This is a genomic window from Nocardia sp. NPDC055002 (genome assembly GCF_053608825.1).
Genome location: NZ_JBSGWE010000008.1, coordinates 1 through 56,075 on the forward strand (window position 1 = coordinate 1; position 56,075 = coordinate 56,075).

The 56,075-nt window shown below is 67.7% G+C and carries 56 protein-coding genes, 1 rRNA gene and 1 riboswitch (1 of these 58 running past the window's edge); of the genes, 21 read left to right on the forward strand and 36 right to left on the reverse strand.

Annotated elements, in window-relative coordinates; genetic code table 11:
- The 8 genes from ACWF99_RS27560 to ACWF99_RS27595 form a co-directional block, all read right to left on the reverse strand.
- Positions 1-716: ribosomal RNA gene (locus ACWF99_RS27560) — 16S ribosomal RNA — on the reverse strand; the annotation flags it as partial.
- A gap of 555 nt (positions 717-1,271) precedes the next feature.
- Positions 1,272-2,558, reverse strand: a complete 1,287-nt coding sequence (tyrS, locus tag ACWF99_RS27565; protein WP_452537768.1) for a tyrosine--tRNA ligase — start codon at positions 2,556-2,558, stop codon at positions 1,272-1,274.
- A 28-nt stretch (positions 2,559-2,586) separates the two neighbouring features.
- Positions 2,587-3,435 (reverse strand): alpha/beta hydrolase, encoded by an 849-nt coding sequence (locus tag ACWF99_RS27570; protein ID WP_452537769.1) that lies wholly within the window; start codon positions 3,433-3,435, stop codon positions 2,587-2,589.
- A gap of 188 nt (positions 3,436-3,623) precedes the next feature.
- Positions 3,624-4,049, reverse strand: a complete 426-nt coding sequence (locus ACWF99_RS27575; protein WP_379226046.1) for a DoxX family protein — start codon at positions 4,047-4,049, stop codon at positions 3,624-3,626.
- A 108-nt stretch (positions 4,050-4,157) separates the two neighbouring features.
- Complete coding sequence (locus ACWF99_RS27580) at positions 4,158-4,766, reverse strand: DNA-3-methyladenine glycosylase (protein WP_378636854.1); 609 nt, start codon at positions 4,764-4,766, stop codon at positions 4,158-4,160.
- Between the two features lie 84 nt (positions 4,767-4,850).
- Complete coding sequence (locus ACWF99_RS27585; RefSeq protein ID WP_378661383.1) at positions 4,851-5,996, reverse strand: low temperature requirement protein A; 1,146 nt, start codon at positions 5,994-5,996, stop codon at positions 4,851-4,853.
- A gap of 43 nt (positions 5,997-6,039) precedes the next feature.
- Complete coding sequence (locus ACWF99_RS27590; protein ID WP_378661386.1) at positions 6,040-6,918, reverse strand: RNA polymerase sigma-70 factor; 879 nt, start codon at positions 6,916-6,918, stop codon at positions 6,040-6,042.
- Between the two features lie 89 nt (positions 6,919-7,007).
- Positions 7,008-8,186: an NAD(P)/FAD-dependent oxidoreductase gene (locus ACWF99_RS27595; RefSeq protein WP_452537770.1), complete on the reverse strand. Its 1,179-nt coding sequence runs from the start codon at positions 8,184-8,186 to the stop codon at positions 7,008-7,010.
- Between the two features lie 187 nt (positions 8,187-8,373).
- On the opposite strand from ACWF99_RS27595, the gene ACWF99_RS27600 reads away from it, so the two are divergent.
- The 4 genes from ACWF99_RS27600 (at position 8,374) to ACWF99_RS27615 (ending at position 12,119) form a co-directional block, all read left to right on the forward strand.
- Entirely contained in the window at positions 8,374-9,888 is a 1,515-nt protein-coding gene (locus ACWF99_RS27600) for a multicopper oxidase family protein (RefSeq protein ID WP_452537771.1), read from the forward strand.
- A 72-nt stretch (positions 9,889-9,960) separates the two neighbouring features.
- The gene (locus ACWF99_RS27605) at positions 9,961-10,695 is read left to right on the forward strand and encodes an ABC transporter ATP-binding protein (RefSeq protein ID WP_452537772.1); all 735 of its coding nucleotides are present in this window, start codon (positions 9,961-9,963) and stop codon (positions 10,693-10,695) included.
- Positions 10,692-11,453 (forward strand): ABC transporter permease, encoded by a 762-nt coding sequence (locus ACWF99_RS27610; RefSeq protein ID WP_378636868.1) that lies wholly within the window; start codon positions 10,692-10,694, stop codon positions 11,451-11,453. The genes ACWF99_RS27605 and ACWF99_RS27610 overlap by 4 nt, the downstream gene beginning before the upstream one ends.
- Positions 11,454-11,483: 30 nt before the next feature.
- Positions 11,484-12,119, forward strand: a complete 636-nt coding sequence (locus ACWF99_RS27615; RefSeq protein ID WP_452537773.1) for a TetR/AcrR family transcriptional regulator — start codon at positions 11,484-11,486, stop codon at positions 12,117-12,119.
- Between the two features lies 1 nt (position 12,120).
- Here ACWF99_RS27615 and ACWF99_RS27620 read toward each other — a convergent pair whose 3' ends face one another.
- From ACWF99_RS27620 to ACWF99_RS27635, 4 genes are all read right to left on the reverse strand, one after another.
- On the reverse strand, positions 12,121-12,927 hold the full coding sequence (locus ACWF99_RS27620; protein WP_378636873.1) for a class I SAM-dependent methyltransferase: 807 nt from the start codon (positions 12,925-12,927) through the stop codon (positions 12,121-12,123).
- Between the two features lie 97 nt (positions 12,928-13,024).
- Positions 13,025-13,249 (reverse strand): Trm112 family protein, encoded by a 225-nt coding sequence (locus ACWF99_RS27625; RefSeq protein ID WP_378636876.1) that lies wholly within the window; start codon positions 13,247-13,249, stop codon positions 13,025-13,027.
- 9 nt (positions 13,250-13,258) lie between these two features.
- A complete protein-coding gene (locus ACWF99_RS27630) occupies positions 13,259-13,696 on the reverse strand; it encodes a GtrA family protein (RefSeq protein WP_378636878.1) in 438 nt (145 codons plus the stop codon).
- Positions 13,693-15,888 carry a hypothetical protein gene (locus ACWF99_RS27635; RefSeq protein ID WP_452537774.1) on the reverse strand — a complete coding sequence of 732 codons (2,196 nt, stop codon included), beginning with the start codon at positions 15,886-15,888 and terminating at the stop codon, positions 13,693-13,695. The genes ACWF99_RS27630 and ACWF99_RS27635 overlap by 4 nt, the downstream gene beginning before the upstream one ends.
- A 266-nt stretch (positions 15,889-16,154) precedes the next feature.
- Between ACWF99_RS27635 and ACWF99_RS27640 the strand changes: the two genes are divergently transcribed.
- Both ACWF99_RS27640 and rffA read left to right on the forward strand, forming a co-directional pair.
- Entirely contained in the window at positions 16,155-17,195 is a 1,041-nt protein-coding gene (locus ACWF99_RS27640; RefSeq protein WP_378636883.1) for a glycosyltransferase, read from the forward strand.
- Positions 17,192-18,328 carry a dTDP-4-amino-4,6-dideoxygalactose transaminase gene (gene rffA, locus ACWF99_RS27645; RefSeq protein WP_452537775.1) on the forward strand — a complete coding sequence of 379 codons (1,137 nt, stop codon included), beginning with the start codon at positions 17,192-17,194 and terminating at the stop codon, positions 18,326-18,328. Before ACWF99_RS27640 ends, rffA begins: the two co-directional genes overlap by 4 nt.
- A gap of 57 nt (positions 18,329-18,385) precedes the next feature.
- Here the strand turns inward: rffA and ACWF99_RS27650 are convergent, their stop codons facing one another.
- Entirely contained in the window at positions 18,386-21,343 is a 2,958-nt protein-coding gene (locus ACWF99_RS27650; RefSeq protein WP_378636887.1) for an AMP-binding protein, read from the reverse strand.
- A gap of 559 nt (positions 21,344-21,902) precedes the next feature.
- Here ACWF99_RS27650 and ACWF99_RS27655 point away from each other — a divergent pair.
- The 5 genes from ACWF99_RS27655 to ACWF99_RS27675 all read left to right on the forward strand — a co-directional run bounded on the left by ACWF99_RS27655 (position 21,903) and on the right by ACWF99_RS27675 (position 26,568).
- Positions 21,903-23,309, forward strand: coding sequence for a family 2B encapsulin nanocompartment shell protein (locus ACWF99_RS27655; RefSeq protein WP_452537776.1), 1,407 nt, complete (start codon positions 21,903-21,905; stop codon positions 23,307-23,309).
- Between the two features lie 12 nt (positions 23,310-23,321).
- Positions 23,322-24,599, forward strand: a complete 1,278-nt coding sequence (locus tag ACWF99_RS27660; RefSeq protein ID WP_452537777.1) for a family 2 encapsulin nanocompartment cargo protein terpene cyclase — start codon at positions 23,322-23,324, stop codon at positions 24,597-24,599.
- Positions 24,596-25,468 (forward strand): geranyl diphosphate 2-C-methyltransferase, encoded by an 873-nt coding sequence (locus ACWF99_RS27665; RefSeq protein ID WP_378636896.1) that lies wholly within the window; start codon positions 24,596-24,598, stop codon positions 25,466-25,468. The genes ACWF99_RS27660 and ACWF99_RS27665 overlap by 4 nt, the downstream gene beginning before the upstream one ends.
- Positions 25,465-26,025 carry an isopentenyl-diphosphate Delta-isomerase gene (idi, locus tag ACWF99_RS27670; protein WP_452537778.1) on the forward strand — a complete coding sequence of 187 codons (561 nt, stop codon included), beginning with the start codon at positions 25,465-25,467 and terminating at the stop codon, positions 26,023-26,025. Before ACWF99_RS27665 ends, idi begins: the two co-directional genes overlap by 4 nt.
- A 171-nt stretch (positions 26,026-26,196) precedes the next feature.
- Positions 26,197-26,568 (forward strand): hypothetical protein, encoded by a 372-nt coding sequence (locus ACWF99_RS27675; protein ID WP_452537779.1) that lies wholly within the window; start codon positions 26,197-26,199, stop codon positions 26,566-26,568.
- 7 nt (positions 26,569-26,575) lie between these two features.
- Here ACWF99_RS27675 and ACWF99_RS27680 read toward each other — a convergent pair whose 3' ends face one another.
- The 3 genes from ACWF99_RS27680 to ACWF99_RS27690 all read right to left on the reverse strand — a co-directional run bounded on the left by ACWF99_RS27680 (position 26,576) and on the right by ACWF99_RS27690 (position 29,598).
- Positions 26,576-27,304 (reverse strand): aspartate/glutamate racemase family protein, encoded by a 729-nt coding sequence (locus ACWF99_RS27680; protein ID WP_378636904.1) that lies wholly within the window; start codon positions 27,302-27,304, stop codon positions 26,576-26,578.
- A complete protein-coding gene (locus tag ACWF99_RS27685) occupies positions 27,304-28,791 on the reverse strand; it encodes an NCS1 family nucleobase:cation symporter-1 (RefSeq protein WP_452537780.1) in 1,488 nt (495 codons plus the stop codon). Before ACWF99_RS27685 ends, ACWF99_RS27680 begins: the two co-directional genes overlap by 1 nt.
- A gap of 84 nt (positions 28,792-28,875) precedes the next feature.
- A complete protein-coding gene (locus tag ACWF99_RS27690; protein ID WP_378636910.1) occupies positions 28,876-29,598 on the reverse strand; it encodes a GntR family transcriptional regulator in 723 nt (240 codons plus the stop codon).
- 106 nt (positions 29,599-29,704) lie between these two features.
- On the opposite strand from ACWF99_RS27690, the gene ACWF99_RS27695 reads away from it, so the two are divergent.
- Together ACWF99_RS27695 and ilvA are read left to right on the forward strand one after the other, a co-directional pair.
- Complete coding sequence (locus ACWF99_RS27695; protein ID WP_378636913.1) at positions 29,705-30,883, forward strand: serine hydrolase domain-containing protein; 1,179 nt, start codon at positions 29,705-29,707, stop codon at positions 30,881-30,883.
- A gap of 80 nt (positions 30,884-30,963) precedes the next feature.
- A complete protein-coding gene (gene ilvA / locus ACWF99_RS27700) occupies positions 30,964-32,187 on the forward strand; it encodes a threonine ammonia-lyase (RefSeq protein WP_452537905.1) in 1,224 nt (407 codons plus the stop codon).
- A 50-nt stretch (positions 32,188-32,237) separates the two neighbouring features.
- On the opposite strand, the gene ACWF99_RS27705 is transcribed toward ilvA, so the two are convergent.
- From ACWF99_RS27705 to ACWF99_RS27715, 3 genes are all read right to left on the reverse strand, one after another.
- Positions 32,238-32,552 carry a DMT family transporter gene (locus ACWF99_RS27705; protein WP_358114922.1) on the reverse strand — a complete coding sequence of 105 codons (315 nt, stop codon included), beginning with the start codon at positions 32,550-32,552 and terminating at the stop codon, positions 32,238-32,240.
- A gap of 10 nt (positions 32,553-32,562) precedes the next feature.
- Positions 32,563-32,627: riboswitch (guanidine-III (ykkC-III) riboswitch) on the reverse strand.
- 65 nt (positions 32,628-32,692) lie between these two features.
- Positions 32,693-34,111 (reverse strand): argininosuccinate lyase, encoded by a 1,419-nt coding sequence (gene argH / locus ACWF99_RS27710; RefSeq protein WP_378636916.1) that lies wholly within the window; start codon positions 34,109-34,111, stop codon positions 32,693-32,695.
- A gap of 232 nt (positions 34,112-34,343) precedes the next feature.
- Positions 34,344-35,546 (reverse strand): argininosuccinate synthase, encoded by a 1,203-nt coding sequence (locus ACWF99_RS27715; RefSeq protein WP_056824327.1) that lies wholly within the window; start codon positions 35,544-35,546, stop codon positions 34,344-34,346.
- A 226-nt stretch (positions 35,547-35,772) separates the two neighbouring features.
- Here ACWF99_RS27715 and ACWF99_RS27720 point away from each other — a divergent pair, with 226 nt between their 5' ends.
- From ACWF99_RS27720 to ACWF99_RS27740, 5 genes are all read left to right on the forward strand, one after another.
- Positions 35,773-35,913 (forward strand): hypothetical protein, encoded by a 141-nt coding sequence (locus tag ACWF99_RS27720; RefSeq protein WP_378636920.1) that lies wholly within the window; start codon positions 35,773-35,775, stop codon positions 35,911-35,913.
- A gap of 31 nt (positions 35,914-35,944) precedes the next feature.
- The gene (locus ACWF99_RS27725) at positions 35,945-36,076 is read left to right on the forward strand and encodes a hypothetical protein (protein ID WP_281258043.1); all 132 of its coding nucleotides are present in this window, start codon (positions 35,945-35,947) and stop codon (positions 36,074-36,076) included.
- A 62-nt stretch (positions 36,077-36,138) separates the two neighbouring features.
- Positions 36,139-36,294, forward strand: coding sequence for a hypothetical protein (locus ACWF99_RS27730; protein ID WP_378636924.1), 156 nt, complete (start codon positions 36,139-36,141; stop codon positions 36,292-36,294).
- A gap of 73 nt (positions 36,295-36,367) precedes the next feature.
- Positions 36,368-37,189, forward strand: coding sequence for an aldose epimerase family protein (locus ACWF99_RS27735; protein ID WP_452537781.1), 822 nt, complete (start codon positions 36,368-36,370; stop codon positions 37,187-37,189).
- Between the two features lie 30 nt (positions 37,190-37,219).
- On the forward strand, positions 37,220-38,041 hold the full coding sequence (locus ACWF99_RS27740; protein WP_452537782.1) for a DUF4184 family protein: 822 nt from the start codon (positions 37,220-37,222) through the stop codon (positions 38,039-38,041).
- Here ACWF99_RS27740 and ACWF99_RS27745 read toward each other — a convergent pair.
- Entirely contained in the window at positions 37,925-39,340 is a 1,416-nt protein-coding gene (locus tag ACWF99_RS27745; protein WP_452537783.1) for an MFS transporter, read from the reverse strand. The two genes, ACWF99_RS27740 and ACWF99_RS27745, sit on opposite strands and share 117 nt — an antisense overlap.
- 126 nt (positions 39,341-39,466) lie before the next feature.
- Here ACWF99_RS27745 and ACWF99_RS27750 point away from each other — a divergent pair, with 126 nt between their 5' ends.
- Positions 39,467-40,030, forward strand: coding sequence for a TetR/AcrR family transcriptional regulator (locus tag ACWF99_RS27750; protein ID WP_378636935.1), 564 nt, complete (start codon positions 39,467-39,469; stop codon positions 40,028-40,030).
- Here ACWF99_RS27750 and ACWF99_RS27755 read toward each other — a convergent pair.
- From ACWF99_RS27755 to ACWF99_RS27800, 10 genes are read right to left on the reverse strand one after another with little or no spacing between them, the layout of a single operon-like run.
- Positions 40,027-40,530 carry an arginine repressor gene (locus ACWF99_RS27755; RefSeq protein ID WP_378636937.1) on the reverse strand — a complete coding sequence of 168 codons (504 nt, stop codon included), beginning with the start codon at positions 40,528-40,530 and terminating at the stop codon, positions 40,027-40,029. The genes ACWF99_RS27750 and ACWF99_RS27755 overlap by 4 nt on opposite strands.
- A 34-nt stretch (positions 40,531-40,564) precedes the next feature.
- Positions 40,565-41,497, reverse strand: coding sequence for an ornithine carbamoyltransferase (gene argF / locus ACWF99_RS27760; RefSeq protein WP_378636939.1), 933 nt, complete (start codon positions 41,495-41,497; stop codon positions 40,565-40,567).
- Positions 41,494-42,696 (reverse strand): acetylornithine transaminase, encoded by a 1,203-nt coding sequence (locus ACWF99_RS27765; RefSeq protein WP_378636941.1) that lies wholly within the window; start codon positions 42,694-42,696, stop codon positions 41,494-41,496. Before ACWF99_RS27765 ends, argF begins: the two co-directional genes overlap by 4 nt.
- Positions 42,693-43,607 (reverse strand): acetylglutamate kinase, encoded by a 915-nt coding sequence (gene argB, locus ACWF99_RS27770; RefSeq protein WP_378636943.1) that lies wholly within the window; start codon positions 43,605-43,607, stop codon positions 42,693-42,695. The genes ACWF99_RS27765 and argB overlap by 4 nt, the downstream gene beginning before the upstream one ends.
- Complete coding sequence (argJ, locus tag ACWF99_RS27775) at positions 43,604-44,830, reverse strand: bifunctional glutamate N-acetyltransferase/amino-acid acetyltransferase ArgJ (protein ID WP_378636946.1); 1,227 nt, start codon at positions 44,828-44,830, stop codon at positions 43,604-43,606. The genes argB and argJ overlap by 4 nt, the downstream gene beginning before the upstream one ends.
- The gene (gene argC / locus ACWF99_RS27780; RefSeq protein WP_452537784.1) at positions 44,827-45,885 is read right to left on the reverse strand and encodes an N-acetyl-gamma-glutamyl-phosphate reductase; all 1,059 of its coding nucleotides are present in this window, start codon (positions 45,883-45,885) and stop codon (positions 44,827-44,829) included. Before argC ends, argJ begins: the two co-directional genes overlap by 4 nt.
- Positions 45,886-45,912: 27 nt before the next feature.
- The gene (locus tag ACWF99_RS27785; RefSeq protein WP_452537785.1) at positions 45,913-47,136 is read right to left on the reverse strand and encodes a cation:proton antiporter; all 1,224 of its coding nucleotides are present in this window, start codon (positions 47,134-47,136) and stop codon (positions 45,913-45,915) included.
- 58 nt (positions 47,137-47,194) lie between these two features.
- Entirely contained in the window at positions 47,195-47,761 is a 567-nt protein-coding gene (locus ACWF99_RS27790; RefSeq protein ID WP_452537786.1) for a hypothetical protein, read from the reverse strand.
- Complete coding sequence (locus tag ACWF99_RS27795; RefSeq protein WP_378636957.1) at positions 47,758-48,327, reverse strand: TetR/AcrR family transcriptional regulator; 570 nt, start codon at positions 48,325-48,327, stop codon at positions 47,758-47,760. Before ACWF99_RS27795 ends, ACWF99_RS27790 begins: the two co-directional genes overlap by 4 nt.
- 50 nt (positions 48,328-48,377) lie before the next feature.
- Positions 48,378-48,869 (reverse strand): pyridoxamine 5'-phosphate oxidase family protein, encoded by a 492-nt coding sequence (locus ACWF99_RS27800; RefSeq protein WP_452537787.1) that lies wholly within the window; start codon positions 48,867-48,869, stop codon positions 48,378-48,380.
- Between the two features lie 62 nt (positions 48,870-48,931).
- Between ACWF99_RS27800 and ACWF99_RS27805 the strand changes: the two genes are divergently transcribed.
- Entirely contained in the window at positions 48,932-49,906 is a 975-nt protein-coding gene (locus ACWF99_RS27805) for a helix-turn-helix transcriptional regulator (protein WP_452537788.1), read from the forward strand.
- Positions 49,907-49,931: 25 nt separating this feature from the next.
- On the opposite strand, the gene ACWF99_RS27810 is transcribed toward ACWF99_RS27805, so the two are convergent.
- Positions 49,932-50,339, reverse strand: a complete 408-nt coding sequence (locus ACWF99_RS27810) for a MerR family transcriptional regulator (RefSeq protein ID WP_378636966.1) — start codon at positions 50,337-50,339, stop codon at positions 49,932-49,934.
- 134 nt (positions 50,340-50,473) lie between these two features.
- On the opposite strand from ACWF99_RS27810, the gene ACWF99_RS27815 reads away from it, so the two are divergent.
- Positions 50,474-51,373, forward strand: a complete 900-nt coding sequence (locus ACWF99_RS27815; RefSeq protein ID WP_452537789.1) for an MBL fold metallo-hydrolase — start codon at positions 50,474-50,476, stop codon at positions 51,371-51,373.
- Between the two features lie 2 nt (positions 51,374-51,375).
- On the opposite strand, the gene ACWF99_RS27820 is transcribed toward ACWF99_RS27815, so the two are convergent.
- From ACWF99_RS27820 to ACWF99_RS27840, 5 genes are all read right to left on the reverse strand, one after another.
- Complete coding sequence (locus ACWF99_RS27820) at positions 51,376-52,233, reverse strand: FAD-dependent monooxygenase (protein WP_452537790.1); 858 nt, start codon at positions 52,231-52,233, stop codon at positions 51,376-51,378.
- Complete coding sequence (locus tag ACWF99_RS27825; protein WP_452537791.1) at positions 52,176-52,472, reverse strand: FAD-dependent oxidoreductase; 297 nt, start codon at positions 52,470-52,472, stop codon at positions 52,176-52,178. The genes ACWF99_RS27820 and ACWF99_RS27825 overlap by 58 nt, the downstream gene beginning before the upstream one ends.
- 238 nt (positions 52,473-52,710) lie before the next feature.
- Positions 52,711-54,144: a GntP family permease gene (locus tag ACWF99_RS27830; protein WP_452537792.1), complete on the reverse strand. Its 1,434-nt coding sequence runs from the start codon at positions 54,142-54,144 to the stop codon at positions 52,711-52,713.
- Between the two features lie 10 nt (positions 54,145-54,154).
- Positions 54,155-54,796, reverse strand: a complete 642-nt coding sequence (locus ACWF99_RS27835) for a bifunctional 4-hydroxy-2-oxoglutarate aldolase/2-dehydro-3-deoxy-phosphogluconate aldolase (protein WP_378636977.1) — start codon at positions 54,794-54,796, stop codon at positions 54,155-54,157.
- On the reverse strand, positions 54,793-56,075 hold the 3' portion of the coding sequence (locus ACWF99_RS27840) for an N-acyl-D-amino-acid deacylase family protein (RefSeq protein ID WP_452537907.1). The gene runs 331 nt beyond the window's last position; only the last 1,283 of its 1,614 coding nucleotides appear in the window; the start codon falls outside the window, past its right edge; its stop codon occupies positions 54,793-54,795. Before ACWF99_RS27840 ends, ACWF99_RS27835 begins: the two co-directional genes overlap by 4 nt.

Sequence of the window (56,075 nt, forward strand, 5' to 3'; positions counted from 1 at the left end):
TCCCAGAGACCCGCCTTCGCCACCGGTGTTCCTCCTGATATCTGCGCATTTCACCGCTACACCAGGAATTCCAGTCTCCCCTGAAGTACTCTAGTTCGCCCGTATCGCCTGCAAGCTTAAGGTTGAGCCCCAAGTTTTCACAAACGACGCGACGAACCGCCTACAAGCTCTTTACGCCCAGTAATTCCGGACAACGCTCGGACCCTACGTATTACCGCGGCTGCTGGCACGTAGTTGGCCGGTCCTTATTCTACAGGTACAGTCACTTGCGCTTCGTCCCTGTCAAAAGCGGTTTACAACCCGAAGGCCGTCATCCCGCACGCGGCGTCGCTGCATCAGGCTTTCGCCCATTGTGCAATATTCCCCACTGCTGCCTCCCGTAGGAGTCTGGGCCGTGTCTCAGTCCCAGTGTGGCCGGTCACCCTCTCAGGTCGGCTACCCGTCGTCGCCTTGGTGAGCCGTTACCTCACCAACAAGCTGATAGGCCGCGGGCCCATCTCGCACCGATAAATCTTTCCACCACCAACCATGCGATCAGTGGTCATATCCGGTATTAGACCCAGTTTCCCAGGCTTATCCCGAAGTGCAAGGCAGATCACCCACGTGTTACTCACCCGTTCGCCGCTCGTGTACCCCGAAGGGCCTTACCGCTCGACTTGCATGTGTTAAGCACGCCGCTAGCGTTCGTCCTGAGCCAGAATCAAACTCTCCGTTGAAGACTCTCGAAACAACCCTCCCAAGGGAGAGCGAATCAAAACTATCTAACTAGAGTCCGAAAATCTAGCAAAGCCAAACACCAGCAAAAAGATTCGCTGTTGTTTTTCAATGTCCAACCTTCCACGACCGGGGGGTACGCGAAGGCTGGAACCAATAATTAATATTGGCACTGACATTCATCGACACACTATTGAGTTCTCAAAGAACACACGCACAAACGGAATGACCGGATCGTTCCGGATCTTCCGAAGGGCAACTGTTCCAGCCTAACCTCACGTCCAGACGAAGTCAATCGTAAGCCTGGTCACAAGATCTTCAGCTCTGTCAGGCGCTTCCCCGTACTACCGCGTTTTCCCTTGGCCCGCCAGCCTCTCGGGCTAGCGTCTCGGCTCCGGGTTGGTGTCCGTGTCGCTCTGACTTCCAATAAGTTACGCGCCGGATAACGCCGCGTCAAATCGCCTGGACAGCACCGGATCTCCGCAGGTCACGGCGGTGCGCTCAGCGCTTGCGCCGACCTGAATCACACGCATGTGACTCAGGCCTCCGCAACGACGTCAGGCTATCCGATGCACGCCCGCCATGTTCTTCTTTCCGCGCCGCAGCACCAGCCACTCACCGTGCAGGTAGTCGGCATCGGACGGAGTCCACTCGACGTCGCCAACCCGCTGGTTGTTCACCGACGCACCGCCTTCGTTGACCACCCGACGGGCCGCGCCCTTGCTCTCACACAGGCCCGAGGCGACGAGCAGGTCGACGATCGTGTTCGGTTCACCCGGCACCACCTCGGCGACCTTGCCGTCGACCGCGGCTTCGCGCAGCGCGGCGCCGAGCGTGGACAGCGGAAGTTCGCCGAGCTCACCGCGGCCGAACAGAGCGTGGCTGGCCAATTCCGCCGCGCGGGTCTCGGCCTCGCCGTGCACCAGCGTGGTCATCTCCGCTGCCAGGCGCTTCTGCGCCTCGCGGGCGAACGGGCGTTCCGCCGTCGCCTGCTCGAGTTCGTCGAGTTCTTCGCGGCTCAGGAAGGTGAACCAGCGCAGGTAGCGCACGACATCGGCGTCGGCGGTGTTCACGAAGTACTGGTACCAGGCGTAGGGGCTGGTCAGTTCGGGGTCGAGCCACAGGCTGCCGCCGCCGGTGGACTTGCCGAACTTCTTGCCGTCGGCCGAGGTCACCAGCGGCACGGTGAGCGCGTGCACATGCGCACCGTCGACGCGCCGGTTCAGTTCGACACCGGCGATGATGTTGCCCCACTGATCGGAGCCACCGACCTGCAGCGTGCACCCGTGCTCGCGCCGCAGCTGCAGGTAGTCGTTGGCCTGCAGCAGCATGTAGCTGAACTCGGTGTAGGAGATGCCGTCGCCTTCGAGCCGCCGTTTGACGGTGTCGCGGGCGAGCATCACGTTCACCGAGAAGTGCTTGCCGACATCGCGCAGGAAGTCCACGGTCGACAGCGGGCCGGTCCAGTCCATGTTGTTGACGATGACCGCACCGGTCGGCGACTCGTCGAGGTCGACGAACCGCTCGAGCTGGCCCCGGATTCGCTGTGCCCACTCGGCGACGGTGTCGGTCGAGTTCATGGTGCGTTCGCCCACGTCACGCGGGTCGCCGATCATGCCGGTAGCGCCGCCTGCGAGCACGATCGGCCGATGCCCGGCCAGCTGGAAGCGCTTGAGCGCGAGCAGCGGGACGAGGTGGCCGGCGTGCAGGCTGGCGGCGGTCGGGTCGAAGCCGGCATAGAGCGTCAGGGGCGCGGTGGCCGCGGCAGCGCGCAGCTCGTCCAGGTCGGTGGACTGCGCGATCAGGCCGCGCCAGGTCAGTTCGTCGAAGATGTCGCCGGTCACGCTGACCCATCTTTCCGCATGCGGTTCGTCAGTCGCGTGCGCGGGTGAGCCAGGCGAGCAGATCGGCTTCGACCTCGTCGCGGTTGGTTTCGTTGAGGACTTCGTGACGGGCGTCCGCGTAGACCTGGTAGGTGAGGTCGGCGAGGCCCGCGTCACGGTAGCGCTGGACGAGCTGGTCGGACAGCCGGAGCTTGTTGTTGAGCGGGTCCTTGTCGCCGACCATCACGTAGAGGGGCAGGTCGGCGCGCACGGTGCTCGGATCGGACAGCCGCGTCTGGGCGTTGGCCGCGAGCAGGCCCATGTTGGCGTCGTCGATGGCGAAACCGCACCAGGGGTCGGCGTTGTAGGCATCGACCTGGGCTTCGTCGCGACTGATCCAGTCGGCGTCGGTGCGGGTGGGCTGGAACTCCGCGTTGAAGAAGCCGATCAGGTCACCGCCGGCGGCCGCGATCTCGCCGAACAGGCCGTCGACCGCGGTCGTGCCGCTCAGCACCACTTCGTCGACGAGGCCGGAATGGTCGAGCAGGTACTGCTGCACGGCGAAGGAGCCGAGGCTGTGGCCGATCAGGGTGACGGGCAGCCCGGGATGCCGTTCGCGCAGGATCTCGGTGAGCGCGACCTCGTCGGCGACGAGCAGGTTCCAGCCGTCGGGACCCAGGTCGCCCGGGACGGCACCCATGCTGAGCCCGTGCCCGCGGTGGTCGTCGGCGTAGACGGCGAACCCGAGACCGGCCAGTCGTTCGGCGAGGTGGCTGTAGCGGTCGGAATGTTCGCCCATGCCGTGCGCGATCTGCACGACCCGGCGCGGCTCGGTCTCCGTGGGGAGCCAGCTCCGCACGTGGATCGTGGTGCCGTCGCTGCTGGGGAAAGTGAACACGGGCGCTCCTGCTCGTACGGTCTTCTCGACGTGGTCCTCGATCGTCGCACCTGCGATGGAATCGCCCTATTGGGTTCGGCGACGAAATCGGGAGCGCGAGATCAGCTCCGTCACCGAACCCCCCTCGACACGCCGACAATCGCCGGAACCCGATGGCTCCGGCGATTATCGGCGTGTCGAGTGGTGGCTCATCGCACCAGCGCGGTGATGGTGGCGCGGCGTTCGTAGGCGATCCAGGCGAAGATCGCGGCCAGCACCAGCGGGAAGATCCCCATCGCGGGCTTGTCGGCGATGAAAGCCTGTGTCGCCGCGGCGAGCACGGTGAGCACGGACAGACCGGCGGCGGCCAGACCGGACAGGCGCGGGACCATCAGGCCGATTCCGCCCGCCACCTCGACGACTCCGATGAAGATCAGCAGGCCGATCGGGATGGTCAGGTTCTCGGGGGCGTTGTCCATCAACGTGTTCGGGATGACGAGCTTCGGGCCGCCCGAGGCGATGACGAAGAACAGGCCGAGCACGATCTGCAGGGTCCACAGGACGCGGTTGCGGATCTTGCCGGGGCGGTAGTCGGCGGCGTGGGAGAAGTTCGCGGAGGGGGTCGCAGTGGTCATGGTCTCGTCCTTCGAGTCGGTCGCGCCGGGTTGGTAGCGCGTTCAACAGATAGGACGGACCGTCGCTGGAAAACTCATCGCTGTCGGCGAAGTCTGTCGAAATCGCCGCTAGGGCATCGGGGCGCGAGGGCTGCGCCGATAGACCGACACGGCGGGCGAGGCCGGTAGCCAGAACCGCCACGGGATCTCGGCGGCCACGCTGACACCCACTCTGGGACCGGTGGCGATATCGGACTGCGGCACGGGTGGTTCCAGTTGGAGGCGCAGCGCGGAGAACGGGTCGAACAGCTCGGTTCCGTAGTCGGACATGCTGATGCCGAGTGCGCTGCCGACATTGCCCGGCCCCCGCGCCAGATCGGCGTCCCTGCGGGCGGCGGGCCTGCGTTCGCGGGCGAGGTCGATGCCCTCGACCGCTTCCGCCGCACGCACGAGTACCGCACCGGCTTCACCGTCGTAACCACCGGTCACGTTGACACAGAGATGAATTCCGTACGAGCGGTAGACGTAGAGCCGCCCGGCCGGGCCGAACATCACCGCATTGCGGGCCGTCGGCCCCGGCCAGGAGTGTGCGGCCGGATCGGGCCACGGTCCGTCGGGGTCGCTGCCGTAGGCCTCGACTTCCACGATGCGCAGCGCCACCGGACCCGACCACAGGATCGCGCCGAGCAACCTGCGGGCGGCGGTAGGCGGATCGACGGCCAGTTCCTGGGCGGACACGACCGTCATTGTCACCCAGCCGGGCACCCACGCGCGGCATTGCTCCGCCGCGCGTGGCCGAAGGTGCGTCGATGCGATCGGCACTCAGGCGTAGGCGCTGTGCTGCCCGGCGCGCAGGATGCGCCGATCGTCGACGATCACCACCGCGTAAGCGACCGCTACCAGGGCGGCGAGCTGACCCCAAGCGAGCCAGTACACCCCGATCGGAGTGGTGGCGGCGACGGCGAGGGCGCCCAGCAGCCTGCCGCGTGACCCGGACAGGCCGAGCGCGGCCCGGAACCAGGACTGTCCGGCGAAGTAGAGCGCGACGCCGCCGGACAACGCGCCCGCGGCGGCCCAGCTCACCGGTTCGCCGCCGTGCGCGATACTCAGCGCGATACCTGCCGACGTGAGGATGACGCCGACCAGGAGCGGATAGAGCGCGTAGTCGTAGGCGACGAGCGCCGGCCGTACCCGCTCGAGGTCGGGTCGTTCGCCCAGCGCGTGCTCGCCGCGTTCGTCGTCGAAACCGAAGTAGGCCCACCACAGCACGTACGCCAGCGCCAGCCCCAACGCGACCATGGCCAGCAGCGCGACGGTGATCGGTTCGCCTGCCAGCCCGACGCCGAGGGCGACGATCGATTCGCCGAGCGCGACGATCACCACCAGTCCGTGCCGCTCGCAGAAGTGCGAGACGCGCACCCGGAACCCGGCGGTGTCGACGAGGTAGGGACTGAGGATCTGCACCGCGAAAGCACCTGCCCAGAGCAGGTATTGCAGCGGCGGGTGGGTGAATCCGCCCGCCACGACCAGGGTGGCCGATACCGCGTTGAGTGGCCCGATCCGGCGGATCGCCAGGACGGCCGACGCCCCGCCCGCCGAGGCGAACATCGCGGTGTGGATCGCGGTCACCAGCAGGTAGCCGATGCCGAAGGCGACACCGGTGCCGTGGAAGGCGTCGGGCACGGCGAGCGCGAGCATGAAGAACGCCGACATCCCGACCAGCAACCAGGTCCGGCGCGAGGACGAGCTCGGCGCGACCTCGTTGGTCAGCCAGACGTACCCGCTGTACATCCACCAGATCACGCCGAACATCAGCGAGACCTGCAGAACCGCTTCCCATCCCGGGTGGTGCACGAACACATGGGTGAGCTGGGTGATCGTGAAAACGAAGACCAGGTCGAAGAACAGTTCCAGGGTCGAGGCCCTGACCTGGCCACCTTCGGCCCGGTCGTTGAGATTGCTTGACACGGCAGAATGGTAGGGCCAGTGACCGGTTCGCGCGAGGGGTTGCTCAGCCGAGCAGGTCGGTGCCGCGGTACAGCCCGGCCAGCTTGCTGGGGTTGACCTGGAAGCGCAGATTCTGGATGTGTCCGTCGACGAGGTCGAAAGTGAAGGCGGCGCCGGGGTTTCCGGCGAAGGAGGCCAGGGTGCCGAGCTCGCCGTTGATGTCGGCAGCGGTGAGTTCGAAACCCGCGGACTGCGGTTTGGCGAGAACGCCCAGGATCCAGCGGGCGACGTGGTCGGGGCCGTGCAGGGGGCGGCGGGCGGCGGTGACCACGCCGCCGCCGTCGGACCAGCACGTGACGTCGGGAGCGAGCAGGTCCATCAGGGCGTTGAGGTCGCCGCCTGCGCAGGCGGCCATGAACTGTGCGGTGACCTGGGCGCGGGCGGCCTTGTCGGTATCGAACCGCGGGCGGCGCGAGTGGACGTGGTTCTTCGCGCGGTGCGCGATCTGGCGCACGCTCGCCTCGGACCGTTCGAGGGCTTCGGCGATCTCGGCGTGCGAGTAACCGAACACTTCGCGCAGCAGGAACACCGCGCGTTCGACGGGGGTGAGGGTTTCCAGCACGACGAGCATGGCGGTGGAGACGGTGTCGGCCAATTCGGTGTCCTCGGCGATATCGGGCGATGTCAGGACCGGCTCGGGAAGCCAAGGGCCGACATAGCTTTCGCGGGTCGCGCGGGCGGAGGTGAGCCGGTTCAGCGAGAGATTGGTGACCGTGCGGACCAGGTAGGCCTTGGGGTGGGTGACCGCGGCGTGGTCGGTGTCGTTCCACTTGAGCCAGGTGTCCTGCAGGACGTCCTCGGCGTCGGTGACCGTACCGAGCATGCGGTAAGCGGTCGCGAACAGCAGGCGGCGGTGTTCGAGAAACGGATCCTGATCGGACATACGATCTACCATGTCGCACGCTCCGTCACGGTGGCGAATCGGTGGGCGCCGAGCAGGCTCGGCGCCCGATCGGCGACGGTGCCGGCTGTTCACGCGAGGGCGCGAGTTGCCTTGCCGCCCTTGGACAATTGCACGTTCATGGTCATCTTCCTGCTGGCCTTGAACGTCGGAACGGGGCTGCTGCTGACCAGTTCCTTGTAGATGCGCGCGGCCCAGCCGGTGAGGTAGAGGCGGCGCGGGGTGTCATCGGCGTTGGTGAACTGGATGACCGCGTCGCGGCGGCCCAGGCTGACCGGCTGGTGGAAGTACCCGAAGCGGAACGGCCGCACCATCTTGCCGCGCAGTTCGGCGGCGATCAGGTCGGCGGTGTAGGCGGCGGTGGGCAGACCGCTCTGGCAGGTACCGTGCACCTGCCCCCACCCCTGGCGGACGGCGGCCGCGTCGCCGATGGCGTGAATCATGGGGTGCGAGATCGACTTCAGTGTCGGGTCCACGACGATGAGGCCACGCGCGTCGGTCTCGATCCCCGCCTCGGCGGCCAACGGCGAGACCCGCACGCCGGTGGTCCACAGCGTGAGGTCGGCGCCGATCACCGTGCCGTCGGCGAGTTCGACCGCGTCGGGCTGCACCTTGGCGACGCGCACGCCGATCTCGCGGACGATGCCGAGCCGGTCCATCGCCTCGTTCAGGTGGGCGCGGGCTTTGTCGCCCATCATCGCGCCCGGCTCGCCCGAGCTGATCAGGGTGACGCGCAGACCGGGGTGGCTTTCCGCGATCTCGGTCGCGGCTTCGATACCGGTGAGTCCGCCACCACACACGGCGACGGCGGCACCCCGAGCCGCGAGGGTGGTCAGTTTGCCCGCGAATTCGTGGGCGAGGCGCGGGTCGTCGAGGGTGAAGGCGTGGTCGGCGACGCCGGGCACCAGGGTCGTCTCGGCGGTGCTGCCGAGGGCGTAGATCAGCTCGTCGTAGGCGAGTTCGCCGACACCGTCGACGTGGACGCGCTGCGCGGTGGGATCGATCGCGGTGACCCAGCCCTGCACGAATTCGACGCCGGTACCGTCGAGGATTTCCGGGATGTCGTGGTGGGCGAGTTCCTGACCGGCGGCGATCTGGTGCATCCGCAGCCGCTCGGTGAAGCGGGCCGACGGATTGACCAGGGTGATCGCCACAGCCAGTTTTCTGGTGCGCCGGGCCAGGCGGATCGCGGCCAGCATGCCGGTGTAGCCGGCGCCGAGGACGACGATGCGGTGCGTAGTGGTGGTCATTGCGGTACTCCTGTCGGTGGGATGTTCATGGGACAAAGCAGCTCGCCCGAACGTGACATCCCGGCATTGTGATCCACCTCACATACTCCTGACCTGCGGGAAACCCTGAAATCCGCGACCGGAAATCGGGGTCGAACCGGGGACGCACCCGGATGTGGCGGCGGGTGCGCGTCCCTACCGTCGATGCATGGCTTCTCCCCCACGTCGGCTACGCCGCATCCTGCTCGGCGCGTGCGCCCTCGTCGTCACCCTGGTCACCGCGATCGGCGCCGGGGTGGCGTGGACCTGGAGCTCCGCCGACATCTCGACGGTCGGCACCACGGAATTCACTCGGCCACTGCGCATCCCGCCGCTGGCGGATTCGACTGTCGACTCGACCGGAACACGGGTGTTCGCCCTCGATATGCGCACCGGGACAACCACATTCGAGCCCGGACGCGCCACCGAAACGTGGGGCTTCAACGGCAGCTACCTCGGCCCCACCGTGCGTGCGGCCCGCGGCGAACGCGTGCGAGTCCAGGTGCGCAACCAGCTCCCCGAGGCCTCGACAGTGCACTGGCACGGCATGCACCTCCCCGCCGCCATGGACGGCGGGCCGCACCAGATGGTCGACCCCGGTGCGACATGGACACCGGAATGGACTGTGGATCAACCGGCTTCGACTCTCTGGTATCACCCGCACCCGCACGGCGCGACCGAGGACCATGTGCGCCGCGGCCTGGCGGGCCTGTTCCTCATCGATGACGCACCGAGTGCGGAACTGCCGCTGCCCAACAGCTACGGCGTGGACGACATCCCGGTGATCGTGCAGGACATGCGTCTGCGCGGTAGCCGCCTCGACGGGGCGCACGCGATCTTCCGTGACATCGGCTTCCTCGGCGATCGCACCATGGTCAACGGCACCCTGTCCCCCTACCAGGAGGTCGGGGACGAACTGGTGCGGCTGCGCCTGCTCAATGCCTCGACCGCGCGGATCTACACCTTCGCCTTCGACGACGCCCGCTCGTTCGCGATGATCGGTTCCGACGGTGGCCTGCTCGAACGCCCCACCACCCTCGATCACCTCCGCCTCTCACCCGGCGAACGCGCGGAGATCGTGGTGCGGATGCGGCCCGGTGAGCGCACTGTGCTGCGCAGCGAGGAACTCGCGGCGGGTCTCGACTTCTGGTCGAACCGGTTCTCGGGCGGTGACGACACGTTCGATGTGCTCGAACTGCGCGCCGCGTCGACCTTGCGACCCTCTGCCGCTTTACCGGAAAGCCTTGTGCCGCTGTCGATTCCCGAAGGAACCGACTCCGTCACGCAACGGCGCTTCGACCTGACCCTGGCCGGTATCAACGGCGAGCGCATGGACATGAGCCGCATCGACACCACGGTCACCCGGGGCACCACCGAGACCTGGGTCGTGCGCAACGTCGACGGCATGCCGCACAACTTTCACGTCCACGATGCGCAGTTCCGGGTGCTCGATTACGACGGCGGCCCGCCCCCGCCCGAGCTGACCGGCGCCAAGGACACCATCTTCCTGCCACCGAATACGGCGACGACGCTGGCTCTACGGTTCGACGGGCCCGCCGATCCGACGACGCCGTACATGTATCACTGCCATCTGCTGTGGCACGAGGATGTCGGGATGATGGGCCAGTTCACCGTCGTCGAACCAGGCCAGCAGGCCGTGACACCCCCTGGACACGCCCACTGACCTTGCCACACAGACACGATCGCGCTAAATTCATCACGTAGTGAATTCAACACTCGATGAATTGAGGCGACCATGTCGCGCACCGCACCGCCACCGATCGCCGTCCAGGTCGCGGACCTGACCGTCACACGCGGAAAACGCCCCGTCCTGCACGGCCTCACCCTCGACATCCCGCGCGGCTCGATCACCGGTCTGCTCGGTCCGTCCGGTTGCGGGAAGACCACCCTGCTGCGCAGCATCGTGGGAACGCAGCTGGTGGAATCGGGCACCGTCACCGTGCTCGGCGAACCCGCGGGCAGCGCCGGGCTGCGCCGCCGGGTCGGTTATGTCACCCAGGCGCCGAGCATCTACGCCGACATCAGCGTCCGCGACAACGTGGCGTACTACGCCGCGCTCTACGGCCGCGACCACGACGACACCGAATCTGCGCTCGTCGCAGTCGGTTTGGGCGATCACGCGGATCAGCTCGGCGACCAGCTCTCGGGTGGCCAGAAGACCAGGGCGTCGCTGGCGTGCGCGCTCGTGGGCAAGCCGGAACTCCTGGTGCTCGACGAACCCACGGTCGGCCTCGATCCGGTGTTGCGGGTGGAGCTGTGGAAGCAGTTCCGTGAATTGGCCGCGGCGGGAACGACTCTGCTCGTGTCGAGTCACGTGATGGACGAAGCCGAGCACTGCGACAAGCTGCTGCTGATGCGCGAGGGCAACCTGCTCGCCCAGCTCAGCCCGGACGAACTGCGCGAGCGCACCGACGAACAGAACCTCGAGGCCGCTTTCCTGACCTTGATCACGATGGGAGAGCACGCATGACCACCCTGCGCCCCTATACCGCCACGACCGCCCGGATCCTGCGGCAACTGCGCAACGATCACCGCACCGTCGCCATGATCCTGGTGGTTCCCGCCCTGCTGATGACGCTGCTGTACTTCATCTACCAGGACGCACCGCGCCCGCCGCACGCCCCGCTGACGATGTTCGACCGGGTCGGCATCACGATGCTCGGAATCCTGCCGTTCATCGTGATGTTCCTGATCACCGCGATCGCGATGCAGCGCGAACGCACATCGGGAACCCTCGAACGGCTGCTCACCACACCGCTGAGCAAGCTCGACCTGCTCGCCGGGTACGGCAGCGCGTTCTCCCTCGCCGCCGCCGCGCAGGCCGCGGTCGCCTGCGTGGTCGCGTTCTGGCTGCTCGGGTTGTCCGCGGCGGGTAGTCCGGGCTGGGTCATGCTGATCGCGATGGTCGACGCGGTGTGCGGCGTCGGGCTCGGCCTGCTGGCGAGTGCGTTCGCGCGCACCGAATTCCAGGCCGTGCAGTTCATGCCGGTGATCGTCGCACCGCAGATCTTCCTGTGCGGGCTGCTGGTACCGCGCGACCGGCTGCCCGGCTGGCTCGAGGCGATCAGCAATGTGATGCCGTTGAGCTATGCGGTCGACGCGCTCCAGCAGGTGTCGGTTCACGCGGAGCCGACAGCCGCGATGTGGCGCGATATCGCCGTCGTCGCCGGGTTCGCGGTGGTGGCGCTCGGACTCGCCGCGGCTACTCTGCGTCGACGCACCCCGTAGCGAACAAAGACCCCGACGAGAGGATCCATGATGAGTGACGGCGAATCCGGTGCCGGCACAGCGAAAACCGGGCGCACCGGCCGCAGGCCGGGCAACGCCGACACCAAACTGGCGATCCTCGACGCGGCGCGGGTCCGGTTCGCCGGCGCCGGGTTCGACAAGACCTCGATCCGCGCGATCGCGGCCGATGCCGATGTCGACCCGGCGCTGGTGCACCACTACTTCGGCAACAAGCAGCAGCTGTTCGCCGCCGCGGTGGACTTCCCGGTCGACCCGGACACCACGCTCAACGCCGTCGACGCCGCACCGATCGACGAACTCGGCGCGACGATCGTGCGCGCGGTCGTCACGGTGTGGGACTCCCCCGCCGGACCCGGCATCGTGGCCATGGTCCGCAGCATCTTCGCGGGCGGCGATCAGAATCTCGCGCGCACGTTCCTGCTCCAGGTGGTGCTGGAACGGGTCCGGGTGCGCATCGCCACCGCCGACGACGACGGTCGTGCCAGGGTTGCCCTGGCCGCGTCCCAGATGATCGGGGTGTTGACCGCCCGCAAGATCATCGCGCTGGAGCCGCTGGCCTCGATGCCGATCAATGCGGTGGTCGATGCCGTCGGCCCGGTGATCCAGCGCTACCTGACCGGTGACATCGATACCGGCAGTTGGTGATTCAGCGCGAAGCCGTCCGCACGATCGCCGGCGGCACATCGCGCAGGAACGGCAGCGCACCGAAGATCGGCAGGGTCGCGGCCAGCGGACCGTGCGAGGGACCGTAGGAGCTCACCGTCACCTCGCCGACCGCTGGACTCCACGACCGCAGCAGCGCCGCGATCTTGCTGCGCTCGATCCCCCACGGCATCGGCGGCGCCGTGTAGTCCGGCGTCTTACGGAACCCGCGCACGGTCTTGCGGGAGAACCACGGCGGGATCGTGTCGAACATCAGCTCCGCGCCGGGCAATCGTTCCAGAATCGCGGTGACCAGGCGGCGCACGTCGTCGGGCTCGAAGTACATCAACAGCCCCTGTACCGTGACGAAGACACCGCGCTCGGGGTCGACGTGGTCGAGCCAGGTCAGATCCAGCGCACTGATCGGCAGATACTCACACCTCGGCGTCGGCGGCAGGAATCGCGTGCGGATCTCGATCGCCTCGGGCACATCGACGCACAACCATCGCACCGCGCCGTCATCGCACCGCTGGAACTGGGTCTCGAGCCCGGCGGCCAGTTCCACCACGGTTCCGCCGGGATGCGCGGCCAGCCACGGCCGCAGGGCCTCGTCGAAGCGGGCAGAGCGCACAGCGTGGGTGCCATCGGGCTCGCCGAAGGTCCGCGCGTAGTCGAAATCGATGGTGTCGTAGAGGCGTTCGCAGTCCGGATCGGTCAGGACCGCGTCGGCGCGCTTCACCTCCGAACCACGGTTGTGCAGGGTCCACAGCATGGTCAGCGGAATGCCGCTCAATGCGACGTCTTCAGCCATCGGACGCACTCTTCCTGATCGGGTCAGCACCTCAGCACGAACTAAGGTAAGCCTAACTCCGATTCGGGAGCAGTGGGAAAGCTACCGAATGGGCCGATCAGGATTCGGCGACGAAGAATTCGTGCTCGGCGTCGGAGACGTCGCGGGCCTCGTCGATCAGCAGCACCGGGATGCCGTTGTCGATCGGGTACGCGCGACGCAGACGCGGGTTGTAGAGCACGCTCACATCGGCTTCGGTGCGCACCAGCTGCAATGGGCCCTTGTCCTGGGGGCAGGCCAGCAGGCCGAGCAGGGTTGCGTCGATGGTGGATTCGTGCGCCATGTGCCTAACCTACCGCGCCCGGCGGAACGAGATGTAGCGGTGTCCAAAGAAGCTCAGGACCGCCACCAGACCCATGACGATCACCGAGGCGGGAGCGGCGGGAAACCCGAGGCCGGTGACCGCCAGCTCCACCAGGATCACGTTGAGCACCAGACCACCGGCGTTCACCCCACAGAACGCGAGAAAGTCACGCAGAAGATGGCCGTGAACGCGGAACACCAGCGTGCGATGCAACACGAACGCGACCACCGTGCTCACCGCGTAGGCAGCGACAACAGCCACACCGGGCCTGCCGTCGCCGAGCACCTGGAGCCAGAAGACGACGAGCGCCATGCCGAGCAGGGTGTTGAACCCGCCGACGATCGCGAACGCCAGCTCCTGACGTTTCACGATCCGCAGCAGCGGGCCCGGTGTCTCGAGCACGCCGCCCGCCGCCTCGGCGATCATCGCAGCGCGTCCGCGAGCGCGGTGTCGTCGTCGGCGATCGACTCCGCTGCCGGGGCGTCCAGCTCCTCGTCGTCGGGCTTACGCCCACGCACGTACAGCCACTGGAACACCGCGAGTCCGAGCAGTCCGAGGCCGATCGCGGCGCCGCCGATCTTCCAGCCCGGCGGACGCCAGGTCAGCTCGAGGTCGCCGTTCTTCGTCCCGGCCGGGATGTCGACCGCGACGAAACTCTTCGCGACGACCTTGAACGGAATGTCCTTGCCGTCGAGGCTCACCCGGTAGCCGGGCCAGCCCAGACGCGCGAACACCACGCGACCACCGGACTGGGAGCTCACGGTGACCCGGCTCGTCGTATCGCTTTCCGAGGTCGAGACCGCAGTGGCGTTCTCGACCGCCGAGATCCGGCCGTTGCGGGTGGAGATCAGCCCGTCCGCACGTTCGAGGACCGAGATGTAGTTCTCGTGGCCGGGGTAGTCGACCCATTTCCACCCGTCGGGCGCGGGCTCGGTCCGCGCGGCCGGGTAGAGCGCGCGTTGCAGCACCACCCGGTCGATGTTCATCAGGTCGACGACTGTTTTGCCCGTCGACGGCTCGACCGCGAACGCGCGGCGGTAGGCGTCGGGGCACACGCTGGTGTCCCAGCGCATGCAGAGCATGTCGCCGAACCAGAAGTGACCGTTCGGGGTGTAGCCGCTGACATAGGTGCGCTCGATGTCCTTGGCGTAGTTGCCGAATACCAGCGAGCCGTAGGCGCCGTCGAGGGTGCGCTCCCCCGGTTGGATCAGCGCGCGATCGCCGAGCTGCAGCGTGGTCCCCGCGAATTCCGGGAACGCCGCGCGGGCAGCGGCCCGATCGCTGGGCAGATTCCAGCTCATCGGCGTCGGCTGTGCCCGTTCCACCTGGACATAGGCGATCGGGGACACCGCGATGATCGCCAGCGCGACCGCCGCGGAGATCCCCTTGTTCACCGCAAACCACACCAGCGCGGCCCCGAGCGCGGCGATGGCCAGCGCGGCGATCACATGCGCGATCCAGTTGTGCGGGTCGGCGGAGAACGAGCGCACCCACAGCAGCCCGATCAGCACGGCCGCCGCGATCCCCCGCGCACGCCAGTCCTTGAAGGTCGCGAACCGCCCGAGCAGCACGCACACCAGCAGCAGCAGACCCAGCGCCACCATCGGCAGCACGCGGGCGGGCCAGCGCAGTGGGCCGATCGTGCCGGGTCCGGCCGTCCACATCAGCGCCGCGATCGCGAACAGCCCGATGCCGCTGAGCTCACGCCAGGCCGCGCGCGCCTTACCCCAGTCGATGAACGCCAGGGCCGGAATCAGGAACCAGGCGATGTAGACCACCGGCAGTGGCTGGACGTAACCCCACCACGAGGTGAAGGCGGGCAGGGTCGAGGGCAGGCTCGCGTTCAGCGATTCCGACCACGGCACAGTGAGGAACATGTCGTTGTTGATCTGGGCGGTGCCACGCCAGGTGACCTTCGCCGAGAGCATGCTCGGCAGATAGGTGGCCGCTCCGGCCAGTGCCGCCAGCCCCGCCACCGTCAGCAGTTTCAGCGACGGGCGCCAGGTCCGCTGGTAGATCAGCTCACCGACCGCGACCGCGCCGATCATCAGACCGGCTTCCACCGCCGGGAAGATGTACTGCACCGAGATCGCCAGGTAGAGATACACGAACACGGGGATCGGCCCGCCGCGACCACGCGAGTAGCGCACGCCCGACGCCCACGCGTGCACCATCCACGCGGTGCCGGTGAAGGCGGTCATCCAGCTGGCCTCGTCGAAGAACAGCAGCCAGCCGGTGAACGGAATCGAGACCCCGGCCAGCGCCGCCCACTGCACCCGCGAGCCGTAGGCCAGGCAGATCCGGTAGACGCCGAGGCCGAGGATGATCGCGAAGATCAGCTTCACCACGGTCGCGTACAGCACCAGGTTGTCCACCGACGGCGCGATGAGATCGATCAGCAGCTGCGGCGGATTCAGCAGCCCGGCTTCCTCGATCGAGTAGTTTCCGGCCATCCAGTGCTCGGGCACCATCACCGGCAGATCACCGTTGCGCAGCCGGTTGCCGAGCATCACCCACAGCGGGACGTACTGGGATTCGGTGTCGTCGGTATAGAAGTGCCGAACGTTGGCGAGGAGAACCGCACCATAGCCCGCGATCACTCCGAGGGAGGTGATCAAGCCCCAGATATAGACGGACCGACGGGACGGGGTTCTACTTTCCACCACGAGGACCAGACCCTACAGGCACACGGCCCGACTGGCACCGTCGCACAGCGGGATCGCTTCCACCGACGTGTCACGCGCCGGTGTTAAAGTGCGCTCACTGTTGGGTCAATACCTCCGAAACACCGAAAGTGTCCGCGATGCCGATTCCGTCCGCACCTTTGTCCAGGCCCGACACTGTCGTGCGATCGGGCGCGCCCGATCGCAACGGGTCGAGCCCGGTGCATTCGGTGTCGGTGGTCGTTCCGGTGTATCGGGGCGAGGACACGATCGCGGCACTGGTCGCCGAGCTGGACCGGCTGACGGGCCCGAGTACGACCGCGGCGGGCGCCCGGTTCGCGGTCGAGGAGATCATCCTCGTGCACGACAACGGCCCCGACCGCTCCGATGTCGTCCTGCAGGAATTGGAAGGCTCCTTCCCGCAGGTGCGCGCGGTGTGGTTGAGCCGCAACTTCGGTCAGGACGCGGCGACGATCGCCGGGATGGCGGCGGCACAGGGCGACTGGATCGTCACGATGGACGAGGACGGTCAGCACGACCCCGCGTTCATCGCGGACTTCCTCGACGCGGCGCTGGCCTCGCGCGCGGACCTGGTCTATTCGAAACCGTCCAATACCCGCCCGCACGGTTTCCTGCGCAATCTCACCTCACGCGGCGCCAAGATCGTGCTCGCGACGGTGTTCGCGTTCCCGGATTCGACGCGCTTCGAGAGCTTCCGGCTGATCCGCGGCGACATCGGCCGTCAGCTCGCCGAGGTCGCGGCCAACGGGGTGTACCTGGACGTGGCGCTCACCTGGGTCGTCGGCAATACGGTCTCGGTGCCGGTGGTGCTGCGCGCCGAAGGGCGCGAGGAGTCCGGGTACAACTATCGCCGCCTGTTCTCACTGTTCTGGAAGATGGTGCTGTGCAGCGGCACTCGCGGCCTGCGGCTGGTGAGCATGCTCGGGGTCACTCTCGCGCTGGCCGGGGTGATCATGGCCGCGGTGGTGATCGTGCAGGCGCTGACGCAGGACAACCACGATCCCGAGGGCTGGGCGTCGATCATCGTCGTGATGCTGCTGTGCTCGGGCGCGATGCTGTTCTCGCTCGGTTTGATCGCCGAGTATCTCGGTGTCGCACTGCACATCCTGGTCGGCAAGCCGCTCTACCTCACCGTGCAGACCCCGACACCGCGCCCGGATACGATGCATGCGCCGGCCGTGAACCATCGAGTCGACGCCGCGGTACCGGCAGCCGCGACGGAGAAGGGCCAGCGCGCGTGAGCGACCGCATCATCTTCAGCAGGCCGTTCCGGGCTGCCGCTGAACGCCCCAATCTGATGACCGTGCTCGATTCCGATCACAGTCACGGCGACGGTCAGTTCACCAAGTCGGCGACGGCGAAGATCAAAGCCATCACCGGCGCCGATCACGCGCTGCTCACCACCTCCTGCACGCACGCGCTCGAATTGGGCGCGCTACTGCTGGAGCTGGGTCCCGACGACGAGGTGATCGTCCCCAGTTTCGCGTTCACCTCCGCGGCCACCTCGATGGCCCTGCGCGGTTCCACCTGCGTGTTCGTCGACATCGATGAGTCCACCGGCAATATCGACCCCGCCGCCGCGGCCGCCGCGATCACCGACCGCACCAAGGCCATCGTGGTGATGCACTACGGCGGTGTCGCCGCCGACATGGAGCCGCTGCTGGAACTCGCGGCTCAGCACGGTGTGGCGATCATCGAGGACAACGCACACGGTCTCGGTGGCACCTGGCGTGGTCGGCAGCTCGGCACGATCGGCACCCTCGGCACACAGAGTTTCCACGACACCAAGAACGTGCACTGCGGTGAGGGCGGCGCGCTGCTGCTGTCGGACGAGATCCTGATGGGCCGCGCCGAGATCATGCGGGAGAAGGGCACCGACCGCGCTCGCTTCCTGCGCGGCCAGGTCGACAAGTACTCCTGGCAGGACATCGGTTCCAGCTACCTGCCCAGCGAGCTCAATGCCGCCGTGCTCGACGCCCAGCTGGCCGAATTCGACACCATCCAGGCCAACCGTCACCGCGTGTGGGACACCTACGCGGCCGCGCTGCCCGACTGGGCGGCACGCAACGACGTGCGCCCGATGACGGTGCCCGCCGACGCGGGGCACACCGCGCACCTGTTCTACCTGCGCATGCCCAGCGAGGGCAGCCGCGACGGCATCATCGCCCACCTGGCCGAACGCGGCATCGTCGCGCCGTTCCACTACATTCCGCTGGATTCGAGCCCCGCGGGCCTCAAGTACGGCCGTACCCCGGTGCCGTGCACCCGCTCGGCGAACTTCTCGGCGACGATCGTGCGCCTGCCGCTGTGGCCGTTGCTCAGCGAGGCGCAGCTCGGTCGTGTCGTCGACGCGGTCACCGAATACCAGGTGTAGCCGCAAAATCGAACAAAGGCCGCCCGGTTTCTGCCGGGCGGCCTTCGCGTTGTGCGGTCAGCTTCCGCCGAACAGCGTCGCCGCCGCGGCGTTGCTGAGCACCTCGTAAGCCTCGGTCTCCCGGTTGTAGATCCAGGTACCCGGTCCGGCCTTGGGCAGACCCGCGGCCTGGATCGCCGAGGCCGAGGGGCGGAAGCTGGAACTGCGCGGGATCTCGTCGACGACGTAGACCAGGTCAGGGCGCTGGCCGGGCTCCAGCCCGCGCATCGCCTCGGTGACGTCGCCCGGTTCGATCCGGAACCCGTCACGCACGCTCAGGGCGGCCGCGGCGATCACCCCTGCCGCGGTCTTCAGCCCGAACGCGACCTCCATGTCGACCGGGGTGATGTCGTTGAGCACGTCCACGATCGGCTGGGTGAACACGGGGCCGCGCACGGCACGGATCACGGTGTCGCGACGGTCGACCAACCAGTAGTCACCGTCGCTGTCACGCCGGAACAGGTTCTCCGTCGGCCACCAGGCGTCACCGGCGCGGAACACACCGCGCAGCCCACCGTCGGAGATGTCGCCACCGTCTACGGCCTTGCCGAGCAGCAGCCCGGGTTCGTTGTCGGCGCAGCGGCGGGCGAACCCGTCGTCGCCGACGAGGATCTGCTCGCTGACCGGGTCGTAGGCGACCAATTCGACCCGCGCGGTGCCCGGAACCGGCCTGCCCTTCGATCCGATCTTGGCGCCGGTGACATTCGCCAGCACCACGTCGCCGTCGATCGAGGCGTAGAACTCGAGCACCCTGGCCGGGGCGAACTGTTCGATGGTGCGCCGCCACAGACCCGCGGGCATACCGGAACCGATGAACAGCCGGATCGGATGGTTGTGGCCTGCGGGGAAGACCTGGGAGTCGAGCAGGTCGCGCAGCATTGTCCAGGTGTAGGTGACGACGGTAACGCCGTAGCGGTGCACCTCTTCGGCGAACCGGCCCGGATCCATGTCCATCGGCCGAGCCAGCGCGATGCGGCTGCCGCCGGCGATCGCCCCGCCGAGGCTCACCAGCAGCCCGGACGAATGGTGCAGTGGCGCAAGGCAGTAGACCGTGTCACGGCGGTCGAGGTCGGCCGCGCTCGCGGTGCCGAACGCCGACAGGGCCCAGCGGTGGTTGGTGATGTACTTCGCCTCGAGGCGCTCGCCGGAGCCGAGGACGAGCACGAACGCGAGTTCGCGTGCCAGGCCCGGGTTCGGCCGGTACCAGGCGGGCACCCGGACCTTCGCCGGGTCGATCTGTTCGAGGTCGATCACCCGATCGCTGGTCGGCACCGCGAGCGCGCGGCTGTCGCCACCGCCGAGTACCAGCACCCTGGCGGCCGTCGCGGCGGCGGTGCGCAGGTTCTCCGGATCGGCGATCAGCGTCTGCACGCCGGTCAGCTCGATGGCCCGGTCGAGTTCGGCGCCCGGCGCCAGCAGCACCGCGACGGCGCCGATGCGGGAGAGCGCCGCGACCGAGGCCAGGGCGCTCGGGCGCGTCTCCATCATGATGCCGACGCGCATGGCGGGGCGGATGCCGACCGAGATCAGGCCGCGCACGACATTGTCGACGCGCTCCTCGACGGCGGCATTGGTGTGCACCCGGTCGTCGAAGAGGACCAGGTCCTTCTGCGGCGCGCGGCTCGCGTGCTCACTGAGCAGTTTGCCGAGCGAGATGCGGGTGTGCGGCTGGATCATCCCGAGCCTGGTCAGCCGGGGCAGTGCCCGCGCCGCCTCCCCCGCCATTTCGAGCGATCCGCGAATCGTGTTGCCCGCGATGCCTTCCAGTGCCTTGCCGACACCCGCGCCCGCCTCGGCCAGGCCGGCGGCGGTGTGCACCATCCGGGTGGCGGCGGTGCGCGGCGCGTTGCTCGCGACGTGTTCTTGCATGGGCACGATCTGCTCGGGCAGGGTGCCGTTGCCGTCCATCCAGGCGATCCAGTCGCGCACCATCGGCCAGGTGTGGTTGGTGGCCGTCGAGCCGGCGACGAGCCCGAAATGGCCTGCCACCAAACTCGCTTCGTACACCTCGGCATTGGGGGCGGCCCGCACGATGCCACGCACCGCGGCGGGCTGACCGATGTCGTCCACCTCGCCGACGAAGGCCAGGATCGGGCACTTGAGCTCAGCGAGCGATACCGGGTGGTCGCGAATCACGAATCCGCCGAGCATCATCCGGTTGTGGGCGACGAACTGCTTGAGCAGATCGGCCACCGCCGGACCCGAATACCCCACCCAGCCATCACTGTTGAGGAAGCGGCGCTGACGTTCCTTGGGCAGCAACGCTTCCCGATCGTGCAATTGCAGCAGGAAGTCGATCCGCGACTTGGCGGTCTTCACCGGGTCGAGCATCTGGAAGCCGATGCGTACCATCGACTCGGTGATCGGCAGCCGGTGCATCACGTGGTCGGCGAGGAAGTCGGCGACTTCGGAAACCAGACCGTAGGGCAGACCGAACGGCATCCCGTTGACGATGTCGACAGGGCTGCCGAAGGTGACGATGGAGGCCACGCCCTTGCCGTAGCGATAGGCGGTGGTCTGGTAGGCGAACATGCCGCCCTGGGAGTACCCCATCAAATGCAGCTGCGCGCCGGTGGCGTCACAGACGGTGTCGATGGCGGAGTTCACCGCGAGCACGTGGTCGGCCAGGTCGCGTTCCCAGCCGCCCTCCTCGGTCGCGGGTGAGCCGAAATCGATGACCCAGCAGTCGATTCCGCTCTCGTGCAGGATGCCGACCGCGCCGCCTGCCGCGTTGACGTCCCAGATGTCGGCGTTCACCATCAACGGCGGCACCAGCAGCGCCACCGGACGCCCCGGCGTCGTATCGTCGGGGAAGTAATGTCGCAGCCGGTACATGCGCCGACGCTCGACGACCTCGAAGGGCGAGGACTCGACATCGTGTGACAACCCGCCGAAGCGGATCACCTCCAGCCCGTTCTGCGCGGTAGCCAGCAACCGCTGCACCGAACCGACCACACCTTTTGGACTGATATCCACCGTTCCCACCTGGCCCTACCTGCTCAAAGTGACACACCTCACACACCCCGATGTGCTCATATGAGCTTGCCACATCGGACCTCCATTATGTGTCGGCTGTGACAGGCCGCATGTTCCGGCGATTCGAATCACATGCCCCGCTCAACGGCCGATAACACTGAGGTCACAACTCTCGTACGGTTCGCTGTCACGCCGAGATCGCCCGGGAACCGACAGTCCGGGGCAGAGGTGGCGGCCGAGCATCGGCGCCGAGAACACAGCGCGGGCTACCCCCGGACACGCACTTGTCCGCAATCGCCTCCCGCACAACGGTTCTCCCGGTCATCATCATGTTTTCCCGAATATCCGGCGCGCGGCCTCCGCAACCACCTACCATCGTTATCGTCCGGAACGCACTGACACGCATCAGATTTCGTGTAACACCGTTTCACACGCCCGGTTATCCGCGCAGGACCATTCGCTTCGCACCATCAACCACACCCCAGCCTGTCGCGCATTGTCGCGCCACACAGGTCGATCGGCCGTGCCGATTTTCCGTCCCGAGGTGAGGACATATCCCATGACCATTGAAATGCCGTTGCCCACAGACAATTCCGTGCGCAAGAGCCTGAGTACCACGGCCGCGCACAAGCTGACACATACCACCAAATCCGAACCGCAGATGCAGGGCATCAGCTCGCGCTGGCTCTCACGCGCCCTGCCATGGGTGCAGGTCGCGGGCGGTATCTACCGGGTCAACCGCAGGCTCACTCACACCGTCGGCAACGGCGAAGTGGAATTCGTCGTCGACGGATCCCGGGCCAGGGTGATTCCGCAGGAACTCCGTGCGCTTCCGCCGCTGCGCAATATCGACGACGACGAACTCCTGCGCCCGCTCGCGGACAAATTCGTGCAATACGACCTCGATCCGGGATCGGTCGTCGCCGAATTCGGCAATCCGATGGATCAGGTGATCCTCGTCGTGCACGGAAAACTCGCCCGGCTCGGCTCCGGTCAATACGGCGAGTCGACCAAACTCGGCCTGCTGTCCGGCGGCGACTATTACGGCGAGGAAATGCTCACCGATCCTTCGGCGATCTGGCCGGACACGGTGAAGACGGTGACCAGAACCACCATCCTCTGCCTGCCGAAACAACAATTCGAGCAATTCCTCGAACTGAACCCGGAGCTGGATCAGATCCGCACCGAAGCGGCCCAGCGGTCGAGCCGGCTCCAGAACTCCAAGGGTGAAGCCGATATCGAGATCGCCTCCGGCCACTCCGGCGAGCCGCTGCTCGAGGGCACTTTCGTCGACTACGACGCCAGCCCCCGCGAATACGAACTCAGCCTGGCGCAGAGCGTGCTGCGGGTGCACACCCGCGTCGCCGACCTGTTCAACGATCCGATGAACCAGGTCGACCAGCAGCTGCGGCTCACCGTCGAAGCGCTCTACGAGCGACGCGAGCACGACCTGGTGAACAATGCCGAGTTCGGGCTGCTGCACAACTGCGACCTCAAACAGCGCATCACCACCGAATCCGGCGCGCCGACCCCCGACGACATGGACGAGCTGCTCAGCATGCGGCGCGGCACCAAATTCTTTCTCGCACATCCGAAAGCGATCGCCGCGTTCGGTCGCGAGTGTTCGCGCCGCGGTCTGTATCCCGATCCCGTGGAGTACCAGGGGCACCGGGTGCCCGCCTGGCGCGGCGTGCCCCTGCTGCCGTGCGGCAAGATCCCGGTCAGCGACACTCAGACCACATCGATCATGGCGATGCGCATCGGTGAGAAGGATCAGGGCGTCGTGGGGCTGCATCAGACCGGCATTCCCGACGAGTACGAGCCGAGCCTCAACGTCCGGTTCAAGCAGATCGACGACCAGTCGATCATGTCGTACCTGGTGAGCTGCTATTACTCCGCGGCCGTCCTCGTTCCCGATGCGCTCGGCGTGCTGGACGACGTGCTCGTCGCGCGTCGCGCCGACTGATCGGCGCGGACCGTGTCCATCCTCACCAGGGTCGGCGCTCCCATCGCGGCAGGCGAGCTGGCTGTCGCGGTGGCGGCCCTGTTGCACGGCGCCGCCGCCCCGGCCGACCTGTTCTCCGGCACCGCGACGCTCCCCCGACGCGCACCCGGTGCGCCCACCGGCTCCGTCACGCCACGTCGTCTTCGCGGTCCGACCGGGATAGGCACTTCAGGCCTGCGATTGTTCCCGGCACAGAATTCTCCTGCCGCTCCCGCTGCGGAGACGACGAATTCCACTGGGCAACAGCCGATTCCCGCTCTCTACTGCCCACCTCCCGAGCGTGACGACCCGGCGCTGGCCGAGGCCGTCAACGCGGGTCTGCTCGCCTGGGCCGCCGAGATCGGCCTCTACGAAGGCCGTCTGGACGAGCTCGCCAAGGCCGACTTCGGCCGGTTGATCATGCTCGCCCATCCCGATTGCGACGATCCCGACCGGCTGCTGGCCGCCGCACGCTGCGCGGTGGCGGAATGGTCGGTCGACGACTACTACTGCGAGGAGGACGCCCCTGGCGACACCGCACCCGACGGCACACCGTCCAGCGCCGCCGCCGAACTCGGGCCACGGCTCGAATTGGCCGCCGCCGCGATGGATCCGGCCCATCTACCCACGCGGTACGCGCCCAGGCTCGAACAGGCCATGCAGGCCGACCCGATCCTGCGCGCGTTCCGCACCTCGTTCGCGCACCTGGCGGGGTACGCGAGCCCGGCGCAGCTGGCCCGGTTACGCACCGAGATCGCGGGGTGGTTCATCGCGCTCGGCGCGGAGGCGGGCTGGCGCACCGCGGACCGGATGCCGCCGGTCTGGGAGTACCTGACCAACCGGCAGCCGCACAGTTTCCTGCCGTGTATGGCACCGATCGATGCGGTCGGCGGCTACGAACTCACCGCCGCCGACTACGCCGATCCGGCGGTGCGGCGGGTGACCACCACCGCCGCGCTGGCCGCCCAGATGGTGAACGACCTGTATTCGATGGCGCGCGAGGACCTTTCGGGCGGCAGGGAGTTCAACCTGCCGACGGTCCTGGCCGCCGAGGAGGGCTGCAGCCGGGCCGACGCCGTGCTGCGCACCGCCCAGATCCACGACGAACTGATGCATCGCTTCGAACGGGAGGCGGCCCCCCTCGCCGCCTCGGGCTCACCCCAGCTGCGCCGCTTCCTGGCCGGGCTGTGGGCCTGGATGGGCGGCAACCGCGCCTGGCACGCCGGCAGTCGCCGCTACCACGACATCGCACCAGGAGAGGACGACAGATGACCATCGTCAACACCCCCGACCGCTCGGTCCTGCGCACCACCTATCAGCGTTCGGTCGCCGCGTACTGGAACAACAATCCCAACGACGACCGGGTCAATACCGAACTGGGCAAGGTCGACGGCCTCTACCACCACCACTACGGCATCGGCGAACCCGATTGGTCGGTACTCGAAGGCCCGGAGAAGACCCGGCAGGAACGGATCGTGCGCGAACTACACCGCCTCGAGACGGCCCAGGCCGACTATCTGCTCGACAACCTCGGCGCCATCACCCCCGACGACCGGCTGATCGACGGCGGCTCGGGCCGCGGCGGCACCAGTTTCATGGCCGCCGATCGCTTCGGCTGCCACGTCGACGGCGTCAGCATCTCCGAGTACCAGGTCGGCTTCGCCAACGATCAGGCCGAGGCCCGCGGTGTGACCGAGCGGGTCGGGTTCCACTTCCGCAATATGCTCGACACCGGCTTCGTCGACGAGTCGGCTCGGGCCATCTGGACCAACGAAACCACCATGTACGTAGACCTTTTCGATCTCTTCGACGAATTCGCCCGCGTGCTCGAACCGGGTGGGCGCTACGTGTGCATCACCGGCTGCTCCAACGATGTCACCGGCGGCCGGTCCGCCTCGGTCAGCTGGATCGACGCGCACTACGGCTGCATGATCCACCCGCGCAGCGAGTACTTCCGCGCACTGTCCGACAGCGGCCTCGTCCCCACCACGGTCGTCGACCTCACGCCCGACACCATCCCGTACTGGGAGTTGCGCACCCATTCCGAGCTCGCCACCGGCGTCGAACAGCCGTTCCTCACCGCCTATCGCGAGGGCAGCTTCCAATACCTGATGATCGTCGCCGATAAGGTGGCCAGGTGACCGAGAAGCTCGCCGACCCGTCGACCGACCGCGAAACCATGCTCGTCGAGCTGGTCGACGAATCAGGCGCGGCGATCGGAGCGTGCTCGGTGGCCGATGCCCATCGGCCACCGGGCACGCTCCACCGCGCCTTCTCCGTGCTGCTGTTCGACTCGCACGGACACGTCCTGCTCCAGCAGCGCGCGGCGGTGAAGACCCGGTTCCCGCTCCAGTGGGCGAACACCTGCTGCGGGCATCCGCTGCCGGGTCAGAGCGTTGTCGAGGCCGCTGCGATCCGGTTGCGCGAGGAGTTCGGGATGGCGGCCGAACTCACGAAGGTCGGCGTGTTCACCTACCTCGCCGGCGACGAGAAGACCGGCCGTGTCGAGCACGAGTACGACCATGTCCTGATCGGTGTGGTCGGCGAGGTGCCCCCGCGGCCGGACCCGGCCGAGATCGCCCGCTGGGCGTGGATCCCCCCGCAGGAAGTGCGTGCGGATCTGGCAGAGAACCCCGGCAAGTACACGCCGTGGCTGTCCCAGGTGCTCGAGATCGCCGATCAGGCCCACCAGCGCTGACCTGGCTGTCCCTGCTTTCTTTTCTCGTCCCGGGGCCTCCCGTGACGATCTATCGAACAGATGCGCATATCTATATTTGTAGATGGCTTCGAGTTCCTTGGGGAACTCACAGGCTCACCACAGTCCGTGAACAGGCCGCCCGGCGAAACTGGACATCGAACGGTCCGCACGATGGCGAGTGAGGTAGCGATGGTCGAGGTCGAGATCAACGACGACACGGTGACGGTCAATGTGCTCGGTGGGCATCGCCTGCTCGCTCTGCGCCAGCAGGTCGTGATCGACCGCGCCGCGATCATCGAGATCGCTACCGCCGAAGTGGACCTGCGGCCCCCGTGGGTCCGTGCCCCCGGCACCTTCATCCCCGGCGTGATCGCCGCGGGCGTCTACCGAGGCAAGGGCCGCAAAGAGTTCTGGGACACCACTTTCGGCGGCAGCGCCGTGCGGATCGACCTCGACGGGCCCGACTTCACCCGCCTGGTCGTCGACGTCGACGATCTCGCCGCGGTGCTCAACGCACTGGGCACCGAGGCCGCCGGCGTCTGACCGGCCTTCACGAACCGAACGATTCCAGCAGTCCCGCGTACGTCTTCGGCGGCGGCGTCGCGAACTCTCCCCTACCCGACTTGCGCAGGCCCATCGTCAGCAGCGACTGCACGGTCAAGGTCGCCGCCGCGACGCCGTCGATCACCGGCACCCCGATCTCGTCACGGATGTGCGCGCACAGATCCGCCATTCCGGCACACCCGAGCACCACAGCATCGGACCCGTCCTGCGCGACGGCGACCCGGCACGCCTCGGTGACGATCTTGCGCGCGTCCGGATCGGTGTCGAGGGCGAGTACCGGGATCTCGCACGCGTGGATTCCCCGGCAGAACCGTTGCATCCCATAGTGTTCCGCGAGATCGGCCGCCCGCCCGATGGTGCGGCCGAGCGTCGTGACGACACTGAATCCGCGACCCAGATGACTCGCGGTGTGCATGGCCGCCTCGGCGATCCCGATCACCGGCCCCACCGCCAGTTCCCGTGCCGCGTCCAAGCCCGGATCTCCGAAGCAGGCGATGACGTACCCGTCCACCCCGTCGGCCTCGCCCTGCCGGATCGCGGCGAGCAGGCCCGGCACGCTCATCGCCTCGTCGTAGTGGCTCTCGATCGAGGCGGGCCCGATCTCGGAGGTGACCGCGTCGAGCAGCGTGCCCGGGCCCGCGACGGCCAGCGCACACTGCTCGATCGTGTCGGTCATCGCCCGCGTGGTGTTCGGGTTGACGACCCGGATGCGCATCAGACACCGACCTCCTCGGCAGCGGCCGTCCGCGCGGCGCCCGTCAGCAGGTAGTAGACGGCGAAGCCGATACCGCACCCGATGAACCAGCTGTATTGGGCGGCGGTGTGCATGCCGGGCAGGCTGTTGGCCAGCACCGGGAACACCGCCACCGCGGCGGCCACCGCGGTCGCGATGATCGCGGCCGGGTGATAGCCCTTCGCGTAGTAATACGTCCCCTGCTCCGACATCGTGAACAGATCGTTGACGACCACCTTCTGCTTGCGCACCAAGTAGTAATCGCAGATCAGCACCCCGAACAGCGGTCCGATGAAGGCCCCGAGAACCTCGAGGGTGTAGTGGATGACGTCAGGATTGTTGTACAGATTCCAGGGCGTGATCAGCACCGAACCGACCGCCGCGATCATGCCACCCGCGCGCCAGCTGATCCGCTGCGGACTGACGTTCGAGAAATCGAAAGCCGGCGAGATGAAGTTCGCGACGATATTGATCCCGATGGTGGCGACGGTGAAGGTGAGCGCGCCGAGCACGATCGCGAAAGTGGAATCGATCCTGGCGACGGTGGCGACCGGATCGGTGATGAGCTCGCCGTACACCGGCAATGTCAGGGAGGCGGTGACCACCACCAGTACCGAGAAGACCAGGAAATTCACCGGAAGCCCGAGGAAGTTCCCCTTCTTCACCGCGGCGAAGCTCTTGCCGTATCGGGAGAAGTCACCGAAATTGAGCATCGGCCCCGAGAAATACGACACGACGAGGGCGATCGCGCCGAGCATCACCGGCACCGACGCCCAGCCGGTGTATTTCACATCGCCGAGTTTCAGGTCGATGGCACTCCAGCCCGCCTTCGCGATGAGGTAGCCGCACAGCAGGAACATGACGACGTAGACGGCGGGGCCGCAGAAGTCGATGAACCGGCGAATCGATTCCATGCCCCGCCAGAACACGCACGCCTGCACCACCCACAGCAGCAGGAAGCTGCCCCAGCCCAGGGCCGACAGTCCGAGGAACCCGTAGTCGGCGGTGACGGCGTAGGGCGCCAATCCCGGAAACAGTTTCACCAGAACGACATCCAGCGCCGCCGACGCGAGGAAAGTCTGAATGCCGTACCAGGCCACCGCGATCAGACCGCGGATGATCGCGGGAATATTCGCGCCGAGCACGCCGAATGCACTGCGGCAGATCACCGGATAGGGCACCCCGGTCATCTGACTCGGTTTCGCCACCAGATTACAGAAGAAGTACACGATGGTGATGCCGATGAGCAGTGCGGCGAGCACCTGCCAACTGGCCAGCCCGAGTGCGAAAAGGCTTCCCGCCGTGACATATCCGCCGACGCTGTGCACATCCGACATCCAGAACGCGAAGATGTTGTAAGTGCCCCAGCTCTGCTTGCGCAGGGGCGCCAGATCCTCGTTCGTCAGCCGCGGGTCGTAAATGGGCGGTTCGCCGGCGGGAACCGCCGAGGACGTAAGGGTGTCGGTCATGATCGTTCCCGTCCGAAAGGGTACATCTGCTGAATTGACGGTAAGTATCAGCAATTGCCCAGCGGTTTCCCGGGAATTTCGCGCCTATTGCACCGAAGATATATCTTCCGGAGCGAGCAGCCCGGTATCGGTCGGCAGGGTCGCGACCACGGTTTCCAGCCTGCGGTGGTGCTCCTCGGCGGCCACGAGCAGACGGTCGACATCGCGGGCGAGGAACGCGTCGAGCATGGCGATGTGGTCGATGTGCAGGCGCTCGCGGTCGAGTCGGTCGATGTGGACCATCGACTGCACCGGCTCGGTGACATTCCACGCGGCTTCGAGCATGTACAGCAGCCGGAACATCCGTGACGGCCGGGTCAGGGCCACGTGGAAGCTGCGGGACTGGCGCTGGTACGACTCGGGATCGTCGTCGAGGATGGCGCGTTCGAGCAGGTCGTTCACCGCGAGCAGGTGCGCGCGTTCGGCCTCGTCGGCGTGCAGCGCGGCCGCGGCGAGTGACGCCGTCTCCAAAGTGTCACGCACGATGTACATTTCGCGCAGTTCACGGGCGGTGAGCTGGGCCACCTGGTAGCCGCGCTGCTGACGGTGGGTGACCAGGCCCTCCCCGATCAGCGTCTTGAGCGCCTCACGGACCGGGATGTGACTCACCCCGAACAGCTCGGCGACTTCACGCAGCGGGATCACGGTGCACGGCGGTACGGCACCGTCGAGGATCACCCGGCGCAGTTCGCCCAGAATCACTTGCGGTCGGCCTGGCTCATCGACCACAAGCCTTGCGAGCAGCGCCGATCGTCGTCTCGGGGGCATGCGAACATGCTATGGACCACGTATTGCGTGCGGAGTGTTCGGTGTGACAGTTAGGAAACGTTCACCGTACCGACCGGTCCCTAGTGTGTGATGGCATGCTCGGAGGATGGGAGTTTCGACAGCGCAGTCGGTGGATCGCCGTTTCGTCCGCTTGGTCACCGTCTTCGACCATCTGTTCCGCAAGCCCTCACACGGCGGTGGCGCACTGTGCGTATATCTGCACGGCGAGCCCGTCGTCGATGTTTGGGCGGGCTACGCGAGTCCGGGCGTGCCATGGACGGCGGACTCGGTGGCGTTGGGCTTCTCCACCGGAAAAGGCGTGGCCTCCACCGTGATTCATCAGCTGGCCGATCGGGGACAGCTCGACTACGACAGCCCGGTCGCCGAGTACTGGCCGGAGTTCGCCGCGGCGGGCAAGGCCGGCATCACCGTGCGCGATGTACTCACCCACCGCGCCGGTCTGCACCGGCTGCGTGGTCTGCTGCCCGGGCCGATCGAGAGTTTCCTCGATGACGGTGCCGTCACCGCCGCGCTGGCCGCCGCCACTCCCGATCCGCGGCATCGGGTCACCAGCGGCTATCACGGAATCAGCTACGGGCACTTGGCCGCCGAGATCGTCGCGCGGGTAACCGGCCGCGAATTCGTCGATGTGGTGCGCACCGAACTGGCCGAACCTCTCGACGCCGAAGAACTCTGGTTCCGGGTGCCGCACGATCAGCGCCACCGCATCGCCACCACCTTCCCGCGCCTGCGCGCCGCGGGCATGGATTGGGATACCGGCTCCGATCTGCTCACCCGTACCCGTTTCGCCGCCGCAGCCGAGACCACCCCGCGCGGGTTCGCCGACCTGATCGTCGATGAACGCGTCCACGATTCGGTGATGCCCGGCGTGAACGGTGTCTTCTCCGCCCGCGCGCTCGCCCGCGTGTACGCCGCCCTGGCCAACGGCGGCGAACTCGACGGCACCCGCATCCTGTCCCCCGGCTCGATCCCCCGCTTCGCCGCGCGCCAGGTCTTCACCCCCGACTACGTCCTGGCATTCCGCATCCCCTGGGCCATGGGCTTCCACGGTGTCCCGATGAAACCCTCCAAGGCCGACCCGATCTCCGCCTTCGGCCACTTCGGCCTCGGCGGCTCCGGCGCCTTCGCCGATCCCGAAACCGGCCTCTCCCTCGCCTTCGTCACCAATCGTCTCGGCGGCAGACTCACCCCGCTCGGCGACGCCCGCCTCACCCGCCTCGGCACCATCGCCCACAACATCGCGAAGTCGTCGCAACTCCCCTGAGCCAGTCGCGGGTCGGTTGATCACTGCACAATATGGACGCAACACCTGGATACACGACTCGCGATGCCGAACCTGGCACCATGTGGCCGATGGAGACCGTGGGACTGGAGCGGATCGAGGAGGCCGCGCGACTGCTGGCGCCGGTGATTCGACGGACACCGATCGTGGGGTCGCGGGTGTTGTCGGAGCGGGCGGGGACGCAGGTGCTGCTCAAATGCGAGAACTTGCAGCGGACCGGGTCGTTCAAGCCACGCGGGGCCTATAACCGGATCGCCAATCTCCCGGCGGCGGATCGGGCGCGGGGCGTGGTGGCGGCCAGCGCCGGCAACCATGCGCAGGGTGTGGCGTGGGCGGCGAGCGAACTCGAGATCGCCTCGACGGTGTTCATGCCGGTCGGGGCCTCGTTGCCGAAGCTCGTCGCGACGCGCGCCTATGGTGCCGACGTGCATCTGGTGGGTGACACGATCGACGAATCCTTGGTCGCCGCACAGGACTTCGCCGACCGCACCGGCGCGACCCTGATCCATCCCTTCGACCATCCCGACATCGTCGCCGGTCAGGCGACAGTCGCGCTCGAGATTCTCGAGCAGGTTCCCGAGGTGGGCACGGTCGTCGTGCCCACCGGTGGTGGCGGGTTGCTCGCGGGTGTCGCCGTGGCGTTGCAGGCGTTGGCGCCGAATGTCCGGGTGATCGGCGTGCAAGCCGCCGAGGCGGCGGCGTGGCCGGATTCGCTGGCGGCGGGCAGGCCGGTCCGGGTGCCACGGATGTCGACGATGGCCGACGGTATCGCGGTCGGACTACCCGGCGCGGTGCCCTTCGCTCATGTCGCCGAGCTGGTGTCCGAGATCGTCACCGTCGACGAGGACGCCCTGTCCAGGGCCCTGTTGCTCTGCCTCGAACGGGCCAAACTCGTCGTCGAACCCGCGGGTGCGGCGGGCGTCGCCGCCTTGCTCACCTCCGCTCTCGAGGATCTGCCCGGCCCGGTGGTGACCATCCTGTCGGGCGGAAATATCGACCCGCTGTTACTCACGCGCGTGATCGGCCACGGTCTCAGCGCCGCGGGCCGCTACCTGGCCATGCACGTGACGATCGACGACCGGCCAGGAGCCCTGTCCGCGCTGCTCGCCGTGGTCGGGCGAGCGGGCGCGAGCGTGGTGGATGTCGTGCACTCGCGAACGGGGCCGTGGCTGGCCGTCGACGAGGTCGAGGTGTCGCTCACCGTGGAAACCCGCGGCTCCGCGCACCGCGACGACGTCCTGGACGCACTGCGTGACTCGGGTTTTCGTGTACACGCCGAGCTCTAGCAACCGTCCGCTCACCGAGTTCCCGCACCACGAGCCCGGAGATCACCGCGTCAGTGCGCCATTTTCAGCCCGACCACACCGGCAACGATCATCACCAGGAACACGGCCTTCACGACCGAGAAGGCTTCCGCGCCGGTGACCATGGCATAGACGACGGTCAGGACGGCACCGATGCCCACCCAGACCGCATACGCGGTGCCGACGGGGAGATCGCGCATGGCCAGCGCCAGCCCGGTCATGCTGGCTGCCAGAGCTACGCCGAAAACCACGGTCGGGACGAGTCGGGTGAACCCTTCGGTTCGGCCCAGCGCGGTGGCCCACACTGCTTCCAGCACACCGGAGATGACGAGCAGAATCCATGACATGACGAGCCTCCTGTGGCCGTCTTGTCGCGTTCCGGGTACGGCTACCCTCGTCCGGGAGCCCCGTTCGGGCTCACTGCCAAGTTGTCACAGCGGCAACCTCTTGGCAAGCGGGTGGTGGGTGAAGTCACCACCTCCCCGCCTCAGCTCAACCAGGCGCGAGCGTCGTCCGCGGTCTTGCGGACCTCGTCGAGCTGTTCGGCCACGCGCACACCGGCGGTGCCACCCCGCGCGTTGCGCGAGGCGATCGAACCCTGGACCGTGAGCACCTCGCGCACACCGGCGGTGAGCGCGGGGTCCACGGCGGCGAACTCTTCGTCGGTCAGCTCGTCGAGACCGACACCGCGCGCCTCCGCGACGCGCACGCACGCACCGGCCGCCTCGTGGGCGACGCGGAACGGAACACCTCGGCGCACCATCCATTCCGCGATATCGGTGGCGAGGGTGAACCCGGCGGGTGCGAGTTCGGCCATCCGGTCGGTGTGAAAGGTCAAGGTGGCGACCAGGCCCGCGATGGCGGGCAGGAGCAGTTCGAGCTGCGCGACCGAGTCGAAGACCGGCTCTTTGTCTTCCTGCAGGTCCCGGTTGTACGCCAGCGGTTGGGCTTTCAGCGTGGCGAGCAGGCCGGTCAGGTTTCCGATCAGGCGGCCTGCCTTGCCGCGGGTGAGCTCGGAGACATCGGGGTTCTTCTTCTGCGGCATGATCGACGAACCGGTGGACCAGGCGTCGGCCAGGGTCACGTAGCCGAATTCCGGTGTGCTCCAGATGATGACCTCTTCGGCCATCCGGCTCAGATCGACGCCGATCATGGCCAGCACGAAGGCGGCCTCGGCGGCGAAGTCACGCGAGGAGGTGGCGTCGATCGAATTGGCGGCGGAGGCGGTGAAATCCAGTTCGGCGGCGATCTGCTCGGGATCGAGGCCCAGCGAGGAACCGGCCAGCGCGCCCGAACCGTACGGCGAGATGGCGGCGCGCTTGTCGAAATCGCGCAGGCGTTCCAGATCGCGCAGCAGCGGATGCGCGTGGGCGAGCAGGTGATGCGAGAGCAGTACCGGCTGGGCGGCCTGGAGGTGGGTCTTGCCCGGCATCACGGCGTCGGGATGCGCGGCCGCCTGCGCGACCAGCGCGTCGACAACATCGAGCACACCGGCGGCGACGCGACGCACACCGTCGCGCAGCCACATCCGGAACAGGGTCGCCACCTGGTCGTTGCGCGAACGACCGGCCCGCAGCCGACCACCGAGCTCGGTGCCGACCCGCTCGATCAGCCCGCGCTCGAGCGCACCGTGCACATCCTCGTCGGAGTCGGCGGGGCCGTAGGCGCCCGAGGCGACGTCGGCCGCGAGCGCGTCGAGACCGGCCAGCATGGCGGGCAGATCCTCGTCGGCGAGCAGCCCGGCCTTGTGCAGCACGCGAGCATGCGCCTTGGACGCGCGAATGTCATAGGGAGCCAGCACCCAGTCGAAGTGGGTCGACTTGCTCAGCGCCGCCATCGCCTCGGCCGGACCGGAAGCGAATCGCCCACCCCAGAGGGCACCTTCGTTGGTTCCACTATGGGTCATCGTGTGCCCTCTCCTGGGTATAGGCGGTCGCGCTCACAGTCGCACATCGGCTGCCAGCGCACGAAGGGCAACCGAATCGAGCCTACGGTTGCCAACTGATCTAGCGAGAACATGGGTAACTCATCGGGCACGCCCAGAACAGGTGTACACCTCAGGTGAGCCCGGAACCGACGCCAACCGCCCCCCTACGACCGGCAGAAGTCGCGGGGAGGCGGGAAGGCGGCGGGCGAGCTTACTTCTGGTTCAGGTCGCGGCGCGCGGCAACCTTCGAGGACAGGCCATGGATCTGGACGAAGCCCTTGGCCAGCGACTGGTCGAAGGTGTCGCCCTCGTCGTAGGTGGCCAGGTTGAAGTCGTAGAGCGACTGCTCGGAGCGACGGCCGTTGACCACCGCGGACCCACCGTGCAGCACCATCCGGATCTCGCCGGTGACGGTCTGCTGGGTGTCGGAGATGAAGGCGTCGAGTGCGCGCTTGAGCGGGGAATACCACAGGCCGTCGTAGGCCAGCTCGCCCCAGCGCTGCTCGACCTGGCGCTTGTAGCGGGCCAGCTCACGCTCGACGGTGACGGCTTCGAGGGCCTGGTGCGCGGTGATCAGCGCGATGGCGCCCGGCGCCTCGTAGATCTCGCGGCTCTTGATGCCGACGAGGCGGTCCTCGACCATGTCCAGACGGCCCACGCCCTGACGCCCCGCGCGGGTGTTCATCTCCTCGATGGCCTGCAGCACGGAGACCGGGCGCCCGTCGATGGCGACCGGCACACCCTTCTCGAAGGTGATGATGACCTCGTCGGGCGCTTCGAAGTTCACCGTCGGATCGGCGGTGTAGTCGTAGACGTCCTTGGTGGGCGCGTTCCACAGGTCCTCGAGGAACCCGGTCTCGACCGCGCGGCCCCACACGTTCTGGTCGATGGAGAACGGCGACTTCTTGGTGACGTTGATCGGCAGGCTGTTCTGCTCGGCGAAGGCGATGGCCTTCTCCCGGGTCCAGGCGTAGTCGCGGACCGGGGCGATGACCTCGAGGTCGGGCGCGAGCGCGCCGATGCCGACCTCGAAGCGGACCTGGTCGTTGCCCTTGCCGGTGCAGCCGTGCGAGACGGTGGTGGCGTTGTGGAACTTCGCGGCCTCGACGAGGTGCTTGACGATCAGCGGGCGGCTGATGGCCGAGACGAGCGGGTACTGGCCCATGTACATGGCGTTGGCCTGGATGGTGGGCAGGCAGTACTCGTCGGCGAACTCGTCGCGCGCGTCGACCACGATGGCCTCCACGGCGCCGCAGTCCAGTGCGCGCTGTCGGATCGCGCTCATGTCCTCGCCGCCCTGGCCCAGGTCGATGGCCACGGCCACCACCTCGGAACCGGTCTCCTTCGCGATCCAGCTGATGGCGACGGAGGTGTCAAGCCCACCGGAGTAGGCGAGTACGACGCGATCGGACATGTCTGTTGTGCTCCTCGAAGTCTGGTACGTAAGGCCTGCCGTGAGCAGTATGGATGCTCCGGCCGCCGGTTCGGCTCACGCCGTTGCTACAAATGATTATGCATGATGATGCAATCTCATTCATAACCGGGGGTACGGCGATACCGTAAGCCCCCTTGGCGAGCAGTCTCGGCTGTGAGACGCTGGTCACAGCAGATAGCCGCGGGTCGGGACCAAAGGAGCCATCATGCAGTCGCTACGTGATTTCGCCGAGGCCAACTACGACCTCATCGGCACCGTGGTCATCGGACTCGGGAACCTCGGCTTGACGGTGGCCAAGACCGTCATCGAGCTCGGTACCCCGCTGCTCCAGGGGTTCTTCGCCTGACCCCATCGACCTCGAATCCAGGGAGCACAACATGGACGAAGTCCTGCAGTTCCTCTCCGACAATTACAACGCCATCGCTGGTCTCGGGCTGTATGTCTTGCAAACAGGATTCGAGATCACCGCTCCGCTGACGCTGCTGATCCTGAATTTCCTCAACTCCTGACACCTCGCGTATGGCACGCTGGGAGAGCACTATTCGGCTCGCCACACGTGAGGACGAACAAGATGCTCCATTACATCGCGCAGGAATTCTCCACCCTCGGCAACGGTGTTCTCGATGTCGGCAGGGCCGTCGTCGACCTGGTTCAGGACATCATCGACATCGCCACGCCGAACAACCGCGGCGGCGGCGCGGGCGGCGGCCAGTACCCGTTCAACTGACGCTCCCCCGTCTCACGGGGATTCCGGCGCGGGTTACCGCCGATCACCGACCCACGCCGCTAGTCTGCGAGCCATGACCGACGATGTGCGGCTCGACGCAGGTTCCGCGGGTCTCACGATCGCCCCCGGCGACGGCGGCGCGATCCACAGCCTCACCGTCGACGGCACCGAGCTGCTCCGGCAAGACCCGGGGACCGGGTGTTTCGTCATGGCGCCGTGGGCCGGTCGGCTCGGCGACGGCGAGCTGCGCGTCGGCGATCGCACCTATCAGCTGCCGATCAACAATCCGCCGCACAGCATCCACGGCACCGCGCGCGACGGTCGGTGGGACGTGGTGGCCGCGTCGCCGACCGAGGCGACGATCAGCCATCGCCTCGGTGACCCGTGGCCGTTCGCGGGCACCGTCACTCAGACTTTCACCCTGACCGACACCGGCCTCGCCCTGGCGATGCGCATCACCACCGACCACGATGCGTTCCCCGCCCAAGGCGGCTGGCATCCGTGGTTCCTGCGCGAAGTCCCGCCGGCGACCGGCCCGGTGCGACTCGATTTCGACCCGGCCTGGCAGTACGAACGCGGCGACGACTACCTGCCCACCGGCCGCGAGATCGCGCCGGCACCGCCGCCGTGGGACGACTGCTTCGGCATGCCCGACGGCGTTCTGGCCCGCCTCACCTGGCCCGGATTCCTGGAGTTCACCATCACCAGCCCGGTCCACGACGTGGTCGTCTGGACCCTGCCGGAGCGATCCCTGTCGGTGGAGGCCCAGTCCGGCCCACCCAACGGCCTCAACACCGAACCACGGATGGTCACACCGGATTCACCACTCGATGTCCACGTGGACTGGACATGGCAACGCCTGTCGCGGAACCGAACGACTCCGCGGCCCGAGTAGCCCAGCACCACAGCCGATTACGGTGAATGCGTGCCGATCACGTTCGCCCATCCCGTTGCGGTGCTGCCCTTCACTCGATATCTCCCCCTTCCCGCACTCGTCGCGGGATCCATCGCCCCCGACGTCGTCTACTACCTGCCCGGTCCCATGTCCGGCACCACAACCCACTCGGTTGTCGGCGTTCTGTGCTGGGACCTGCTGATCGGCCTGGTACTACTCGTCGCTTTCCGGCTTTCCGCCGGCCCGGCCTCGGCGCTTCTCCGCCTGGCGCCCTCCTCGTCCCCTGATCCCAGATCAGCGGGGCTCGCGGCGGTTTCGACGGTCACCGCCCTCGTGCTCGGTGCCGCGACACACGTGGTCTGGGATTCTTTCACTCAGACAACAGGTTTCGTGGTCCAGCACTCGGCTCTGTTGCGGACGTCGATCATCGAGCCGCACAAGACCTACAACGTCCTCGGCTATCTCTCCTCTCTGGCCGGAACAGCGGTCCTCACCTACCTTGTGGTGCGCCGCACCTGGCGCGAGGTTCGCGCACCCACGTGGACGCACCGGGCCGTCGTCGCCGCGCTGGTCGCCGCGCCGGTCATCGGTGCGGCACTCGCCGTCGACGACCCGGTCACCCGAGCCAGCACCTACGACCTGATCCGACACACGATCGTCGGTGCGGCTCGGGCGACGGTTGTCGCCTGGGCCGGCTACGCCGTGCTCTGGCACCTCGGCACAGGTCGCGTGCGCTCACCGCGGCGAGCGGACGCTGCGGAAGGTGAGGGCGACCAGGAAGGTCAGGGCGGCGATGACGGCGGCTGCCGCGAAGGCGGCGGTCATGCCGCCGACCAGGGCATGGGTGGGTGAACCGCCCGCGTCGCGCGCGGCGGTGCCGAAGATCGTCACCAGAACGGCCAAGCCCAGCGCGCCACCGGTCTGCTGCATGGTCTGGAGAGCGCCGCCCGCAGCGCCCGCCTCGTCGGGCGAGACGGTGGACATGATGATCACGTTCAGCGGAGAGAACGCGAGCCCGATGCCGCAGCCCATCGCGACCATCGCCACGAACAGCAGGGGGAAGTAGCCGGAATCCTCCGAAAGCCTGGTCAGCAGCACGAGTCCGGTGACCATGGCGACGGCGCCGGTCAAGGTCACCGGCTTGGGTCCGAAACGCGCCAGCAGCCGCGGGATCAGGCGGATCATCGCGAACATCAGCACCGCGGTCGGCAGGAACGCGAAACCTGTTGCCAGCGAACTCATCCCCAGCACATCTTGCAGATACTGGGTGAGGAAGAAGAACATCGACATGCCCGCCATCGGGCCGAGGAACATGTTCAGATACGCGGCGGCGCGATTGCGGTCGGTGAACAGGTGCAGTGGCAGAAGTGGTTGCGGCGCACGCAGTTCGATGGCGATGAACGCCGCCAACAGCGCGACTCCGACCGCGAGCCAGATGTCGGTGCCCGCCGCGGCCCACCCGTGCGAGGCGGCGCTGATGAAGCCGTAGACGAGGGCGGCCACGCCCGCGGTCGCGGTCACCGCACCGGGCAGGTCGAGCCGGGCGGCGCGCCGGGGCAGATCGGGCAGGCAGCGCAGCGCGAGCACGGCGATGACCAGGCCGAACGGCACATTGATGAACAGCACCGAGCGCCAGCCGAACCATTCGGTCAGCAGCCCGCCGACGATCAGGCCGATCGCGAAACCGGCGCTCGACATGCCGGAGAACAGGGCCAGTACCCGAATCCGCGCCTTGGGCTCGGTGAACGTAGTAGTCAGCAGCGCAAGGGTATTGGGACCGGCCATCGCGCCGCCGATGCCCTGGAGCACACGGGCCGCGAGCAACCACCCAGCAGAGGGCGCCAGCCCACCGGCCAGCGAGGCGAGGGTGAACAGCAGTGCGCCCGCGATGAACATCCGGCGCCTGCCGAACAGGTCGCCGGCGCGACCGCCGAGCAGCAGCAGGCCACCGAAGACCAGCGTGTAGGAGTTCATCACCCAGGACAGGCCGGTAGCACTGAACTCGAGGTCGGCTCTGATGTGCGGCAGTGCCACATTCATCACGGTGATGTCGAGGATGATCATGAGCTGACAGGTCAGCAAAGTGACCAGGACGAGCCGTGGCCGTACACGGTCCACCTGGGGTTTTTCCGAGAAAGTGGTGGTAGTCAAGAACGCTCCATCAACAAGGAACTCAAACGGAGAGAGTCTCCGTTTATGACAGAGTTAGCATAGGGAGAAAGTCTCCGGTTCCGCAAGACTAAACGGAGACTTCATCCGTTTCCAGTGGAGGATCTCGTGGACGCACCGTCGCGGCCGATGCGCGCCGACGCACGCCGCAATTACGAGCGCATCGTCGACTGCGCCCGCGACGCGTTCGCCGAGCACGGCACCGACGCACCCCTCGATGACATCGCACGGCGCGCAGGGGTCGGCCCGGGGACGCTGTATCGCCACTTCCCGAATCGCACCACGCTCATGGAAGCGGTGTACCGCTCCAACATCGAGACCCTCGCCGCACGGGCCGACGAATTACGCCGAACCCACGCCCCCCTCGACGCGTTCGACGCCTGGTTCGGCGAACTGGTCACCTACATCCTCGAAAAGCATGGCCTGGCAACCACTCTCAAAGCGGCCATCGACCGCACGTCGGAGACCTTCACCGCCTGCTCCACCCTGCTGGCCGAAGCCGCGGGCAGCGTGCTGATTCCGGTGCAGGAGGCAGGCCTCATCCGCCCCGAAGTGAGCCCCCGCGACATCCTGCGCCTGGGCCACGGCATCGGCGCGGGCTGCCAAGCCGCGGCCGACTCCGCACCACTGCTCACCGACGTGGCGCTCGCGGGCCTGCGCGTCCAGCGTTAGGCCAGGCCCTCGATCTTCGCCGCCAGTTCGGCGCCGGTGAGTGGTTCGCGGGCGATGACGGCGATGGTGTCGTCGCCGGCGATGGTGCCGACGATGTAGGGCAGGGCGGCGCGGTCGAGGGCGCTGGCCAGGAAGTGGGCGGCGCCGGGCGGGGTGCGCAGGACGGCGAGATTGCCGCTGGCGTCGGTGGAGACGAGCAGGTCACCGAGGAGTTTGGACAGACGGCCGGTACCGCCGGTGACCCCACGCACGGGGCTACCGTCCTCGGGGACGATGTAGACGCCCGCGCCGCCGTCGGCCGCGCGCAGTTTCACCGCGCCGAGTTCGTCGAGGTCGCGCGACAGGGTGGCCTGGGTGGTCTCGATCCCCTCGGCCGACAGCAACGCGGCGAGTTCGGTCTGGCTGCGGACCGAATGCGAGGTCAGCAGTTCGATGATGCGTGACTGGCGGCCGGCGCGGGTGCGAGCGATCGCGGGCGAGCCCTTCTCAGGCGCGCTCATCGCCCAGCCCCTACGCCGGCCCCGGTTCGCGGTCTCACGCGGCGGCTTTCGCGAGCAGCCACACCAGCAGCGCCTTCTGCGCGTGCAGGCGATTCTCGGCTTCGTCCCAGACCACACTGTGCCCACCGTCGAGAACCTCGTCGGTGATCTCTTCGCCGCGGTGCGCCGGAAGGCAGTGCAGCACAATCACTTCCGGAGTCGCGTGGGCGAGCAGCTCGGCGTTGAGCTGGAACGGGCGGAACGGGCCGACGCGGTCGAGGCCGTCGTTCTCTTGCCCCATGGAGGTCCAGGTATCGGTGACGAGCACGTCCGCGCCGGTCGCGCCGACCACCGGGTCACCCGTGACCGACACGGTCGCACCGGTTTCCGCGGCGCGCTTGGCGGCGGCGTCCAGGATCCACGGCAGCGGTTCGAAGCCCGCGGGCGCGGCCACGGTCACATTCATGCCCGCCGTCACGCCACCGAGCAACAGCGAGTGCGCCATATTGTTGGCGCCGTCGCCGAAGTAGGTGAGGTTCAGCCCCGCGAGCGATCCCTTGCGCTCGCTGATCGTCTGCAGATCGGCCAGCACCTGGCAGGGGTGGAACTCGTTGGACAGCGCGTTCACCACGGGAACCGTCGCGGTGACGGCCATCTCGTCGAGGCGGGACTGTTCGAAGGTCCGCCACACGATGGCGTCGACGTAGCGCGAGAGCACGCTGCCGGTGTCGCCGAGGGTCTCCTCACGACCCAGCTGGGTGTCGCGACCGTCGACGACCACCGCGTGCCCGCCGAGCTGAGCGATACCCAGCTCGAACGAGAAGCGGGTGCGGGTGGAGTTCTTCTCGAAGATCACCCCGACTCCGCGCGGGCCGTCGAGCGGCCGGTGCGCGAAGGGGTCCTTCTTCAATTCGGCGGCGATGGCGAGGATCTCGGCCTGTTCGGCCTGCGTCACATCGTCGTCGCGCAAGAAATGACGCAGGGTCACTTGGTCGCTCCCTTAGCATCGGCGGCGGCCTTGTCGAGGATCTCGGGCAGGTCGGCGACGAAATTGTCGGCCTGGGTTTCGGTGAGCACCAAGGGTGGCGCCAACCGGATCACGTTGGGCTTGGCGGGGTTCAGCAGGTAGCCGGCCTCGCGCGCCCGTTCGTCGACATACGCGGAGATGTCGTTCTTCAGCACGATGCCGATGAGCAGACCCGCACCACGCACGTGGTCGATCTCCGGATGCTCGAGCAGCGCGATGCCGTCGCTGAGCTTCTTGCCCACCCACTCCACGTGGGTCAGCAGGTTGTCGGAGTCGATCGTGCGCAGTACGGCCAAAGCCGCTGCGGCACAGACGGGATTGCCGCCGAAGGTGGTGCCGTGCAGACCCGGCGTGAGCAGTTCGGCGGCGCGGCCCTGGGCCAGCACCGCGCCGATCGGCAGGCCGCCACCGAGCCCCTTGGCCAGGGTGATCGCGTCGGGCACGATGCCCGCCGCCTGGTGCGCGAAAAATGTTCCGGTGCGCCCGATTCCGGTCTGGACCTCATCGAGGATCAGCAGCGCCCCGGCCCTGGACGTGATCTCCCGCGCCTTGGCGAGATAGTCGAACGGCGGGACGACCACACCGCTCTCCCCCATCATCGGTTCGAGGAACACTGCGGCGGTGTCGGAGTCGACCACCGCGTCGAGCGCGGCGGCGTCACCGTAGGGCACGTGCACGACGCCGGGCGGCATCGGCTCGAACGGCGTGCGCTTGGCGGGCTGACCGGTGAGGGCGAGCGCGCCCATGGTGCGACCGTGGAACGCCTCCTCGGCGGCGACGATCTTGGACCGCCCGGTGAGCCGCGCGATCTTGAACGCGGCCTCGTTGGCCTCGGTACCGGAGTTGCAGAAGAACGCCTTGCCCTCCCCGTCACCGAAGTGGGCCAGCAGCTTCTCGGCCAGCTCGATCACGGGCTCGCTGGCGTACAGGTTCGACACGTGGCCGAGCGTGCCCAGCTGCTGGGTGACCGCTTCCAGAATGGCCGGGTGGGCGTGGCCGAGGCTGTTGACCGCGATGCCGCCGAGGAAGTCGATATAGCGCTTGCCGTCGGCGTCGTAGAGCACCGCACCGGCGCCGCGCACCAGCGCGACCTTCGGGGTGCCGTAGTTGTCCATCATCGCGGCCGACCACCGCTGCTGCAGCTTCTCTACTTCGCTCATGATTGCGTTCCATCCGGCGACCCGGCGGGGGTCACCATGGTTCCGATTCCTTCTCCGGTGAACAGCTCCAGTAGTACCGAATGCGGGACCCGCCCGTCGATTACGTGGGCACTGGGGACCCCGCCGAGCACGGCGCGCAAGCACGCTTCCATCTTCGGCACCATGCCCGCATCCAGCCGTGGCAGCAACTTCGCCAACGCGTCGGTGTCGATCCGGCTGGTCAGCGAGGAGCGGTCCGGCCAGTCGGTGTAGAGGCCCTCGACATCGGTGAGCACGACGAGTTTCTCGGCGCCGATGCCCTCGGCCAGCGCGGCGGCGGCGGTGTCGGCGTTGATGTTGTGCACCACGCCGTCGGCATCGGGGGCGATGGTGGAGACCACCGGGATGCGGCCCGCGTCGATCAGGTCGAGCACGGCGCCGGGGTTGACCTCGGTGACGTCGCCGACCAGGCCGATGTCGGTGGCGACACCCTCCACGGCGACGGTGCGCCGGGTGGCGGTGAACAGGTGCGCGTCCTCGCCGGAGATGCCGACCGCGTACGGGCCGTGCGCGTTGATCAGCCCGACGAGCTCACGGCCCACCTGACCGAACAGCACCATCCGGACCACGTCCATCACCTCGGGGGTGGTGACGCGGAAGCCGCCGCGGAATTCGCCTGCCATGCCGAGCCTTTTCAGCATGGCGTTGATCTGCGGGCCGCCACCGTGCACGACGACGGGATGGACGCCGACGGTGCGCAGGAACGCCATGTCGGCGGCGAAGGCGGCCTTGAGTCCGTCGTCGACCATGGCGTTGCCGCCGTACTTCACGACCACGATCTTGTCGCGGAACTTCTGCAGCCACGGCAGCGCGTCGGCGAGCACATGCGCCTTGTCCAGCGCCGAAAGAGTGTGCACCACACTGTTACTCATGAGCTGTACGCCGAGTTCTCTTCGACGTAGGCGTGCGAGAGGTCGGTGGTGCGCACCATCGCGGTGCCCTCACCCACGTTGAGCTCGATCAGCACGTCGACGTCCTCGCCGGACAGGTCGACCTCGCGGGCGCCGGGCGCGCCGACACTGTCGACGCAGACCGGATTGCCGTTGAACGACACCGTGATCCGGTTCGGATCCAGGGTCACCGGCGCGATGCCGACGGCGGCGAGCACGCGACCCCAGTTCGGGTCGGAGCCGAACAGCGCGGTCTTGACCAGGCTGTCGCGGGCGACCGCGCGGGCGACGGTGAGCGCCTCCTCCTCGGACGCCGCACCGGCGACGGTGACCTGGACCCGCTTGGTGACGCCCTCGGCGTCGGCCATCAGCTGGGCGGCCAGGTCGTCACACACGGTGAACACCGCGGCGTCGAGATCCTCCTGCGTGGGCGCGACGCCGCTGGCGCCGTTGGCCAGCAGCAGCACGGTGTCGTTGGTGGAGCAGGAACCGTCGACATCGAGCCGGTCGAAGGTGTATTTGGTGGCCTTGCGCAGGGCGGAATCGAGTTGCTCGGGCGCAGCCACGGCGTCGGTGGTGAGCACGACGAGCATGGTGGCCAGCGACGGCGCGAGCATGCCCGCGCCCTTGGCCATGCCGCCCACATTCCACTTGTCCTCGCTGTGGAATGCCGACTCCTTCGGCACGGTGTCGGTGGTCATGATGGCGTGGGCGGCGTCGGAGCCACCCGACATGCCGCCGCCCATCTCGTGCACGATCTCGGTGACCGCCGGGATGAGCTTGTCCATCGGCAGGCGGTCACCGATGAGACCGGTGGAGCAGACCGCGATCTCGCCCGCGCCGGTCTCGGTGCCCCAATTGCTCAGTGCCGCGGCGAGTTCCTCGGCGGTCTTGTGGGTGTCCTGGAAACCGCCGTGGCCGGTGCAGGCGTTCGCACCGCCGGAGTTCAGGATCACCGCGCGCAGGTGACCGGTCTTGAGCACCTGCTGCGACCACAGCACCGGCGCGGCCTTGACCTGGTTGCTGGTGAAGACACCGGCCGCCGCGTACTCGGGGCCCTCGTTGAGCACCAGCGCGAGGTCCGGCTTGCCGCTGGCCTTGATACCGGCCGCGATGCCCGCCGCGCGGAATCCCAGCGGCGCGGTGACGCCCTGGGTGTGGATCAGTTTGCCGTGGTCCGGGGTCTGCGGATCAGGGGTCGTCACGGTGCCACTCCTACGGTGGAAAGTCCTGCGGTCTCGTCGAATCCGACGGCCAGATTCATCGATTGCACCGCGGCGCCCGCGGTGCCCTTGGTCAAGTTGTCGATCGCGCCGATCACCACGAGCAGGCCCGCGTCGGCGTCGACGGTGACCTGCAGGGTGATGGCGTTGGAGCCGAGCACCGAACCGGTCTGCGGCAGTACGCCTTCGGGCAGCAGGTGCACGAAAGGCTCGTCGGCATAGGCTTTTTCGTAGACGGCGCGCGCCTGCGCGGCGTCGACCTTCACCGGGGCGGTGCAGGTGGCGAGGATGCCGCGCGGCATCGGCGCCAGCACCGGGGTGAACGACACCGAGACATCCACGCCGCCAGCGGCTTTCAGATTCTGCGCGATCTCGGGAGTGTGCCGGTGCGCGCCCGCGATGCCGTAGGCCCGAACGCTGCCCATCACCTCGGAACCGAGCAGACCGACATCGAGCTTGCGGCCGGCACCCGAAGTACCGCTCACGGCGACGACATTCACGGCGGGCTCGATGATTCCGGCGGCGATCGCCGGGGCCAGCGCCACACTCGACACGGTCGGGTAGCAGCCGGGCACGGCGATGCGCCGGGCGCCGGTGAGCTTCGCCCGCCCACCGGGCAGTTCGGGCAGACCATAGGGCCAGCTGCCCGCATGGGGGCTGCCGTAGTACCGCTCCCAGGCGGCGGCGTCGGTGAGCCGGTAGTCGGCGCCGCAGTCGATGATGACGGTCTCGTCGGGCAGGGCTGCCGCGATGGCGCCGGACTGGCCGTGCGGGAGGCCGAGGAACACGATGTCGTGACCGGCCAGGACCTCGGGAGTGGTCTCCTCGAGAATCCGGTCCGCCAGGGGCAGCAGATGCGGCTGCAGCGCGCCCAGGGCGGTACCCGCGTTGGATCCGGCGGTCAGCGCCCCGATCTCGAGGCGCCCCGCTCGGTATTCGGGATGACCGAGCAGTAGACGCAACACTTCGCCACCGGCGTATCCACTCGCACCGGCAACCGCCACCCGCAACACGGGTCCTCCCGACGTATCGACCATGTGATGATTATGCACGACTATGCAAGCTCATTCATGAGCGGGTGTGACCGACTTCGCCTCCGACGCCCCGATCAGGCGCGCCACCAGCGGAAACACCAGAACGGTCGTCGCGCCCGCCGCGACCAGGATCGAGGCGACATCAGCGGTCAGCAAGCCCGTCTGGGTGGCCACCTGGGTCACCGCGACGATGATCGGCAGGCCCGTGGCGGCAAAGAGCGCCAATTCGACGCGCTCCCGCGCGGTCGGCAGGGTGTCCGCGCGCGGCACGAACCGCTCGCTCAGCCAGACGGGCAACCCGCGGGCGATCGCGATGGTGACCACGAACCACAACCACAGTGCCGGATTCCGGCCGACCGCCGCCACATCGATGCCCATGCCCGACACCACGAAGAACACCGGGATCAGCAACCCGTAGCCGATGGCCTCGAGCGAGGAGTCCACATCCGGATGCCCGGCCGCGATGAGCCGCCGCAGAATCATGCCCGCGGCGAACGCGCCGAGGACCACGTCCAGATCGAAGACCTCGGCGACCACCATCAGCACCAACAGCAGCAGCACCACCCCGCGCACGGGCAGCTGCGAGGTGCCACCGCCCAGCTTGGCCAGCCCGGCGCCCAGATCCGGCATGCGATCGAGCATCCGCACCGGCACGAATCCGACGACCACGGCCGCCACCACGAACATCACGACGACCACCACCGCGCTGCCCGCATCACGACTGGTGAGCAGCACCGACATCGCCACGATGGGCCCCAGCTCGCCCACCGCGCCGTGCGTCATCACCGCCCGGCCCAGCCGTGTGTCGAGGATTCCCGCCTGCTTCAGGATCGGCAGCAGGGTGCCGAGCGCGGTGGAGGTCAACGCGATCGCGACCGCGACGCGGGTGCCGCTGGAGGTGTCCGTCGCGACCATCACGATCACGAACGCGAACAGCAGACACACGATCCACACCACCCACGCCGTCCGCCCTGAGCGGCCGCGCAGCAACTGCGGATCGAGCTCGTAGCCCGCCAGCAGGAACAGCATCCCCAGGCCCAACTCGCTGACCAGGTCGACCCCGCCCGCGCTGCTCGCCCACCCGAGCACATGCGGTCCGACCACCGCCCCGGCCACCAGCAGGATCACCACATCCGGCAGATACCCGCGCACCAGCCGCGACAGCAGCGGTGCGATCACCGCGATGAGCGCGATCCAGAACAGCGAGACGATCGGCGAGGGATCGCCGACACCTTCGGACGCGAGCAGATCCATGCAGGTCATCGTGGCACAGCGGCATGCCCGATCCCCGAAACCGCGCGCGGGCGATCGGTCACGCCACCGGGCGCGGCGTGACCGGCACGCGCTCGTCGACGGCGCCCGGCTCCGGCAAGAGGTGGGCGAGGAGGAGTTTGATCAGCAGAACGGGTCCGAACCAGACCAGGAACGTCGGGACCGCGAGCACGGCGGTGGTGAGCGTGGCACCGAAGACGGTGGCGGCGAAGGCGACCGGGGTGCGGAGGTGGCGTGGCGTCGCGGTGACCGCTATGGCGGCCACGACGACGAATCCGTAGATCGCGGCCGCCGTCCACCAGCCGAACCCGGGCACGACGAGGGCGAGCAGGAACGGCTGTACGTGGATCGCCACGAACGCGAGGTGGTGGCGAGCATCGCGGCCGGGCCGGTGGAACCAGCGCTTCGCCGAGTCGGTCGCGTTCACCACCGCGCCGCCGAACAGGTCGAACCCGACCAGCGCGACCACGATGGTCACCACCGCGGATCCACCCGCGTGCCGAGCCAGCAGACCGGCCACCGCCGCGCCGGTGACCGCCGCCGAATAGCACAGGGTGGCTTCACTTCTCGTCGCGTTCGGGGCGATCAGCCGGTCGGTGATCGTCATCGCCGGACCCCGTCCACACAGATCTGCACCAGGGGTTCGGCCAGATCGGCGAGCCGGACCTGATCGTCGGCCAGCCACTGCACCAGGCAACCTTCGATCGCACCGACGATCACCGCCGCGTGCCCCGGCCCGATCCCCGCCCGCAACTGTCCGCCGGCGCCTGCCTCACGCAGCAGCTCGGCGATCGCCGCGCGGTATTCCGCGTACACGGTGGCCATGTCTATCGGGGTGCGGGCGGCCCACACGTCCAGCAGCACGCGTGCGTGGTCGGGATGAGCGGCCAGCATCGTGACTGTCGCCCGGATCAGCGCGGCCAGCCGATCCAGTGCCGAACCGGCGCCAGGAATGGCGAGCTGTTCCCGCGCGCGAGCGCGGTACTGGTCGAACGCCGCGGTCAGCAACTCCTCTCGGCTGCTGACCGCGAGGTAAACACTGCCTTTCGCGACACCGGCCTCGGCCGCGACATCCTCGATCCGGGATGCGGCGAAGCCCTTGCGCGCGAACACCCGGACGGCCGCATCCAGGATTTCGGTGCGCCGGGCATGCACGTCCACTCGCTTCGGCATGCTCCGATTATGACTGACTGGACAGTCATAATCAACGAAGGGTGGGTGACTCAGTGCTTGCGGACGACGGTTTCGCCCGCGCCCGGTTTCCAGACGGTGATGTCGAGGTGGTCGTCGTTGGTTTCGACGGTGGAGGCTCCGGTGAGGTCGGCGACGTAGAAGTGGTCGAATTTCTCGCCGCGGATGTCGAAACCGCTGTCGTCGAACAGCTTTTGGGCGAAGCGAGCGTGGACGGTTTCGTCCTTCAGGTCGGTGACGGTGCCGAAGAGTTTCGCGTCGCCCTCGGAGACCATGGTGTCGACGGTGGCGGTGTGCAGGCAGAAGCGTGGGTCGCGCGCGAGGTCGTCGAATTTTCGGGTATTGGGCATGCCGGCCAGGACCAGCATGTCCTCGAAGACCATCGGCTCGATCGGGCTGATGCGTGGCGATCCGTCGGCGCGCAGGGTGCCGAGCATGCAGAGTTTGCCGGTGGCCTGGTGTCTGCGCTGGAACAAGGCCGCGATGCTCGGTGCTTCTTCGGTGAACTGGCTCCACGTGGTCATATCTCGTACGGTACGACTCAACCTTGACATCTTGTGTCAGGTTTCGCGGCTAGTCTCGGAATATGCGAGCGAGCAGGTTGGTGCAGTTGCTGCTGCTGTTACAAGCGGGCGGCGGCGCGACCGCGAGTGAGTTGGCGCGCGAGCTCGAGGTGTCGGTGCGCACGGTGTATCGGGACGTGGAAGCGCTCTCGGCCGCAGGCGTTCCGGTGTACAGCGAGCCGGGGCGCGGTGGCGGTGTCCGGCTGATCGACGGCTACCGCACCCGGCTCACCGGCCTCACCTCCGACGAAGCCGACGCGGTCCTTCTCGCCGGCCTCCCCGGCGCTGCCGCCGACCTCGGCCTCGGGACGGTGCTGGCCACCGCCCAGCTGAAGATGCTCGCCGCGCTCCCACCGGAACTCCGCGGCCGGGCGACCCGAATCGCCGAACGCGTCCACATCGACATGCCCGGCTGGTTCCAGCGCCCCGACGACACCCCCGCCCTCGCCACGGTGGCCGATGCCCTCTGGCACGACCGCCGCCTCGCGATCACCTACCGGCGTCGCGATCGCACGGTGGAACGGACCCTCGACCCACTCGGCCTGGTCATGAAGGCAGGCACCTGGTACCTGATCGCCCGCGAACACACCGACATCCGCTCGTACCGGGCGAGCCGCATCGCCACGGCGGTTAACACCGGCGAATCATTCATCCGCCCAACATCTTTCGACCTGGCCGAGCACTGGCAGTCCGCCGCCGAGGAGTTCGCCCGCTCCATGCTGCGCGTCAGCGCGCACTGCCGGATCTCCATCGACCACCTGAGCCTGCTGCGCCTCATGAACGACCCCGCCGCCGTCCGCGAAGCCCTCGCCTCGACGGGTACCCCCGACGCGGACGGCTGGGCCGACATCACCATCCCCGCCGAGTCCTACGAAGTCCTGGCCCACGCCCTACTCCCCCTCGGTGAACACATCGAAGTCCTCACCCCACCCGAGCTCCGCGCGACCATGACCGCCACCGCCGCAGCTGTGCTCGCCCGCTACCGCGCTCGACGGTGATCCAGGCGCCCGAGCACCGCGAAACCTACGCCGACTGCGAGGTGCCCGGCCGGCTGAACTCGACGCAGTCAGGGCATTCGTCGACGATCGGGTGAGTACAGCGCAGCACGTGACCGAGGAAGTCGATGGTTCGGGTGAGGTCGTCGACGTGGGCTCGCAGTTCGGCCTGCTTGTCCGCGAAGAGCGCTACGCGCCGGGCCCTCGACCTCGTGTCGAAAAGATCTTTGATCTCCGCCAGGGACAGCCCCGCTCTTTGACAGAGCTGGACGAGGCGGGCCTGAACGATCAGGGCGCCGTTGTAGATCCGTTGCCCGCCGGGCGCGCGGGGCGGAACCAGGACACCGGCGTCCTCCCAGTGACGCAGGACATGTGCGGCGACGCCCAATTCGGCGGCGGCGTCACCGATGCGGCGCAGCTCGTCGGCACGCGGCATATTCACCCCTTTACTTCAGGTCGACCTGAAGTTTTAGCGTACTTCGCATGGGACACAACGACAATCGGACTCCATTGATCGACTCGGTCGCGGCACCGGACTTGTGGCGCTGTTGCCGATCCGTGGGATCGGCGGTGACGGGCGCGCTGCGGCCACGACAACCCGACCGCCGGTTCCTGGCCTCGTTGCCTGATCACGGCCTACCACGCGGCACAACGACGGTCGAGCTGACAGTTCTGGCGCAGAACGCCAAGAGTGTGCCGACGGCAGCGATCGTCGAAGGCCTGTTCGCCCCGCGACGGATTGATTCCGCGATGACGGCTTTCGTGGTCCGGCATCCGAGGGCGACCTTTCTCGTCGACCCGGGCATCTGCGTCGACGTCCAAGACCGAGCGGTGGTGGAACTCCCCCGGATATTGCGGCTCGCGGTGACGCCTCCGAAGGACGTACTCGACATACGCGAGTCACTGCGTCGCAGTGGAATCGAGGCGAACGCCCTCGACTTCGCGCTGCCGACACATCTGCACTGGGACCATATCGCCGGCCTTCTCGATCTCCCCGGGCTGGCACTGCGCCTGCACCGACCAGAGCACGAGTGGGCGATGGAGGGTCCGGTGGCGCCGGTCGGCGGCGTGCGGCGCGCCGTTCGCGAACGACCTCTCGATGTCTACGATCTGGACGGTCCACCCGTTCTCACCTTCGCCCGCAGCCGCGATCTCTTCGGGGACGGCGCGGTGGTCCTCGTCGACCTGTCCGGCCACACCCCGGGCAGCGTCGGTGTCCTCTTACGCACCGAGCACGGTCCGGTCCTGCTCGCGGGGGACGCGATCTGGCACAACCTCCAGACCGAGGAGCTCCGACAGAAGTCCGGCTATCCCGGCATGCTGGCCGACAACGACCGCACCGAGACCTGGCGTACTGTCCACCGGCTGCACGCGATCCGCAGCGCGGTTCGCATCATTCCCAGTCACGACCATCGGGCGGCGTGCGCATGGCACGAGAACCCGCGCGCACTTCGGTCGAGGGAGATCTGACCTCAAGACTTCCAGTCGAGAATCTCTGCCAGGGAACGCAACTGGGTCGAGGTGGGGGTCAGGCGTAGCGCCGTGTTGCGGAGGGTGACCAGGGGGCGCGCGGACAGCTGGGCGATGGTGCCGATCCGGGCGGAGCGGGCGACGATCATCTGGGTTCGGGGGCGGCGCTCCCGGTCGTAGCGGGCGAGGCCGTCCGGCTCGCTCGCCGAGCGGGCCAGGACCACCGCGTCCTCCAGGGCCTGGCAGCCGCCCTGGCCGAGGTTCGGCGTCATCGCGTGGGCGGCGTCGCCGAGCAGGGCGATGCGACCGGGGGTGAACGTCGGTAGCGCCGGTAGGTCATAGATGTCGTTGTGCAGCACCGCGTTCTGGTCCGCGGCGGCGAGGAGGGCCGAGATCGGGTGGTGCCAGTTGTCGAAGCGGTCGCGCACTTCGGCGAGGCTGCCGGGGGCGTTCTCGGGGGCGTCGTAGACGGCGAAGCAGTAGACGCGACCGTCCGCGAGCGGGGCCATGCCGAAACGTGCGCCGCGACCCCAGGTTTCACCGAACTCGGTGAGCGGCTCGTCGATGTCGACCACCGCGCGCCAGGCGGTGTAGCCGGCGTAGCGTGGCGCGACCTCCCCGCAGACCGCACGCCGGACGACGCTGCGAATCCCGTCGGCACCCACGACCAGATCGGCGGAGGAGGTGCCCGAGGAGTGCACCACCAGTCCGTCGGTCGTCGCCTCACGCACCGAGATCCCGGTGCGCACAACCTCTTCGGGAAGCGCCCCGCGCAGAATGTCCAGCAGCCGGGCGCGGTGGATCACCACCGGAGCACCGAACCGCTCGCGCAGGGTCGCCACATCGGTGGTGAGAGCCATCGCCCACGGTCGTCCCTGATCCCGGCCGACACCTCCGCCAGGCCCTGCGCACGGACCGTGTCACCGACACCGAGGGCATCCAGCGCCCGTAAGGCATTGGACCACAGGGAAATCCCGGATCCCACGTCGGCGACCTCCGGCGCCCGTTCCAGCACCTGAACCGACCACCCCTTCCGAACGAGCGCGAGCGCCGCGGCCGTTCCGCCGATTCCGCCGCCGACGACGATTGCTGTGGACATCGCACACTCCCTCGTTTCGAGTACGACACGAACCGCGTCCGCACACAGGCGCGCTCGGCTGTTCGGCGAGTCGCAGACGATGCCCATTCTCGCCGAGTCGGTGCATCGTGGGCACCAGCGGCTGCGCGCCCGGCATGTCCCGACTTCGTCCGGGCCGGTCCCGGCCGTCCGCCGATCCGTGCTCGGCCAACACGAAGCCGGGCTGCCCCGTGGGGACAGCCCGGCTTCGCGGTAGGTGTCAAACGATCGAGAACAACAGGGCCGCGACCGCGAAACTGACCACCGACAGGATGGTTTCGAGAACCGTCCAGGTCTGCAGGGTCTGCTTCACCGTCATGTTGAAGTACTTCGCGATGATCCAGAAGCCGCCGTCGTTGACGTGGCTGAGGATGATCGAGCCCGCCGCGATCGCCATGGCGATCAGCGCGATCGACATCTGCGAGTAGCCCTGCTCGGCCACCAGCGGCGCGACGATGCCACCGGTGGTGACGATGGCGACCGTTGCCGAACCCTGGGCGATGCGCAGTCCGCAGCTGATCAGGTAGGCGAGCACGATGATCGGCAGTCCCGCCGCGGACATCGTGTCGGCCAGGGCCGTCCCGATGCCGGTGGCCGAGATGACCTTGCCGAAGAAGGCGCCCGCGCCGACCACCAGCAGCACCATGCCGACCGGCTTGAGCGATTCGGCGGTGATGGTGCTCAGTTCCTGCACCGTCGAACCGCGCCGGATCCCGAGGAGATAGAACGCGACGAGCACGGTGATGAGCAGCGCGACCGCCGGGGTGCCGAAGAAGGTGAGCACCTGCAGCAGCGTCGAATCCTTGTCCAGCAACTGGTACCCGAATGTGGCGCCCAGGATCAAGACCAGCGGGATCGCGATGATGCCGCCGATCAGCGCGACCGAGGGCGGCGATTTCGTGAGCACCGCGGTCCCACCCGAACCGTCGGCCTGCTCCGGCTCCGGCTCGGGCTCCAACGGCACGAACTCCTCGGGCACCGAAACCTGCACGCGCTTACCGATATAGGTGCCCCAGACGATGCCCGCGGCGATGAAACCCGGAATGCCACAGACGAAGCCCATGAGAATCAGCCAGCCCAGGCTCACCCCGAGCAGCCCGCCGAGCGCGACGGGGCCGGGATGCGGCGGCAGGAAGGCGTGCGTCATCGACAGACCGGCGAGCATCGGCATGGCGTAGAGGACCAGCGAGCGCCCGCCGCGCTTAGCCGCCACATAGACCAGTGGCGCGAGCACGAAGATGCCGATGTCGAAGAACACCGGGATACCGAAGATGAGCCCGAGCAGGCCCATCGCGACCGGAGCGCCCTTCTCGCCGAACATCTTCAGCAGCTTGTCGGTGAGAACATCGGCGCCACCGGATCTTTCGAGGATCGCGCCCAGCACAGTTCCCAGACCGATGATCACCGCGATGTGGCCGAGGATGCCACCGAAGCCTGTTTCCAGCAGTGACTCATTGGCTTTCAGCGGTGTGCCGACGATCTGGGAGATCGGCAGCCCGGCGGCCAGCGCCAGCAGGAGTCCGGTCAGCAGCAGCGCGACGAACGGCTCCAGTTTGACCTTGATGATGGCGATGAGCAGGACAGCGATCGCGAGACCGCACAGCACCAGCAACCCGGGGGTGGTGGTGCGCAACCAGTCGATGGTGGCGCCCATGGAAAACCTCTCAATCCAGCGAATGAACGAAATGCGCGGCTTTGGAGCCGATGTGGGACCAGCGCGCGGCCTCGACGTCGGCCGGGGCGACCACTTCGGTGCCCGCGGTGACGGCGATCGCGCCCGCTCGGAGGAAATCGCGGGCGTTGTGGGAATTGACGCCGCCGGAGGGGATCAGGAACATGTGCGGGAACGGCCCGAGCAGATCCTTGAAGTACTGCGGGCCGAGCGCGCGAGCCGGGAAGATCTTCACCGCCGCCGCCCCCAGCTCCGCCGCGGCGAGGACCTCCGACGGCGTGAACGCGCCCATGATCACCGGAATCGTGTGTGCCGCTGCCACTTCGGCGACCTCGGGGCGCAGCGCGGGTGTCACCAGGAAGCGGGCGCCGACCTCGATGGCCGCTTCGGCCTGCGCACGGGTGGTGACGGTGCCGACCCCGATCACGGCGTCGGTGACCGCGCTCGCCTTGCTGATCGCGTCGAGCACACCGAGCGTGGTGAACGTCAGTTCGACCGCCCGCAGACCGGCGCCGGCGAGCGCTTCGGCCAGCGCGGCCGGGTCGGGGATGTCGGGGGCGCGGACCACCGTGAGGGCACGATCCGCGCGAATCACGTCCATGGCCTCCGACGACGAGCTCAGCATCGGGTTCATCGGGTTTCCTCCTTCGTGGGGTCCAGGCGCAGGGAGCGACCGGCGCGCACGCCGGTCGCGGTGCCGTTCTCCAGCGCGAATTCGCCGTTGACCAGCACGTGCTGGATGCCACGGGCCTGCTGCTGGGGATGCTCGAACGTCGCCGTGTCGTGGATCGTCGCCGGATCGAAGACGACCAGGTCGGCGGCGTAACCGCGCCGGATCAGGCCGCGTTCGGCCAGGCGGAGCCGGGCGGCCGGGCGGCCGGTGAGGTGATGCACACAGTCCTCGAGACCGAGGACACCCAGCTCCCGGACATAGCGCGACAGATAGCGCGGGAAGGTGCCCCAGGCGCGCGGGTGAGGTCGGGCGCCGACGAGCAGGCCGTCGCTGCCGCCCATATGGCCGGGATCGACCATGATGGCGCGCACGTTCTCCTCGTGACCGACGTGCTGCAGGATCGTCGTGGCGAGCTGGTCGCGGCGCAGCAGGTCGAAGAACACCTCCGCCGGGGCGGTACCGCGCTCGGTCGCGAGCTCGGCGACGGTGCGGCCCACCGCGTCCGCGAGCGCGTCGTCGCCGACGCCGCTGATCTGGATGGTCTCCCATTCGACGGTGACGCCGTGGCAGCCGTCGGAGCCGTTGACGTCGACATCGTCGGTGATCCTGGCGCGCTCGGCCGGATCGTCGAGCCGGGCGAGCGCGGCGTCGGGACCGCCCGACATCGCCCAGCTGGGCAGCAGCGCGGACAGGGTGGTCGAGCCGGGCAGATAGGGATAGGTGTCGAGGGTGATGTCGCAGCCGTCGGCGCGGGCCGCGGCGAGCATCGCGAGGAATTCCGGTGCGCGGCCGCGGTTCACGCCGAAGTTCATGGTGGCGTGGGTCAGGTGCAGCGCGCAGCCGGTCGCTTTCGCCAGGCCGATCATCTCCGCGTAGGCCTCGAGCGCGCCCGCGCCGTAGGAGCGGGTGTGTGGTGCGTAGAAGCCGCCGTAGGAGGCGACCACCGCGCACAGCGCCGCGAGTTCGCTTGTGTCGGCGTATATTCCGGGCGTGTAGGTGAGCCCACTGGACATGCCGACCGCACCCTGTTCGAACCCCTCGGCCAGCAGTGCGCACATCCGGTCGATCTCGGCGGCGGTGGCCGCCCGCTGCTCGCTGCCGACGACGAGCATGCGCAGCGTGCCCTGGGGGACGAGGTAGGCGGCGTTGGGCGTGATGCCCTGATCGAGGCGGTCCAGGTATTGCGCGACGGTGCGCCAGCTGAAGTCGAAGTCGCCCGGGTTACCGTTCCAGCCCGCGA

Excerpts from the sequence above, each read along its gene's own strand:
- ACWF99_RS27575 (WP_379226046.1), bottom strand. The coding sequence starts at position 4,049 with ATGACCACTGCGACCCCCTCCGCGAACTTCTCCCACGCCGCCGACTAC.
- ACWF99_RS27590 (WP_378661386.1), bottom strand. The coding sequence starts at position 6,918 with ATGTCCGATCAGGATCCGTTTCTCGAACACCGCCGCCTGCTGTTCGCG.
- ACWF99_RS27595 (WP_452537770.1), bottom strand. The coding sequence starts at position 8,186 with ATGACCACCACTACGCACCGCATCGTCGTCCTCGGCGCCGGCTACACC.
- ACWF99_RS27600 (WP_452537771.1), top strand. The coding sequence starts at position 8,374 with ATGGCTTCTCCCCCACGTCGGCTACGCCGCATCCTGCTCGGCGCGTGC.
- ACWF99_RS27605 (WP_452537772.1), top strand. The coding sequence starts at position 9,961 with ATGTCGCGCACCGCACCGCCACCGATCGCCGTCCAGGTCGCGGACCTG.
- ACWF99_RS27610 (WP_378636868.1), top strand. The coding sequence starts at position 10,692 with ATGACCACCCTGCGCCCCTATACCGCCACGACCGCCCGGATCCTGCGG.
- ACWF99_RS27615 (WP_452537773.1), top strand. The coding sequence starts at position 11,484 with ATGAGTGACGGCGAATCCGGTGCCGGCACAGCGAAAACCGGGCGCACC.
- ACWF99_RS27620 (WP_378636873.1), bottom strand. The coding sequence starts at position 12,927 with ATGGCTGAAGACGTCGCATTGAGCGGCATTCCGCTGACCATGCTGTGG.
- ACWF99_RS27625 (WP_378636876.1), bottom strand. The coding sequence starts at position 13,249 with ATGGCGCACGAATCCACCATCGACGCAACCCTGCTCGGCCTGCTGGCC.
- ACWF99_RS27630 (WP_378636878.1), bottom strand. The coding sequence starts at position 13,696 with ATGATCGCCGAGGCGGCGGGCGGCGTGCTCGAGACACCGGGCCCGCTG.
- ACWF99_RS27655 (WP_452537776.1), top strand. The coding sequence starts at position 21,903 with ATGACCATTGAAATGCCGTTGCCCACAGACAATTCCGTGCGCAAGAGC.
- ACWF99_RS27665 (WP_378636896.1), top strand. The coding sequence starts at position 24,596 with ATGACCATCGTCAACACCCCCGACCGCTCGGTCCTGCGCACCACCTAT.
- ACWF99_RS27675 (WP_452537779.1), top strand. The coding sequence starts at position 26,197 with ATGGCGAGTGAGGTAGCGATGGTCGAGGTCGAGATCAACGACGACACG.
- ACWF99_RS27680 (WP_378636904.1), bottom strand. The coding sequence starts at position 27,304 with ATGCGCATCCGGGTCGTCAACCCGAACACCACGCGGGCGATGACCGAC.
- ACWF99_RS27685 (WP_452537780.1), bottom strand. The coding sequence starts at position 28,791 with ATGACCGACACCCTTACGTCCTCGGCGGTTCCCGCCGGCGAACCGCCC.
- ACWF99_RS27690 (WP_378636910.1), bottom strand. The coding sequence starts at position 29,598 with ATGCCCCCGAGACGACGATCGGCGCTGCTCGCAAGGCTTGTGGTCGAT.
- ACWF99_RS27695 (WP_378636913.1), top strand. The coding sequence starts at position 29,705 with ATGGGAGTTTCGACAGCGCAGTCGGTGGATCGCCGTTTCGTCCGCTTG.
- ilvA (WP_452537905.1), top strand. The coding sequence starts at position 30,964 with ATGTGGCCGATGGAGACCGTGGGACTGGAGCGGATCGAGGAGGCCGCG.
- ACWF99_RS27705 (WP_358114922.1), bottom strand. The coding sequence starts at position 32,552 with ATGTCATGGATTCTGCTCGTCATCTCCGGTGTGCTGGAAGCAGTGTGG.
- argH (WP_378636916.1), bottom strand. The coding sequence starts at position 34,111 with ATGACCCATAGTGGAACCAACGAAGGTGCCCTCTGGGGTGGGCGATTC.
- ACWF99_RS27715 (WP_056824327.1), bottom strand. The coding sequence starts at position 35,546 with ATGTCCGATCGCGTCGTACTCGCCTACTCCGGTGGGCTTGACACCTCC.
- ACWF99_RS27720 (WP_378636920.1), top strand. The coding sequence starts at position 35,773 with ATGCAGTCGCTACGTGATTTCGCCGAGGCCAACTACGACCTCATCGGC.
- ACWF99_RS27725 (WP_281258043.1), top strand. The coding sequence starts at position 35,945 with ATGGACGAAGTCCTGCAGTTCCTCTCCGACAATTACAACGCCATCGCT.
- ACWF99_RS27730 (WP_378636924.1), top strand. The coding sequence starts at position 36,139 with ATGCTCCATTACATCGCGCAGGAATTCTCCACCCTCGGCAACGGTGTT.
- ACWF99_RS27735 (WP_452537781.1), top strand. The coding sequence starts at position 36,368 with ATGACCGACGATGTGCGGCTCGACGCAGGTTCCGCGGGTCTCACGATC.
- ACWF99_RS27755 (WP_378636937.1), bottom strand. The coding sequence starts at position 40,530 with ATGAGCGCGCCTGAGAAGGGCTCGCCCGCGATCGCTCGCACCCGCGCC.
- ACWF99_RS27765 (WP_378636941.1), bottom strand. The coding sequence starts at position 42,696 with ATGAGCGAAGTAGAGAAGCTGCAGCAGCGGTGGTCGGCCGCGATGATG.
- argB (WP_378636943.1), bottom strand. The coding sequence starts at position 43,607 with ATGAGTAACAGTGTGGTGCACACTCTTTCGGCGCTGGACAAGGCGCAT.
- argC (WP_452537784.1), bottom strand. The coding sequence starts at position 45,885 with ATGGTCGATACGTCGGGAGGACCCGTGTTGCGGGTGGCGGTTGCCGGT.
- ACWF99_RS27785 (WP_452537785.1), bottom strand. The coding sequence starts at position 47,136 with ATGGATCTGCTCGCGTCCGAAGGTGTCGGCGATCCCTCGCCGATCGTC.
- ACWF99_RS27790 (WP_452537786.1), bottom strand. The coding sequence starts at position 47,761 with ATGACGATCACCGACCGGCTGATCGCCCCGAACGCGACGAGAAGTGAA.
- ACWF99_RS27795 (WP_378636957.1), bottom strand. The coding sequence starts at position 48,327 with ATGCCGAAGCGAGTGGACGTGCATGCCCGGCGCACCGAAATCCTGGAT.
- ACWF99_RS27800 (WP_452537787.1), bottom strand. The coding sequence starts at position 48,869 with ATGACCACGTGGAGCCAGTTCACCGAAGAAGCACCGAGCATCGCGGCC.
- ACWF99_RS27805 (WP_452537788.1), top strand. The coding sequence starts at position 48,932 with ATGCGAGCGAGCAGGTTGGTGCAGTTGCTGCTGCTGTTACAAGCGGGC.
- ACWF99_RS27810 (WP_378636966.1), bottom strand. The coding sequence starts at position 50,339 with ATGCCGCGTGCCGACGAGCTGCGCCGCATCGGTGACGCCGCCGCCGAA.
- ACWF99_RS27820 (WP_452537790.1), bottom strand. The coding sequence starts at position 52,233 with ATGGCTCTCACCACCGATGTGGCGACCCTGCGCGAGCGGTTCGGTGCT.
- ACWF99_RS27825 (WP_452537791.1), bottom strand. The coding sequence starts at position 52,472 with ATGTCCACAGCAATCGTCGTCGGCGGCGGAATCGGCGGAACGGCCGCG.
- ACWF99_RS27830 (WP_452537792.1), bottom strand. The coding sequence starts at position 54,144 with ATGGGCGCCACCATCGACTGGTTGCGCACCACCACCCCCGGGTTGCTG.
- ACWF99_RS27835 (WP_378636977.1), bottom strand. The coding sequence starts at position 54,796 with ATGAACCCGATGCTGAGCTCGTCGTCGGAGGCCATGGACGTGATTCGC.